We start from the raw sequence: 51,712 nt of genomic DNA on the forward strand, positions 1-51,712 counted from the left end.
GCGTCATCTCATTGAAAACTATTTCTGTAAGTTAAAAGAATTTAAACGTATAGCGATGCGTAGTTGTAAAACAGATACGAGTTTTGAAGCCATGATTCAATTGTGCGCGAGTTTAATTAACTCTCGGTAATTCTCAACAGACCCTAAGAAATAAAACTATAAGTTTATGCACCAATATATAGAATCAAGCCACAGAATGCAGAGGCAAAAATCACATACATGACTTTGACTTCAAAATGGAACAAGGCGATGAATGCTGCAATTGCAATGAATGCGGCTTCATAGTTGAAAGAATGGTTGAATCCATTGGGCCATAAAACGTGATAACTGAAGAAGAGTGCTAAATTCAATATTACTCCTACAACAGCAGCAGTAATTGCAGTCAAAGGTGCAGTAAACTTTAATTCATTGTGTGTTGATTCAATCACTGGGGCGCCAGCTAGAATGAAAATGAAAGAAAATAGAAACGTAAACCAAGTAACAATGACAGCACCTAAGGCACCTGCTAAAAATACATGATCACTTCCTAAAAGTGCATGATTAAAGCCACCTAAAAATCCGACAAATGCAACAACCATAATCAGTGGGCCGGGTGTACTTTCACCTAGTGCTAAACCATCGATCATTTGTGTTGGACTCAACCAACCATAAAAATTTACAGCACCTTGATACACGTAAGGTAATACCGCATAAGCTCCACCAAATGTTAGCAGTGCCGCTTTAGTAAAGAACCAAGCCATTTGTGTATAGGCATGCTCCCATCCCAAGGTAAGAGTCAAACCTATAATGGGTGTAAACCATAAAATTGCACCGATAAATAAAATTTTTCCTAAGTGCTTCCAACTAAATATGGCATGTTCTGGGGTTGGAGTATCATCATCAATTAATGCTGGACCATAATCTTTTTTACCTTGCTGATGTGAACTTCCACCAGTAAAAAAGCTTGGATATTTTTTACTTGCCAAGTATCCAATGATTGCAGCGCTTAGAACAATTAAAGGAAACGGAAGGTTAAAGAAAAAGATAGCAACGAATGCAAGTGCAGCAATTGCCCATAAAAACTTATTCTTTAATGATCGGCTGCCAATCCGGTAAGTTGCATGAAAGACAATAGCAACAACAGCTGGTTTGATTCCATAAAAGAGACCAGCAATGATAGGAACATCACCAAACTTTACATAGACCCATGAAAGGGCGATCAGGATAAATAAAGAAGGTAAAACGAATAAGACACCAGCAACAATACCACCTATAGTCCTGTGCATTAACCAACCTATGTAGGTTGCTAATTGTTGAGCTTCAGGTCCGGGTAATAACATGCAGTAGTTGAGAGCGTGTAAGAAACGTTTTTCAGAAATCCAACGTTTTTGTTCAACGAGTTCTTGGTGCATGACAGCGATTTGTCCTGCTGGCCCACCAAAACTAATGAACCCCAATTTCAGCCAGAATAGAAATGCTTGCCAAAATGAAATTGACTGTATTTCTTGTTCTGGTTCTATAACAAGTTCTTGTTCCATGATTATTCTCTTGATAGGTTGGCATATAAGCCATCGAAAATGTGATTCGATAATGCAAATAATTGATCATCGTCACTTATCTGACTTCGAATTCCTTGAATAACTTTTTCAATACCGATTGCTTCGGGAGGTTCAATCCCACCTACATCAAGGTAATGAACAATTTCAGCGATTTTCTTTAATGCAGGTGTTTCTAGATCAAAACTATGTAAAAGAACTTCGAAGGTCACCCAATGATTGATATGACTGAAAGTTGCACCATCAAAATCGAATCCTAATGCCTCTTCTGGGCAGTCACTTGGCGTTTCTAACCAAATGAATGTTGGTGAGGTATCAATAAATGTCTTGATTAGCCATGCAGAAGCTAGGCGATCAATCCAAGGTCTTTTACGAGTTGCCCAAATTCTGTTTTGATAACTAGCTTTATCGAGAAGTTGAATATGAGCTTGTATTGCTAGTGGTTCATTCACTTCACCAAGACGTGCAATTGAAAGTTCTAAAGAGGAAAGCTCATTTAGAACCTGTGCTTGAGTTTCATCGGGGTAGTAGTCAATTTCTACAAGCGCATCGATACTTTTTCTTAATTTCCGGATTTGCTTGAGCAGCTCTTTCTTTTCATCTTTGGTCTGCCGATCTCTTAATTCAGACAGTTGTTTATAGAGAGCATCGTATTCTTCTTTCCGACTGAAAAAAGAAGCAAGCTCAAGATTTAAGGGTTGTTCTGCATGAAAGATATAAGCAGCCCCTTGTTCTGAGATAACATCATTAGCAATAGGATCAAACTTTTCACTATGGGAAATAGGGAGCAAATAGACGCCATCTCTTAGAATTGCTGCGCCGCTTGCTTTGAGAGATCGCCAGACTCTCATACGAGTGGTTGTATTCTGTGTAGGTAGCGAGGATATGAGCAAGGATATTTTCATGTAATATACTCAACTTATTTGTTTATTATATTACATTGCTTGTATCGTGGTACAAATATTAAGAACTGATTTCTTATATCAGGATAAATATTAAGACGGGCGGCAGACAAGCTTTGATTGAAGTAAAATTAAAGTTGAAAACTATTCGATGTGTTTACGTTACTGATCTATTGTGTTGAAAAAAGGCTCAGTCGTAGTTAGCTTGTAGAGATGGCAATTTCTATTTTGAAGATTATGTTAGATAGCTTTAAAAAGTTTATGCTTAAGTTGTATATTATTATTTTTAGAAATAATAATATCTTAGTTATTAAGCTATATTCATAGTCGAATTTTTAAAAGCTTAAAATAAATAATTGGGGATAATAATGCGCATTGAAAAAATTAAAGTAGAAGGTTTTAGGCTTCTTGAGAATGTCGAATTCGGATTGGAAGAGAATTCAACTGTAATTGTTGGACGTAATAATAGTGGAAAGACATCTTTTACCAGTATTTTTGATTGTTTTTGTGGTGAATCTGGAACAAGATTTCGGCTAGAGGATTTTTCAGTTTTATCACGAGAAAAATTTTTAAAAGCTAAAGAATTAAGAGAGGCGGGGGAAAGTTCAGAAGTAATATTCGAAACACTTCCTCGAATTTCTCTTATACTTACATTTCAATATAATAAACTTTCTCCTGATTTAGGTTCTCTATCCCCTTTTATTATTGATTTAGATGAAGACTCTACAACGGCTATTGCGCGAGTTGAGTATCGGCCTATTTTGAAAAATATGCATTTGCTTTTTGACCTTACCCCATCTTCCGCAGTGGTTGAACCTCGTACACATTTTTATAAAAATTTGAAGGGTAATTTGTCTAAAGCTTATGGGGTTCATGTAAGTGCAATTGATCCTACTGATAGTACAAATACGAGAGATTTTGAAGGCACATCTGCTTTAACAGCATTATTACAATGTAACTTTGTATTAGCTCAAAGAAATCTTGATAAAACAAAACTAGGGGATGCTGATGTAATAGGTAAATTGCTTAGTGAGCTATTTAAGACAGCTACAGCACCATCTGCTGCTGAGGCAGATCAAAATTTAGCTATAAGATTAAAGCAATCTGTTGAAAATATTGAGCATAATGTCCAACTCGACTTTGATGGCATGCTTAAAGAATTATTACCAGTTATGAACGTAATGGGATTTCCAAGTCTTAATGATACTGAGATAAGACCAGAGACATCATTAAACGTGGAATCATTATTATCAGGGCATACTAAGGTCGTTTATAGCGGAGTTGATGGAGTACATTTACCAGAAGGGTATAATGGTCTAGGAACCCGTAATTTGATTTACATGTTGCTACAGTTAGCAAGCTATCACAAAATCTATAGATCAAAATCAATTAGCCCCGCTACTCATTTAATATTTATTGAAGAGCCAGAAGCTCATTTACATCCTCAAATGCAGGAGGTTTTTATCAATCAATTAAATGTGGCTGTTCAAAAATTATCGGAAAATTATTCTAACAAAGATAAATGGAATATCCAGTTTGTTATCACAACACACTCCCCACATGTTGCGAATGCTGCAAAATTTGATGCTGTTAGATATTTTTATAATGAAATTCATAAGATAGAAAACGTACGTCAGACAAAGGTTAAAGATTTTAAGAAGGGGTTGAGTAGTATTTCTGTTAAAGATCAAAAATTTTTACATCAATATATGACCTTAACGAAATGTGATCTTTACTTTGCTGATAAAGCTATCTTAGTTGAAGGGACAACAGAACGTTTATTAATGCCAAAGTTATGTCAATTAGTTGATGAGTCTCTTGATGAACCACAAAAACTAGCCAGACAATATGTTACTTGTGTTGAGGTTGGTGGAGCACATGCGCATATTTTTTATCCACTCCTTGACTTTCTGGAGTTGAAAACGTTAGTAATCACTGATCTAGATTCAACAAAAAAAGGCAAAATAACTAAGAATGGAAAACAGGAAGATGCATGGGTGAAATGCCCAGTAGTTGATGGTCAGAATACATCTAATGCTGCCATTAAAAACTGGTTTTATCCTAAAGAAGTCGATGATACTGGTAAAGTTAAGAAAAAAGCTAAAAATGAGGATAGTCAAATTTCCCCGTCAGTCTTGATTGCTAAAACTGCTCAAGAGAAACAAATTAAGTTCCGTAGAATTGCATATCAAATACCAGAAGATCCAGAAACTAATATATGCGCTAGAAGTTATGAGGATGCTTTCATATTAGCTAATCTTTCTAAATTTGAATTACCTGAAGGACAAGATATTGCTGTTGCTGCTTGGGAAAAAGCACAAGGGCTTATTAAATCTGATTTCGCCTTAGAATATGCAATTCTAATAGAAGATTGGTCGGCACCAAGATATATCAAGGAAGGTCTAATTTGGTTATCTGAAATGGACACTATAAAAAAATCAAACTATGAATTAACTACAGGCGAATAAGTAGCATGAGTGAGATTCTAGACAATCCAGCAATAATTGCAGCTCAACTAGCTGAAGCAAAAATTAATGCAGCTATAAAAGCAGGACGAAGTTTCCGGCTAGAAGCTGGCGCAGGTGCGGGAAAAACATTTTCTTTAGTTCATGCTCTAAAATCCATTATTAAAGAGCGTGGTAGATCATTAACGCAAACAGGTAAAAAAGTAGCTTGTATTACTTATACGGAAGTTGCAAGAAATGAGATTGCCCAAGAAATTGAAGACCATCCAGCAATTTTAGTCGATACTATACATGGATTCTCATGGGCTTTTATGCGCCAATTTCAAAAAGCCATAAGAGAGATTCTTATTGAAGATGATTCAAGAAAAGAAAAAGTTGAACAAGGTGGTGGCATTGGGTCTAAATCAGTGGAATACGAGTTGGGCTTTTTTGGTGTTAATGATCAGAAAATTACACTGAGTCATGATGATATCCCAACGATGATGGCTAAATTACTAAGTAAAGAAAAGTTTCGGAAAATATTTAGCAATCAGTTTCCGGTAGTTTTTATTGATGAATATCAAGATACCAATCGCCAATTTATGGATGCTATTACAGAGTATTTCTTAAAACCAAAGGTGGGACCACTTTTTGGTCTTTTTGGAGACCATTGGCAGACTATTTATGGTAGTGAATATGAATTGGCAGAGTATCCAATCGAAGAGATTGCAAAGGGATCAAATTTTCGATCAGTTCCAGCAATTGTAGATATATTAAATAATTTAAGACTAGACTTACCACAAGCTGTCAGTTCGCCAGATGCAAAAGGTGAAGCTAGATTTTTTCATACTAATTCTTATAAGGGGACACGAACAGATGAGAGAAGTTCTAAAGATGATTTACCAATAGATATAGCTCGATCTACTCGTACAAGTTTGATACAGAGGCTACAAAATGAGGGGTGGGATATTGAAAAAACTAAGATACTGATGTTAAGCCATAATGTTTTAGCATCTGAACAAGGATACCCTCAATTAATTAAAGTATTTGACGGACGTAATGATCAATTTGCTAAAAAAGAAGACCCTGTAATAAAATTTTTTGCAGAAATAGTTGAACCAATGAGTGTTAGCTATAGCTTATCAAATTATGGTGAGATGTTTAAAATCTTTGGCTCAAGGCCTGCAATAACGAAGCATGAAGATAAATCTTGTTGGCGACGGGATATGGATCAATTATTAAAACTAAGACAAGAGGGGACTATAGGGCAAGTGATAGATCATCTTAAGCAGACAAAACGTCCCTCCCCCCCAGATAGAGTGCTTAGACGAGACGATGAGCTTATTTCTCTAAGAAATTCACCTGACACGGAAATGTCTTCAACACTACTTCGTTATAATAAATTAAGAGAAATTCCATATAAAGAAGTAATCGAAGTTACAAAGTTTATTGAAAAGCAAACTCCATTTGCAACTCAGCACAGTGTTAAGGGGGCAGAGTTTGAGAATGTATTAGTAGTTTTAGGTGGTGGATGGAATAATTATAAATGGCCACAGCTTCTCGAGTTGCTTGAGACTAAAAAGTTGACTAATGCAAACACAAAAGGTTTTTATAGAGCTCGTAATCTTTTCTATGTATCTATTTCTCGCCCAATGACGAGACTGGCTGTGTTAGCTACTCAGACATTATCTGATACAGCACTTGTAACAGTGAATAATCTATTTGGAAGTGAGAATGTAATAGAATTAAGTTTAGATACATAGAGTTGTTTTCAACTTATGTATCTAACTTTTTAAACATATTTTTTGGGAAAAAATAAAGAATTTATACCTATACTATAGATTATTATTTTTATCCCAACTATCTACATGTTCAGCCCACCATTGCATCATCGTTTTACGATCATTTAACCATTGAGCATGATTGTACGATGCCCTTGTTTTATTATCTGAAACGTGGGCAAGTTGTAATTCAACCCAATCCTTATTAAAACCATTCTCATTAGCCACAGTGGATGCAGTTGCTCTTAGAGTATGCATCCTGAACTCTAATTTCATATTACTCAGGGCTGTATTCAATGTGGTTTTACCCATCATTTCCCCGTCTTCTCCTGCAAATATATATTCACTATCTGGATAAAGTGCAAATTGCTCTTTTATGATTTCAATGGCTTGGTCAGACAATGGTACAACATGCATTCTGTTCTTTTTCATATTGCGCTTGCCAGCCAAAATATCAGCCCTTGATACTGCTGGAATCGTCCATGTCTTATCTTCAAAGTCAATATATTCCTTTTTACCTCGACGTATCTCAATGCTTCTAAGCCATGTGTATATTGCGGCTTTAATAGCATTTCGTGTGCTAATTGAGCCACCGTATGCATTGAGCTTAAGCATAAGTACTTTTTTTTCAGACTCAGTTAATGGTCTGGCATGGGTTACATCTGGCTGTTTAATGTAACCCCTAAGAACATAAGTAGGATCTATAGAAATGCGTTTTGTGATAATTGCATATTCCATAACCTCACCAATGATTTGTCTTACAAAAATCCCTTTAACTTCTCCTGTGCCTCTTCCTGATTTTTTGATTCTTGCCATAGTGCTATCAAGCACAGTTTTAATATCAATAGAGTCAATCTCATGAATAGGTTTGTTACCAATAAGAGGGTAAACATCTTTCTCAAAATAACTGCTTCGGCGTTGTTCCCATTCCTTGGATTGTTGAGCTTTTCGGGAATTTATAAATTCACTTGCGACTAACCGAAATGTACCATTATTTGCTTTAATTGCTTCAAGGCGTTCATTTTTCTGGTGACCTATTGGGTCTACTCCTTTGGCAAGTTGCTCTCGATATTCAATAGTTTTTAATCGAGCATATGCTAAAGTAATTTCAGGATATTTACCGATTGTGAGCATTTTTGCTTTAGTAAGAAAGCGGTAACGATAACGCCAGAATTTGCTACCAGATGGGCGGACTTCTATACAGAGCCCTGAATGATCAGCCATGCGGTATAATTCTTCACGTGGTTTTAATCTTTTGATTTTTAAATCGTTCAGCATATGTTGTGAGTAACGCTATTTTTGAAAGGGCTTACTCACAATCTTACTCACAAAAATTGGTAATTGCATGTATTACATTGTTATGGAAGGTTAGAATAAAAATATCGTTGAATCAATTGGATAGGTTGTAATGTGATTTGTATTTATAGAAGGTTAGATTGTTAATTGGCATGATGTAATTACATCTTCTTCCTAGATTAAAAAAAATCCCTGCTAATGCAGGGATTTTTTTATTTAGAATTTATAATGACTTATCGAAATAAAATAATCATCCATGTAAAAAATATAATCGCAAGAGAAACAAATTGAGCAGCACTGCCCATGTCTTTTGCATTTTTAGAAAGTTGGTGTTTTTCTAAAGAAATACGATCAACTACAGCTTCAATTGCTGAATTAAATAGTTCAACAATAATTGCAAGCAAACAAACAGCCACCATGAGTGCTTGTTCTAGGGCTGAGACATCAACAGAAAAACTGATTGGGATCAAAATTAAATTAAGCAAAAGGACTTGTCTAAAAGCGGCTTCATGGCTAAATGCAGCTTTAAACCCTGCAAGGGAATAGCCTGTTGCATTAAAAATACGTTTGATACCACTTTTGCCTTTGTAGGGAGAGTAAGGCGTCATAATAAAACTGCTTATGAAGAAAACACTACTATTATAAAATTAAAAGTAAGACAGAGGATTGGCAATAAGTCGCATGATTGCATCAAAAATGTAGTGTTTCTCGACATTTTAACTGGAACTTTCAGATTTGATTTGTCAATTTCCTTTGCGCTAAGGATAATAAGCACATACAAATCGATGGAAAGAATTGCATGAAAATTATCGCAGATGAAAATTTGGCATTTACCGATTATTTTTTTGCAGATTTTGCTGAAATACAGCATAAAGCAGGGCGCACCTTGACTCATAATGATGTCCAAGATGCCGATGCACTTTTGGTTCGCTCGGTGACTAAAGTGAATCATGCCTTAATTGATCAGACCAAGCTTCAATTTGTGGGCAGTGCGACAATTGGTACAGATCATCTTGATATTCAAGCTTTGGAACAGCAGCATATTGCATGGAGTAATGCTGCGGGCTGCAATGCGCAAGCCGTTGCTGAATATGTGATTACTGCTTTATTGCATTTGAATATCGACTTATTAGAACAAGAGAGAGCTTTTACATTAGCAATTGTTGGCTTAGGCAATGTAGGGAGTCGACTCGCAGTGATGGCTCAATTGTTGGGCTGGAATGTGATTGGCTATGACCCTTATGTGCAACTCGCTGGTATTGAAAATGTATCCTTTCAGGAGTTGTTAAAACAGGCTGATGCGATTTCAATTCATGTCCCTTTAACCTTAGCTGGTGATTATCCAACGCAACACTTGTTTAATGATGCTACGTTTGCTGCAATGAAAGCATCCGCAATTTTGATTAATAGTGCGCGTGGTCCAGTGATTCAACAATCTGCTTTGATGAACGATATTAAAAAAAATAATCGTAAAGTTGTCTTGGATGTCTTTGAGTTTGAACCAGAGATTCCAGCGCAATTGCTGAATTTATTGGCTTTAGCCACCCCGCATATTGCAGGGTATAGCCTTGAAGGCAAAGCGAGAGGAACGCAGATGATTTATGAGGCATTTTGCGATAAATTTTCTTATGAAGCCTCAAAGCGTTTTGAGAGTCAATTGCCTCAGGTGGAACAATATTTCGGGCAGCAGGATTTAAAAGCTGCGATTAAACAACATCTCACTCAGATTTACGATATTGCTGAAGATGATAAACAATTAAGAGCTTGTGTTCAAAATGCTAAAGTTGAACAAAAAGCATTTGATTTACTTCGTAAAAACTATCCTTTACGCCGTGAATGGGCGGCACACGGTGGACCAAAAGCATGAGCCAAGATATGAAATCCTATCAACCGACTTGTTCTATTGAGGCATTAAAAGCACGTGCTGAGATGTATCAAAAGATTCGTCAGTTTTTTGCGGAGCGTAAGGTATTAGAGGTTGAAACGCCTGTTTTGTCTCAAGCTGCTGTAACCGATGTTCATTTGGCATCTGTACAAGTACAACGTCATATTCATGGCAAATTAAAGACTCAATACTTACAGACTTCACCTGAATTTCCAATGAAACGTTTATTGGCCAGTGGTAGTGGAGCAATTTATCAAATCTGTAAAGTATTCCGTGATGATGAGCATGGGCGTAAGCATAATAGTGAATTTACCATGCTGGAATGGTATCGACCTGGTTTAGATTTAAAAGGTTTAATGCATGAAACAGCAGATTTACTAGAAGTGTGTTTGGCACATCGTTTTGGTGAAGTCCGTCCGTATATTTTGAGTTATAAGCATGCTTTTCAAGATCGTTTAGATATTAATCCTTTACAAGCGAGTTTAAAGCAACTTAAAGAAACTGCGAATCGTGTAGGACTCAATCTTGATTTAGGAAATGATCGCTTGGGTTATATCGATTTATTGTTTTCGCATTTCGTTGAACCAAGTTTAGGCTTTGATGCACCTGTATTTTTAACTGATTTTCCGCCTGAAATGGCATCGTTGGCTAAGGTGAAAACAGATGAGGATGGTGAATTAGTCGCAGCACGCTTCGAGGTATACATTGAGGGTTTAGAGCTTGCCAATGCCTATGATGAGCTTTTAGATGCCAAAGTTTTAGCTGAACGTTTTGACGCCGATAATATCGAACGTGCTCAACAAGGATTACCCGTCATTCCAACGGATCAACACTTGTTAGCAGCTTTACCACACATGCCAGAATGCTCAGGGATTGCACTTGGAATTGATCGTTTACTGATGGTTGCGATGAATAAGATGAAAATTGATCAAGTGATTACTTTCCCAGCGGAGATTGCTTAGAAACTTTCATCTTTACATGCTTATAAAAACTGCATCAATAATTGAATTAACTCACTTTGTCGATGCGTTTTGGTTTTCTTGAAAATCGCTTGTAGATGTTTTTTGACAGTATCAGCCTGAATATCGTGTGAGAGAGCAATTTCTTTGGTGGTTTTACCCTCAAGTAATTGCTCACATATTTTGTGTTCTACAGGTGTGAACATAAAAAGCTGAGTACATATTTCTCGTTGATATTTAGGTTTATGTTTTAAACCAGAAAATGTGGCGAGTAAAACTGGACGTAGACCAAAAATCTTGTGTGTTTTTTCTGGACTTAATAAATCCAGTGTTAAGAATAAATGATCATCAATCATCATAATTTTACTGCGTTCAGCGTAGCTTAAGTCATGATGGCGTTTATGTAGGCGTTCTAGCTCAATCAGGTTTAACTCAAATTGTTGTTGGCTACTTTCATTGAATGCAAAACGACGTTGTTTGATTTGGATCAGTTTACTATTTTCCAATACCTGTTTTGCTTCTGTATTCAATTCAAGAATATCGCCATTCAAATTAATAATCGCAATGGGCTGATTCATTTTTTGAATTAATTGGGACCCGAGTAAGGTCATTGTCGAGTATTCAAAATGATGTCGATATTGTTGAATTTTTTGCTGTAGTATCGGTAATAATTCATAAATCGGTTGTAATTCAGAACAACTCAAAGCACCTCGTTCGGGGCTAGTCAAAAATGAAAGTATGATACAAACTTTATGATCATAAAGAATTTGTATTGCTGAACAAAAACGTAAATTTAGAGGTTTTAATACTTGTTGATAGACTTGAGTTTGAAGAATTTCATCTTCTGTGAAATGTTGAAAACAATGCATCCAACCTTGCATTGGAGCCACTAACATTTTGTTTAAGCGAGGATCATCATCTATATTTAAACGAATTTGTTTTAGTGCGGCTTGTTCAAGTTGATGTTCATCAAAATCAACGCCATGATGAACACTAAAAGATAGCGCTTGTACTTCAAGATCAACGGCGAGTAGTTGAGAGGCTTGTAGATTAAAATATTGATTCAGTTGTTCTAATAAAATAATCCAATCATCAGCATGCTGCACCTTATTCAAGATTTCCATGACAGTGCTTTGTTGGCTTAGATCCATTCAAAAATCCCATTAGAATAAATAGAATACATTTCCATGTAGTTTATATGGGTTTTGATGAAATGAAATCAGTAACTGCAATATATTCTAGTTTTATTTATACAATTTGATGAGATGAATTATTTGAAAGAAAAAATTGAATAAACTTTATCATTTGATGAAAATGCCTAAGCCCTATCAAAGCCTAGGCGAGATTGAATTTAAAAACGTCCTTTTTTAGCCTGTCCTGGAGGACAAAAATCACTATGACCATCATGGTGGTTGTCTGGATCAACAATCACACTGCCATGAGGGGTATGCACGGCACAGGCCGATAAGCTAAATGTGATTAAAGTACTGAAGCAAAGCAGTATTATTTTCATCATTGCATCCTCTTTTTATTGCTTTCTCATTTACTTTAAATTGATCCTCACTTTTCGACTAGCGTAATGACGCATGTTTTTAATAGAGATTTGTATCATTCGACTGTACGTAAAATAGTTCTAAATCCCACATGGGTTGCTGCCAAATCAAATTCTTGTGGATAACGACTACTGTTTCGATAGCGTGCGCAAAAGTTGGAGGCACATAGAAAAGAACCACCTTTGAGTACATATTGCGTTGCGGTGCTGTTTTGTTGACGAAGTTCCGCATAATTGCCCATGTGCTGATCATGTGCGCCGTGATAAGCAGAAGAGGTCCATTCCCAGACATTGCCAATCATATCGAATAACTTAAAAGCATTGGAAGCATAACAGCCGACAGGCGCCACACTTTGGAAATGATCTTCAACCGTATTATCGAAAGGAAATTCACCTTGCCAATAATTGGCTTGTGGATGTTGATGCGTATCTTGTGGCGCTTGGTGTAAAGGCGTATCACTTTTCGAACCTGCTTTGGCGGCATATTCCCATTCTTGCTCTGTAGGTAAGTCCCGACCTAACCAAACGGCATAGTGTTCAGCATCATTTTTAGTGACATAGCGAACAGGTTCAGACGGTAATGGAGGCTGACCCTGAGCACCATTCGGCGTTTTCCATGTGTAATCTGATTTCAACTGCCACCATTGTTTTGGGTTGTCCACATTCGGTGAAAATACTGCAGCCTGTTTCTGCTTTTCTGCATCAGTGATATAGCCTGTGGCTTTGACAAAACTGGAGAATTGAGCAACTGTCACCTCGGTTTGGTCAATCCAAAAACCTGTTACTTGGCGTTGTGCTTGGCCAAAATTCAATTCATCAGGGTAGGCTAAGTTTGAACCCAGTTGAAATGAACCTTCAGGAATCCAGACCATACCTGCAGTTTTACTGTTTTGCCATGCCTCAGGTAAGCCTGAGTATTGTTGGCATTGCTGTAATGAGCCCAGTTGAGCCTCAGTGCTGTTTTGTCTATGTGATTGAGTGGCAGCAGGCTTAACTTTGCTACAGCCTGTCACGAGGGACAGACTGATCAGTGAAACTAAAATGCATACCCATTTCATTTAAGGAAATATTCCTTAACCCCATTTTGCTGGGTATATTGATTATATACATTTATCAGCTCTTGTAATTTGGCCGGATTATCTTGAGCAAGGTTTTGCGTTTCGCCTTGATCATTTTTGAGGTTATACAATTCCCATGCACCTGTTCCGAGTTCTGATTTACCTTGTAATGCAATTTTCCAGTCCCCTTGACGGGCATATTTACTGCCATGTAATTCATCGGCAAAGCTAAAGTTAACGGGGCGGATCGCTTGCGCTTTATTGTCGAGTACAGGTTTCCATGAATAGCCGCTTGGTGTATTGATTTGACGGCCTTTGTATTGACCTTGTGGGACGGCAATATTTGCGTAGTCGAGCACGGTTGGGAACACATCCAAGACTGAGGCAAAACCATGATGCATGGCTTCGGCTTTGCTTTGATAAGGGAGCTTCACAATTGCAGGTGCGGTGGTTGCACCTTCACCTGCAGTATCTTTCCATAGATGGAATGGCGCAGCACTGACTTCTGCCCAACGTGGCCCAACATAGTGATAAGAATTTGATGTTCCTACGTTATTGACGCTGTTATCAAAACCAGCTTCGGCACCGTAATTGCCACGGATAAAGCCTTCTGCACCATTGTCTGAGACAAAGAAGATTAATGTATTGTCATATAGATTATTGCGTTTTAAATATTGAATCACCCGACCGATATTGGCATCCAGATTTTCGACCATGCCTGCATAGATTTCCATTCTGCGTGCTTCTAGCATTTTTTGCTCGGTTGAAAGTTCATTCCACTTGCCATATTTTTGCGGTGCATTTTGCGTGGCAATTGGTTCAGCCGCAGTAAAATTCGCTGGAATTAAGCCAAGCTGTTTTTGACGGGCAATTCGCGCATCACGAATCACATCATAGCCTGCGTCATAAACACCGCGATAACGATCGCGATATTCAGCGGGTGCTTGTAAAGGCCAATGCGGCGCGGTGTAAGCAGCATAAGCAAAGAATGGCTTGCCTGAGTTTTTACCTGACTCAATATAACTGATTAATTTGTCTGTGAAGTAATTGGTAGAGAAGAAATCATCGGGTAAGGATGAAATCGGAATTTGTTTGCCGTCTTCCGTATACGTCGCATTACGCTTATAGGCACTCGGTGCTTGTTTAAAATGTAGGTCTAAGCCTTGCAATAACGTAAATGAGTGATCGAATCCTTTAGCATGTGCGTTGGTTGCATCGGTCAAGCCTAAGTGCCATTTACCGCTGATATAAGTTCGATAGCCATTGTCTTTCAATACTTCTGCAATAGAGAGTGAACGCTCATTCAAATAGCCCTCATAACCGGGTTGACCTTTTAGATGCTCAGGTGTGAGTTCAGCCATTGCACCAATCCCCGCTAAATGATGGTCAGTTCCCGAAATCAATTGTGAGCGTGTCGGTGAGCAGGTCGGGGCAGTATGATAATCCGTTAAAATACGACCTGCTCGGGTCAGCTCATCAATATTGGGTGTATGAATTTCCCCACCAAAAGCGCCTAAGTCTGAATAGCCTAAGTCATCAGCCATAATGAATAAAATGTTGGGTTGCTTCTTGGTTTCAACCACAGTATTTGAATGATCAGAATCATTGCTGCAAGCTGAAATTGACAAGCTAAATAATGCAATAGAAAGTGTGCTAAGGAGACTATTATGAGACATTAGAATCGACTTAATTTTATAGAAGAATTATGACGAGTTTAGAGCGATGATTTTTATGATAAAAATAATTAAAATTTGATTGTTAATCTTAAAAAAAGAAAAGCCCCAAAAAAGGGGCGTGTATGATAAAAATTAAAATGGTATTTGAGTGAGTTGATTTAAAAAGTGCGGCAGCACTTTAGGTTCTAATAAAATTGTCATGACCACACCATACGCTGCTCCCCATAAGTGAGCACTATGGTTGATATTTGTGTTGCCTCTTTTGCCAGACCAAATACTGTAAGCGACATATAAAATGGCAAAAATAATGGCTGGAACGGGAATAAAGAAAACGAAAATGAGCTTCCATGGTTGAAACAGAATATAAGCAAATAACACTGCTGAAACAGCACCAGACGCACCTAAACTTGCCCAGCGAATATCATGTCTATGTTTTAAATAGCTTGGTAAAATTGCTGCAATTAATCCACCTAAATAAAATAAGACAAAGCCTGTGTCATAAAAAAACTGACGATAAAAGCTTTCTATAATATTACCGAAGAAGAACAGCGTGATCATGTTAAAGAGTAAATGAGTACCATCAGCATGAACAAAACCATGTGTAATAAAGCGGTCATACTGCCCACGTTGCAGTGCAGGTGGCCAAAAAATTAAACGATTCATCACCGTTTGATTTGAGAAGGCTAACAAGGAAATGGCAACTGTAATGATGATCAGTGTCACAGTATGACTAAAGGGTAGATGTAACATAAATGTTTTAAAATTGATCAGTGTCTCAGCAATAATGCCATTAAAAACTTAATAAACAATGATCTTGCATAGAATTCCTACAAAAATGGTTGATTTTTTTTTATTACACTCCATCTTCGGTTAAGATAACGACATCAGCTTGAGGAATATTGTTATGTCGACTGAGAACACCAATACTGCCATTGCAGAAGAAATCCCAAACCTTTTGATTACTCCATCTGCGCAAGAGTATTTAAGTGATTTATTATCAAAGCAAAATACTCCAGGGATTGGCGTTCGTGTTTTTGTAGAACATCCAGGTACACCGCGTGCAGAATGTTGTATGGCATATAGCGCACCTGATGAAGTAGTACCAACAGACTACAAACAGGAATATCCTGATTTTCCTGCTTATGTTGATGCACCATCCATTCCATATTTATTAGATGCTGTCATTGACTACAATAAAGACCGTTTTGGTGGTCAATTAACTTTCCGTGCACCAAATTCGAAAGTGCCGCGTGTTGGCCCAGATGCGTCAATTGAAGAACGAATTACCTATATTTTACAATCTGAGATCAATCCAGGTTTAGAGGGTCATGGCGGTAATTGTAGTTTAGTCGAAGTGAAAGATGATCCAGAGCATGGTCTTACTGCTGTATTGAAATTTGGTGGTGGTTGCCAAGGTTGCTCAGCAATTGATGTTACCCTTAAACAAGGTGTTGAAACGACTTTACAACAGCATGTCCCAGAATTAAAGCGTGTGGTTGACCAAACTGATCACTCTCAGTCAGAAGGTGCGTACTTCAAGTAATAAAACTTGAAATTTATTGCATTATAAAAGCCCTGAATAGGGCTTTTTTTATTATTCATTTAATCAAATTTTATTTCATCATTATGTTCAGGAATGTCTGAGCTAAATAAAATAATGAAAATATAAATAATAATTATTATCATTTATATTGAGTTTTATTGTTTCTTTGTTAGAATCTAGCCTAGTTTTTTAGCAAATCTTATGATTTATCTTAATTAGGTGGGAATATGTCTAATAAAATAGCACGTCATACATTACTCGCGACTTCAATTCTGAGTGGCATGATGACGTTTGCATATGCAGCAGAAACTACAGTTAATCAAAGTGGATTGGTTGAAAAATCAAATGAAAACGATGTTGTTAAACTGGAGACAATTGTTCTAACAGCAGAGGAACAAATTAAACAATCTCTCGGAGTTTCTAAGATCACTGCCGAAGATTTAGAAAAAATTCCAGTACGTAATGATATTTCTGAATACGTTCGTCGTATGCCAGGCGTTAACTTAACAGGGAATAGTGCAACAGGTCAGCGTGGAAATAATCGTCAAATTGATATTCGTGGTATGGGACCTGAGAATACACTCATTTTGATTGATGGAAAGCCTGTGTCCTCACGTAACTCTGTACGCTATGGTTGGAAAGGAGAGCGTGACACACGGGGAGATTCAAATTGGGTGCCAGTAGAAGCAATTGAGTCTATTGAGGTTTTACGAGGTCCAGCAGCAGCTCGTTATGGTTCTGGAGCGGCGGGTGGTGTAGTCAATATTATTACTAAGAAAGTAACGAATGAGACACATGGTTCCGTTGAGCTATATACCAATCAACCTGAACATTCCAAAGAAGGCGATTCTACTCGAGCAAGTTTCAATCTTAGTGGTCCAATCATTAAAGACATTTTATCTTATCGTTTATATGGTGATTACAATAAAACTGATGCAGATGCAGTAGATATTAAATGCTGAAGGTTATTTATTAAGTACCAATGGTAATGGTTGTCCTGCAAATATTGCTTCGCGCTGTTTATTACAAGGTAATGGCGATTTAAAACCAGAAACTTCAATCAACAAAGAAATTGGGATTCAATTCCAAAAAGATGTTGTGAATGCCAGCTTAGCTTGGTTCCGTAATGATTATAAAAATAAGATTGTTGCTGGAACAGACCTTGTTGGGACTGTGAATGGTTCAAGTACAAATGCAAACGGAGGGGTTACGCAAACGACTTGGAATATTCTTCGTTGGGATAATACACCAGAGGCATTGATTCAAGAGTTTGAAGGGAGTTTAGGACTAGATTATGGCAATATCCGCTGGACCAACAATTTCACTTATATGATGGACTCTAAGGATAAGAAAACAGGAAATCCTTTGTCACTTGTTCCAAAGTATACGATTAACTCAATTTTCGATTATGACATCACGGATCAATTGGATATGAATTTTGTTTACACACAATATGGTCGTCAAAAATCACGTCAATTCGCAGAAAATAGGATTGAAGCAGGTGTGGGTTCAGGTGGTAAAAGTAGTGCGATTAAGCCAAGTGATGTAAAAAGTTATAGCTTAGTCGGTTTAAATATGGGCTATAAATTTAACAGCCAATTCAGCACTCGTCTTGGTGTAAGTAATTTATTTGATAAACAAATTTTAAGAGATAGTAATTCAATCAGTCAAACATACAACGAACCAGGTCGGGCTTATTATGCAAGTTTAAAATATTCATTCTAAGCAAACCACGATAAAACAAGGCACTTTAAGTGCCTTGTTTTTTTAGTATTTCATGGACTTGTTCTGAGTAATAAAACTTTTGTAGATGTGCGCGTGCTCGTTGTCTTAAATACCCAGTTTGAATCACTTGCTGTAGCACGGGTGTAAGTAAATTATTCAATTCATTCTGAATTAAATCTTCATCAATATTTAGATCACGCAGTAACAAATCGAAAGTTCTCTCTTGGTTTCTTGCGTACCACGCATAGACCCCATCATGAACCTGCTGTTTTAAGTAAGGCGTTTGGCGAATATGATCCCAAATTTCATGACCTAATCCCACAGTTTGAGGTAGGTCTTGGACTTCAAAGTAATTTCGTAATACTGAAATCGGCATCAGTTTGATTTTATGCCAAAGATTTGCTTGGAAGTGATAGAGCTTGTCATCATTAAAATGTTGATTCAAAACTTTTTCGCTCATTTGGCTAATTTTTAAAATATTCTTTTGCAGATAATGACCAATTGTTTCATTCAGGTTGGAATCCGTAACGGTTTCTAAAACGGATTTTCCCATTTTCATGAAATGTCCTACGCCAGGAACGCGTTTAGACATGACCGAATTATCTAAGTAATCTTGGATGGAGTGTTGTATAAGCTGCGTAATCAAGGCTGAAAAGGCTGGATTATTGACGATAGTTTGAATTAAACGTTGCCGATGTTCAGCTTTTCCTGCGACGTATTGTGCAATTGAGTCGATGGTTAATACAGGAATAACCTCTTCAATTGTGGTGCTATCGTTCAGCGGATGAATCAATGCAAAACGAATATGCTCAGCAATTTGCTCAATGAGAAATGGACTGGCGGGCGTTGTTAGAATTTGCTTTTCGATCAGTTTAAAAATCTGTTCAAATGACCAAATATGTTGTAGCTGTTGCAACCGTAACCAATGATAGAATTGCTTAAACTCATATTGAATGGTTTCTGATTGTGAAAACTCTTGATCTAAAAAATCAAGTTGTGCATCAATTAGCTGTTCTATCATTGGATGTTTAGACATAAAACCTCAAATTCTTACTAAACTTATGGAGATGGTGCAGTTGCAGGCTTTTGTGTCTGGATTTTGCTCAAGAAAGGTAGATATTGTTGAACCACCAATTGATCTGCTTCCAAAATTGGCATATGTCCCACATTATCTAAAATCACAGGTGCTTGCGCATTTTTCAATAATGATTTTAACTCAGGTGCCACTTCGACATTAATAATTTTATCTTGCTTGCCCCATAAAATCAGGGTTGGCGCATCAATTGATTTTGCAAGCAGAGCAAAAGAATCAGGAGTAAACAGTTTATTGAGTGCGATCAATTGATCCACTATTTTTTGAGTTTGCTCAACTTGACCAATCATCATTTTTTCCTGTGCTTGAGCAATTTCTTTTGGAATAAATGGCGGAGCATACATCGCCTGTTGCATCAAGAAATTAAAGTCACCTTTTTTACTGACGATCATGTTTTTCAAATGTTTCGGATCTTTTAGGTAAGGCGTTGTTGCTGCTTTGTAGACACCAGCGGCATCGACCAAGAATAGGCTTTTCGTTTCAAAAGGATATTGACCTGCGTATAGCATTGCAATCGATCCACCAAGTGAGTGACCTGCAATATGTGCTGGACCTGTCAAATTTGCGGCTTCGATAAAACGACGTAATTTTTCAGTCGCATTCGGAACTGAATAATCAAAGTCTTTAGGAACTTGCGTTTCGCCACTCGCTGGTAAGTCTGGGATAATAACATGGTAATTTGCGGTTAATGCATGTGCGACACGATTCCAGTTATCACGACTACCTGCTAAACCATGAATTAAAATAACAATAGGTTTTCCGGCTTGACCACCTTCACTATATGACCAGCTAATATCTCCTACTTTTAATGTCTTGGTCTGTAAGCCAGCCCAAGCACGTTCTTGTTGTAATACATTTTGGAAACTCATTTCTATTTCAGCAGCTTGAGTAAAACTTACAGCAATTGTTGCTAAGCTGAATGAGAGCAAAGTGGCAGTGATCGTTTTTCGGAATGGTGTTGAAAACAGTGTTTTGGTCATGATTGTTCTATCCTTGATTTATTTTTAAACCAATTGATTATTGTAGAAGTTTGTAATGCAGTCATTTGCATAATCTACAGATGTATGGAAATTCTTGCCAATAAAATGATTTTCCATGATTTTTCTTGATATCAGGACACTCAATTGTCTGAGAGTTTTTATTTTTGTCAGTGACAATCTAGCATACTCACATTAAACTAGTTTTTCATGTCAATCATAGATGGATGTACGCATGCTCACCGCTCAAGAAGCCTTAGAACGTTTAAAATCTGGTAATGCTCGTTTTGTTAAAGGGGAAATGACCCAGCAAAAATTGCTCACTCACCAAGAGCGTGCTGAAATGGCAAGTGAACAAAATCCTTTTGCTATCGTCTTAGGATGTTCTGATTCTCGAGTACCTGCGGAAATGGTATTTGATCAGGGATTAGGTGACTTGTTTGTTATCCGAGTTGCTGGAAATATTGTTGCACCCTCTCAGGTTGGTAGCGTTGAATTTGCTGCTGAACGTTATGATTGTGCTGTGGTAGTTGTATTAGGACATAGTCATTGCGGTGCGATTCAAGCAACGATTGATACACTCAAACATCCTGATCAACCGCCGTCATCAAACTTGATGTCAATCGTAAATCGTGTACGCCCATCTGTTGAAATCTTAATGCAAACTGAGTTAAAGGATGATTTGAAAAAATTGTCTGCGCATGCAGTACGTTCAAATGTATTTGCTTCAGTGAATCAGCTACGTCATGGCTCAGCTGTATTAGAGGGTTTGATTGAAAAAGGCAAAATGATTGTTGTTGGCGCAGAATACTCGCTTGAGACAGGTGAAGTGACATTCTTTGATTTTTAATTAAAATCCTAGACTCTAAAAAATAAGAGGTGCCTAAAGGGCACCTTTTATGTATGGATAAGCTAAATTTAATAGAATAGGTTGAGCTTTAGCATTTGGGTGAATTTGATCGTTTTGAATTAAATTTTTATGTCCAGCGATCCCTTCTAAAAAGAAAGGCAATAACTTGACCTTATATTGCTGGCTTACAACTTTATAATTTTTTTCAAAAGCGCTGCTATACGCCGTCCCATAATTGGGTGGTATTTTCATGCCAAATAGTAAAACAGAAGCTTTCTGCTTTTGGCTGAGTTGTACCAATTGTGCTAAATTTTTTTGAATCATTTGAGGGGGTTGACCTCGTAAGCCATCATTTCCACCTAACTCAATTACAACAATTTCAGGCTGATAAGTTTGTAATAATTTAGGCAGTCTTGCCAAAGCACCACTTGTAGTTTCACCACTGACGCTTGCATTGACCACTTTATGCTGTTTCGGATACTGTTGATCTAAACGCTGTTGTAATAGGTTTACCCAGCCTTGTTTGGCATCTATGCCATAACCTGCACTGAGACTGTCACCCAAAATTAAAATAGTCTTTGCTGATGCGAAAGCGGGTAATGAGCAAATCGTGATGATTCCAAATGTTTTGGATAGCGAAAATAAAACTTTAGATATTTGCATTGCACTTTAAATTTGTCCTAAAGGATACGTGACATGATGCCACAACCGATTATTTCTGCCCAAAAAGTTACACAAAATATCCACATTAATCAGCAAACATTAACCATCTTAAAAAATATCGATTTAGATATTTATCAGGGGGAACAGATTGCGATTACAGGTCGTTCAGGTTCTGGAAAATCCACTCTATTAGGTATTCTAGCAACACTTGATCGACCAAGTATGGGTGAATTGTGGGTCTGTGGACAAGCGGTGCATACTTTAACTGAAGAGCAGCGTGCTCAGGTCCGTTTAGAAAATATTGGTTTCGTGTTTCAATCTTTTCAGCTTTTACCACAACTCAGTGCACTCGAAAATGTGATGTTACCCTTACGTCTTCAGCCTGATTTCAATTTTAGGCAAGCTGAAAATAAGGCATTGCAATGGCTAGAGCGTGTTGGATTAGTTCGCCAAGCACAGCAAACGCCTAAAGTTTTATCGGGTGGTGAGCAACAACGTGTTGCGATTGCTCGAGCCTTAATTGCTGAGCCTAAGATTATTTTTGCAGATGAACCGACAGGTAATCTGGACGGGCAAACCGCAGCAGAAATTGAGCAACTGTTATTTGATTTAAACAAAGAACTCGGAACAACTTTAATCCTTGTAACGCATGGTCAAAATTTGGCAGCCTTGTGTCAACGGCATGTCAAATTGCTTGATGGTCAAATCCAAGAAATTGTAAAAGTGCAGGAGGGTGTATGAGTTCAGTTCTCAAACCACTACTTTTGCAAAGTTTCCGCACAGGAGGGTTATATTTACTGATTATTGCCCTCTCTTTAGCTATAAGTGCCACCACCGCATTAAAATTTAGTAATACTCAAGTTCAAAATGCCGTTTCATTGCAAGCTGCCGAAATGCTGGGTGCAGATTTAGTTTTGTCTGATAATGACCCTATCCAATCAAAGTGGGTACAAAATGCCCAACAACTTCATCTAAAACAGACACCTGTCACTTTGTTTGGATCAATGGCACATACCCAAGACCAATTTGTGATGGTCAATGTCAAAGCTGTCGATGAGCATTTTCCACTGCGTGGTAAATTAGAGATTCAACCGAGAGCGAAATCTATCCAACAAGGTGAAGTTTGGTTAAGTCCAAGAGCAATTGATCTGTTAAAAGTAAAACTGGGGGATCAGGTTGCAATTGCTGATGGAAAATTTAAAGTAACAGGCATTATTGAGCATGACTCTAATCAGGAGTTGGGCTTTTCAGGTTTTTCACCAACCGTGATTATTCATCAAGCAGATATTGCGAAAACAAATGCTATTCAGGTTGGGAGTCGGATTGATTATCGATTATTAATGGCAGGTGAGCCAAAACAAGTTGAAACATTTAAGACCATCTTTAAACAAGAAACCAAGCTTGAAGCTGATCCACATAATCAACAAGCAGAGAATAGTGAACAAAGCACACTGAAACTACGTGATGCGAGTCAGTCCAATACCCGTTTGATGAAACCTATTGAAAATCTGGATACCTTTCTACAGCTTGCCAACCTCTTAACCATTCTACTGTGTGGGATTGCAATTGCTTTAACTAGCCAACGTTATGTGCAACAAAATCAGGATCATATTGCTTTGATGCGTTGTCTCGGTGCGAGTAAACGACAGATATTAGTCGCTTATATGATATTGCTTGCGATTGTCAGTGCCCTATCAATTGTGATTGGAAGCTTAATCGGAATCGCGTTGGGATATGGTTTGTTGCAATTGATGTTGCAACTGATTCCACAATTGCAACTCAGCTTTGCCATTGCTGATTTGCTTATGGCATTACCCATTGCAATTTTTACTAGTGTCATGGTGCTGATTGGTTTCATTTTGCCAAGTATTTGGGAATTATTGAATACGCCACCGATTCGTGTCATTCGTCAGCAAGAGCGTTCACGTAAGTCCTACATGATGATGTTTAGTGTCGGTATTGTGAGTTTGGTCATCTTTAGTTTGGTGCTGAGTGATAATTTAAAATTAAGTTTATTGGTCTTATCTGCCATATTAGTACTTTGTGTGACTTTATTTGCTGTGATTTGGTCATTACTGAGAGCAATTAAGCAGTTGAAACATCCCTTATCTGCTTATGTTCGAATCCCACATCAGACAGCCTTGCAAATCACAGCGCTTGCATTAGGTCTCAGCTTAATAACAGTTCTAAGTGTTTTAAGAACGGATTTATTAGAGCGTTGGCAGCAGCAATTGCCTGAAGGTACACCGAATCAGTTTGTCTACGGTCTGCCACCATTTGATATGCCACAGTTCAAACAACAGCTTGAGCAGAATAACTGGCAAACGACACCTCTATATCCCAATATTCGGGGACGCTTGATTGCTAAAAACGGTCAGGCTTTCAGTACTGAACTGATTCAACAAAATAATTCCTTACGCCGTGAACTGAATCTGACTCAAGCGGAGCTTTATCCAAAAGATAATCTGATTACTCAAGGGAACCCAAAGTTCACCCAAGTTGGGCAAGTGTCGGTAGAAGAAAAATTGGCTACTGAATTAGGGATTAAAGTGGGGGATCAACTGAGTTTTAGTTTGCCTGAAGGATCATTGGATGCCAAAGTGATTAACCTACGTTCAGTTGAGTGGGAGAGTTTTAGCCCTAATTTTTTCTTTATTTTTTCGCCCAAAACCATGGATGAAAATGCAGGAAGTTATTTAGGCAGTTTTTATGTCCCTACTGCGGATCAGCCAAAAATGGTGCGATTGATTGAACAATTTACCAATACTGTATTTATTGATGTTGGGCGTGTTTTAGATGAAGTGAAACGTTTAATGAATATATTGGTTCAGGTAGTGACAGTACTGGCAATATTGGTTGGTTTGTCAGGTATCTTGGTTTTAATTGCATGTTTGAATGTTTTAATGGATGAGCGCCGTAAAGAAGTGGCGTTATTACGATCTTTTGGTGTCGCAAAAAATAAATTAAAACAGATGCTCAGTTTAGAAATTGGTTTTATTGGCTTGGTGGCAGGAATTGTAGCATGTCTTTTTGCTGAAGTGATTAGTGCGATTGCCAGTTACAAGATGCAAATGGCAATCCAATTTCATCCTGAAATTTGGTTAATTTTACCGCTCAGTATGATGCTGGTATGTATGTTGATTGGTCGATATCGACTCAGTTATTTATGTGATATTCCACCGTTACAAAGTCTGAGAGAGATGAACCAATCTTAAAAGCTTAACTGGTTTTGGCGCAGGATTTCATTCCATAGAGAATTAAGTCCTGTGCTTAACTCATTACAGTAAACATAAAATCCGAGCGTTAATAAACTAGCTAAAACCAGTGCAATGATTTGTAAGAAAACTGGATGTTGAGTTTTATGACTGAAATACCAAGAGCCTGCAAGTAAAGCACCCATGATCATTCCACCGATATGTGCTGCATTATTAATACCTGAAACAGTAAAGCCAAAGGCAAGGTTGATGCCCATAATTAATAATAATGACTTTTTATCTAACCAAAAACGTTGTTGGGGTAAAGGTGGAAATAAAGAAACAGTTGTGAGCGCAGCACCTAAACCCATCACTGCGCCAGATGCACCAGCACTGATATGTGGCAGTAATTTGGGATCAAAATGTTGTAATAATTCATAGCCGTCACGAATACTGAGATAACTGGAAAGAACGCTGCCCATTAAACTCGCGAGAAAATACAGCAAAATATAATAACGACGACCAAAAAGCGGTTCAGCAACACTCCCGAAAATATACAGTGCCCACATATTCAGCATTAAATGGATCAGACCGAAATGGAAAAACATACTGCTAAACAGACGTTCGGGCTGTCCAGAGAAGGTGAGTGGTGTAAAATCTGCTCCCCAAGTAATTGCATCCATAGGGGAAGGGTCGGTAATATTCACACCTGAAAGAATTTGCCAGCCAAATAAACCAACATTGATGGCAATTAATAATGCTGTAAACCACCATATCTGTATTTGCAACTTTTGAGTAATTTGTGGTGGAGTGGTTTCAGTCATATGTTTATGCAAGTTATTACGATATAAAAATAGCTTAGCATGAATTTGTTGCCCAAGGAGTGATGCACTTTAATGAAAGCCTTTTTAGCACGTGCAGTGATGTTGATTATCGGTATCATTCTTCTCATTCAGCTTTGGATTTTTAGTAGCTTGGTATGGTGGAGAACGCAGCCCGTTGAAACAACGATGTTTATGCGTTGGGATTACCTGACTGACTTTAAGCCAATTCAACAAGACTGGCGTGATTATGATGATATTAGTGATAACTTTAAGCATGCAATTCTAGCTGCTGAAGATGCTAAATTTATTCATCATCATGGTTTCGATTGGGCTGGGATTCAGTTTGCATTAGAGCGTAATAATGAAAAAGGCGAAGTCGTTGCAGGCGGTTCCACGATTTCTCAACAGCTAGCAAAAAACTTATTCCTTTATAATCAGCGTTCATTTATTCGTAAGGGGCAGGAAGCTGTTGCTACATGGATGATGGAACGTATGTGGTCAAAACGTCGAATTTTAGAGGTTTATATGAATTCGGTCGAGTTTGGTCAAAATATCTATGGTGTTGAAGCTGCCGCACAATTTTATTATGGTAAGAGCTCGAAAAGTTTAACGCGTGAGCAAGCTGCTTTTTTAGCTGCTTTACTACCAAATCCTAAGTATTATCAAGATCATCGCAATGATCATAAGTTACAGTTTCGTAAGCGTGTGATTTTAAGGTATATGAATAGTACACAAATTCCACAATAATTCAGATAAATTAAAAAAAGCTCAATATTTTTGGGCTTTTTTACCAAATTGACATAATTTTGCAGCATACTTAAACCGTGTTTTGATGAATGATAAAGCGACAAGGTTCAGTATGAATACTGCAGTGACGACAACAACGCCAACAGAATATACTTATAATGATCGATATATAAATCGTGAACTTTCTATTCTCGATTTTCATTTACGCGTACTTGAGCAAGCAGTTGATCCTCTCCATCCATTATTAGAAAGAATGAATTTCCTGCTTATTTTTTCAAGAAATTTAGATGAATTTTTTGAAATTCGTGTTGCAGGAATGATGGAGCAATTAACTTTAGGCAATGAAAGTCGTACACCAGATGGTTTGACCCCTAAGCAAGTGCTCGATCAAATTTCTAAAACAGCACATGCTGCGATTGAACGACAATATCGTATTTTAAATGAACAAATTTTACCAAAATTGCGTGAGGAAGATATTTGCTTCTTACGCCGTGGCGAATTGACCCCAGCACAATCTGCATGGATTAAAAAATACTTCCAAGAACAAGTTGCGCCCGTTTTAACACCGATTAGTCTTGATCCAGCACATCCATTTCCACGTTTAGTCAATAAAAGTTTGAACTTTATTGTCACGCTGGAAGGTAAAGATGCTTTTGGTCGTCAGATTGATCTTGCTGTAGTGCCCGCGCCTCGCTCTTTACCTCGTGTGGTTCGTTTACCCGATGAGCTTACAGATGGTAAAGAACATCATGTCATGTTATCTGCGATTATCCATGAACATGTTTCAGATCTATTCCCAGGTATGACAGCAACAGGTTGTTATCAATTCCGTGTGACGCGTAATGCAGATTTAGCCTTAAATGAAGATGTTGAAGATTTAGCAAAAGCTTTAAAAGGTGAGTTAAGTTCACGTCGTTTTGGACGTGCCGTTCGTTTAGAAGTTACGCATAATTGTCCAAAGCATATTTATGAATATTTATTGGATGAATTTGATTTAGAAGAAGAACAGCTTTATCGCGTAGACGGTCCTGTAAATTTGGCTCGATTACTTTCTAATTTTAAACGTCCACATTTACGCTATGACTCGCATACGCCAGTGGTTCCAAAAGTATTCAAGAAGACTGAAAGTATTTTTGCCGCGATGCAAAAGCAAGACATTTTATTGCATCATCCATTTGAATCATTTGCGCCTGTAATTCAATTATTGCGTGAAGCAGCACGTGATCCGCAAGTTTTGGCAATTAAACAAACACTTTATCGTAGTGGTGCAGACTCAGAAATTGTTCAAGTTCTTGCCGAAGCGGCGCGCAATGGTAAAGAAGTCACTGCTGTGATTGAGTTACGTGCTCGTTTTGATGAAGAATCAAATATTGAAGTTGCAAATGTATTGCAAGAAGCGGGTGCCGTAGTTGTTTATGGGATCGTTGGTTATAAAACACATGCCAAAATGATTTTAGTGGTACGCCGTGAGAATAATAAATTAGTACGTTATGTACATTTGGGTACAGGGAACTACCATGCCACGAATGCACGTATTTACACCGATTATGGTCTAATGACTACAGATAAAGATTTGTGTGAAGATGTACATCGGATTTTCCAAGAGCTTACGGGCATGGGGAAAATGGCAAAACCGAAAAAGTTATTGCATGCACCATTTACATTACATGCTCAACTAATCAACTATATTGATGAAGAAATTGCGAATGCCAAAGAGGGTAAATCGGCACAGATTATTGTAAAAGTGAATGCGTTAACCGAAGTCCAACTGATCAATAAGTTATATGAAGCATCGCAAGCAGGCGTACAAATTGACTTAATTATTCGTTCAATTTGTTGCTTACGTCCGGGTCTCCCGAACTTGTCAGAGAATATTCGTGTTCGCTCAATCGTGGGAAGATTCTTGGAACATACACGAGTTTATTATTTTAGTAATAATGGTAATCCTCGTATTTATTGTTCAAGTGCAGATTGGATGGATCGTAATTTATTTAATCGTGTAGAAGCATGTTTCCCGATTGAAGATCCTGCATTGAAAAAGCGTATTTATCAATTAGGTTTAATGAATTACTTAAAAGACAATCAGCAAGCTTGGTTATTACAAGGTGATGGTGTCTGGGATCGCGCTAAACCCGCTCAGGGTGAGGAACCGCACAACGCGCAACACAAATTACTTGATGCGATTAAATAAATCTAAAAAACCGACCTTAGGGTCGGTTTTTTGTAGATATGGATTAGTTGGTTTTAATTTCTAAGACCAACTGATTGACTAAATCGGCAGCTTCCAACTCTCTAATTTGTGTCACATTGCTCCCTGCCCAAAATGCACTATAACTAAAATCTCGGTGGGTATTTGCAATACTCATGAGTTGTTTAGCTAGATCATAAGTATAAGGATATGCTGGCGTTTGAGGTCGATTTGGTGAGTCAATCAGTGTGTGCCAAGTCCCCACTAAACCACGTGCTGGACGACCTGATAAGCTTGAACTGATTTGTGTAATAGATTGACTGAATAAAGCTTTTCGATAGGCTGCATTCGCATTCGAACTTTTACATTGCACAAATGCCGTACCCAATTGAACAGCAGCAGCACCTAATTTCAACATCGATTTTGCTTGATCACCATTCATAATACCGCCAGCAGCTACGACAGGTAATTTACAATGTGTTGAGATCAGTTGCACAAGATCACTGGTTTTAATGGCTGCATCAAAAGTTTGATTAAAAATACCTCGGTGTCCTCCAGCTTCAATGCCTTGAGCAATAATAATATCAATACCCGCCGCTTCGATTGCCTGAGCCTCGATGAGATTGGTTGCAGAAACCATGGTGATAATTCCAGCTTGTTTTAAGGCTTCAATTTGATGAGGATGTGGAATTCCAAAATGAAAACTCACAGCTTTGGGGCGAGTTTCAAGTACAACGTTCAGGAAATCATCATTATCTAAAAAGCTTGGGTAGATACAATCCAATTCAGTCGGAGGTTCTGCTCCGAATTTTTCAAATTCAGGACGAATATAATTAATCCACTGTTGAGCAACTTCTGGATCGAGTTGTTCTGATTGATGGCAGAAAAAATTAACTTGAAAAGGGTGGTCAGTCAGTTCTTGAGTTTTAATAATTTGTTGTTTTGCTGTCTCTGCTGAATTTGCCCCAAGTCCCAAAGAACCTAAAGCACCTTGATTAGAAACTTCAGCAGCAAGTTCTGGTGTTGATACACCAGCCATTGGAGCAAGGAAAATAGGATGTTTTATTTCTAATAATTCTAAAATTGACATGATTTATATACTCTTTAGCTTTTCTATCACCATAACGTAAAAACAAAAAGCCCTGCAAATAATAATCAGTATTTAATTATTGAATATTAATCTTTTAAAATACCGAGTCACACAGAAATTAAATGCCAGTCACATGGAACAATGAGCCGACCCAACTCGAAAATGCCATGGCTAAAATGCCCCATAAGGTAATACGTAGACTACCTTTTAGCATTGATGTTCGAGCAAAATAACTGGATAACGCTCCCAATAATGCGAGTGAGACGATACCTGTAATTAAAACTGAGCGAGCGACCCATGAACTTGGGCTGAGTAAAATGGCAAGCATAGGAAGTACAGCACCACATGAAAAGGAAGCAGCAGAAGAGAGCGCTGCTTGAATCGGATTCGCAGCAGTATTTTCATGTATGCCAATTTCATCACGGGCATGTGCCCCAAGTGCATCATGTTCTGTGAGTTGTGTGGCAACTTCATGTGCCAATTCAGGTTTTAGACCTCTCGAAATATAAATTTCAGTCAGTTCTTTCAGTTCTGCATGCGGATTGTTTTCAAGTTCAGTTGCTTCAAATTTTAAGTCTGATTTTTCAATATCTTCTTGAGATTTTACCGAAATATACTCTCCAGCCGCCATCGAGGTTGCACCTGAGATCAGTCCAGCAATACAGGTGACCAAGAGTGTTTGCGAACTCGCACCACTGGCTGCCATCCCCATAATTAAACTTGTGACAGAAATAATGCCATCATTTGCGCCAAGCACGGCAGCACGCAGCCATCCTGAGCGTTGTATGACATGAAGTTCTTGATGGTATGACAAAGACATAATGGCTCTCTTTTTATATATGTAAACGTAATTATAGGGGCAAATAGATGAATCATTTTTATTTTAACGAATTCTTTTCTGATTAACTTAACACCATATTAATCTGGTTTTTGATTGTTGTATGTTGTTGGTTTGATGAACTGTTTATTTGTGCGATTAAAAAATGATTACTCAGCAAATTTATAGCCTTGGTGAAGGCTATAAATATGATTTGAAAGCTTCGATCGCGCGTGCTCGGCTAGTTTTAAGATCAACAATTGGTTTCGGATAATTGAGATTTTTTGATACATCTTTTGCATAAGGTTCATGTATGATTTGTGCATCCAAATGCGCGAGTTCTGGTACCCAACGTCGAATATAAACGCCATTTTCATCGAACTTTTGTGATTGGCTAATTGGATTAAAAATTCGGAAATAGGGAGCTGCATCAGTTCCTGTGGATGCACACCATTGCCAACCACCATTATTTGCAGCTAGATCGCCATCAATCAGGTTTTGCATGAACCATTGTTCACCTTTGCGCCAATCAATTAATAGATTTTTAGTTAGGAACATGGCGCAAATCATGCGAACTCGGTTGTGCATCCAACCCGTGGAAAGAAGTTGACGCATACCCGCATCAACAATTGGAATACCTGTTTGTCCTCGTTTCCATTTTTCAAAACCATCGCTATCATCACGCCATTGAACATTCTGTGTTGCAGCTTTAAAAGGCAAGTGCTTAGAAACTTGTGGAAAATCAAATAATATATGTTGATAAAATTCACGCCATAATAATTCATTCAACCATGTTTGTTGTCCTTCGGACTGGATAACAAAATCACCTTGTTGATGTCTAAATGCTGCTTGAATGCACTGACGAATTGAAATAATTCCAATATTTAAATAAGCAGAAAGTTGACTAGTTCCTTTAACCGAAGGGTAGTCCCGTAAAGCGTTATATTGAATAATTCGTTTTTCAACAAACTGATTGAGTAGGTTTCTCGCATGTTTTTCACCCACTCGCCATTCACTCGTATTTTTGTCTTTAATTTTGTCAGCATAGTGGTTTTGGATGTGCTGTAAATCTGTTTGGTGTAGTTGACAAAAATCAAACTCTAAGGTTGCTTGGGTTTCTGGGATTGGATAACACTGAGGTAAACCGAGCTCTAAGCGCTGATAGCAACTTTTTTTGAAAGCACCAAAAACTTGATAGGGTAGATTCGATTGAGTTCGAATACTTGCAACTGGAAACAGCGTTCGATCTTGAAACAGTATAAGTTCTTTTTTTTGACGATTTAAACTTTGTTGTACTTCATTATCGCGTTTGAGTTCATTGAAGCCAAATTCAATATTGGCATACACATTTTCAAATGGTAATTTTTCTGCGAGATCAACAAAAAACTCCGCAATGTCATCCCAAAGAGGTACAGTAAATATGAGTAAAGGGATCTGTAGTTTGGAAAGTTCTGTTTTTAGCTCTAAAAGTTGGCGTAAATAAAAATCAATTTTAATATCCGCATCGTCATGACGTTGCCATTGTTCAGGTGACAGAATACAAATCGCTATACATGGACCATTCTGACGGGCATGCCATAAAGCAGCCTGATCACGGACGCGCAGGTCTTGGCGGAACCAGATTAATTGATAAGTATTTGACATAGCAATTCTATAAAGTTCTTTAAAAATTATTATTTATATTTTATAGGTGCTTATGTGAAGAAAAAGCAAAGCCGAGGCTTTGCTTTTTGAGATGTTCTAATTCAAAAATGAATTAGTGGTGGTGACCACCTGCACCGTGAACATGACCGTGATCTAATTCTTCTTGACTAGCATCACGGATTTCTACGATTTCAACTTCGAAAGTTAAGTCTTGACCAGCAAGAGGGAAGTTTGCATCAACAATAACGTTTTCGCCTTCAACTGCTTTAACAGTTACGATTTGAACGCCATCATCAGTTTGAGCTTGGAATTGCATACCCGCTTGGATATTGTCTACACCTTGGAACATTTGAGCTGGAACTTCTTGTACGAGGTCTGGGTTATATTCGCCGTAACCTTCAGCAGCTGGAACAGTTACAGTAAATTTTTCGCCTACTGTTTTACCAAGAAGTGCATTTTCTAAACCAGGAATGATGTTGCCCGCGCCGTGCAAATATGCAAGTGGTTCACCTTGAGATTGATCAAGTGTTTCACCCTCAGCGTTTGTTAAAGTGTAGTGGAATGAAACCACGTGGTTATTTGCAATAGCAGTCATGTTGTTTGATCCATTCAATCAATTTAGGTGTACATCATAAAGTGAAAAATAGATTTTGTTGACTATTTTCCACTTTTTGAAACTATTTCGTTATAAATGGGAACGAAATAGAAAATTTCAACTCAATAAAGTTTAATTTTTGGACGTACACGACGTGTCAGAAAATCTTTCATGGTCAGCATTCCTGCTTGGGTATAACCATGAATATTGGCTTGATGTAATCGATACAAAGACACATACATTGTTTTGGCAATAAAACCTTGTACGCTTACATCACCGAGTAATTCTCCAACAGCCTGATTACGGCTTAATGAAACCAAAGAGCCTTTATCACTGAAATTAAACATAGGTTGAGGTGAACTAGATAAACGAGCCGCCATGGCATCTATCAAGAATGTCGCTTGTTGGCTTGCGACCTGTGCACGTGGTCCTAATGGAGGTTGACGTGCATCAAGCTGACAATTTGCACAATCTCCAAAGGCAAATACATTTGGATCTGAATACGTTTGTAATGTCGCATAGACCATTAAACGATTAATTTTATCACGTTTAAAATCTGTAAATGATTCTAAAACTTTGGGCGCTTTGACACCTGCCGCCCATACGGTAATGTCTGAATGCAAAACATGACCGTTGCTAAAATAGACATTTGATTTATCGACTTTTTGCACTTGATGTTGTGTCAGAATGTCGATGCCCATTTTTTGTAATTGTTTCGCGCTATGTGCAGCTGTTTTTTCATTGAGCGCAGGCAAGATACGATCTGAGGCTTCGATCAAAGTAATTTTAACTTGCTTTGGATTAATTTTCTTTAACCCATAACGATAAAAATTCTTCGTGGTTTCAATCAGTTCAGCCGCTAATTCAACACCTGTTGCACCCGCACCCACGATACCAATATTCAAGGCACGTTCAGTTGCTTGGTTTTGCGCTTCAATATAAAGATGGAACAAGTCCTGTTGGAAAATATCGGCTTGTTTGCGACTATCTAAGAAATGACAATTTTCACGTACACCTTCAGTTCCGAAGTCATTTGAAACTGAACCAACAGCTAATATCAGTGTGTCGTAGCTAAGACTCTGAATAACAGGAGTATGTTCTTTAGAAAGTTGAGGAGGTGAAATCGTAATTTTTTTTTGATCTTTATTTACGTTGATTAAGGTTCCAAGGATGAACTCAAAATCATGTTTTTCTGCGTGAGCAAAATAATTGGTTTGTTCTTCGTGAGGATTTAGTGAGCCAGCGGCAATTTCGTGTAGGAGAGGCTTCCATATATGCGTGAGATTTTGGTCGATTAGGGTAATTTTGGCTTTCTTTTTCCTGCCAAAACGTTCACCTAATTGTGTTGCAAGCTCTAAACCACCTGCGCCACCACCCACAATCACGATATGATGTAAGGTTTTGCTCATGATTAACCTAATTATTTTTGTGAAAGGATGGTTGGATTATGCCATCCTTTTTTCAACATTGTATGGTTAATCTTGATAAAAATAGTAGGTTTTTTTATCCTTGATTTAAAGGATAAATTTTGGCAGCTTTGACATCATTTGTTGAAAAAAACGAGAATAAGTTTGCAAACCAAATCATAATTTTTTGAAAAATATTCGCTTCCTCAATTTCCACGTTATTTTCAATTTGTAGGCTACGAATTAACTGATTATTTTGATAAACCGTCACTGTGGCCAAATTCATGACTTGCGTCAATGGTGCTGTTAAATGCTGTTGATTGAGTTTGATATTGACGTGTGTTTTTGTCGTTTCAAGTGGTTCAATGGTTTTGATTTGCTGGTTTGTATCAAGCAAATGTATACGTTGTGTGAGTAAATCAAAACTATTTAAATCAATTGGTGTCGCTTGATCGTATAAAGATGTTGTTACGATAGTGGGTTGTTGAGTTTCAACTTTGAAAATTTTTAAAGTTGATTTGATGACAGGAAGCTCAGCAATTAGCTTTTGCTTTGGAATCACTTCTTCATCGCGTGTGTATGTATACGCTAAATTCATTAATTTATGCGCGACTTCAGCCCGTTTTACCGCACTTGGTGTTCCAAGTACCACTACAATCAAACGACGCTTGTCAACATGTGGATTTAGAGTAGGGCGCTCAGCGGTTAAAGCCAAGTTGTAACCTGCCGCCTTGGTATAACCTGTTTTTAAACCATCTGCTGTTGGATCCATTTTTAATGCAAGATTTGTTGCACGGTGGAAACGTTGGTTATAGCTAAAACTTGGCATTTTTGAATAATGTAAATATTCAGGTGTCTCTTTTACGATCGCTTTTGCTAATAGACTTAAATCTGCTGAAGTTGAGTAATGATCTGTCATGGTGATACCCGCAGGATTACTAAAATGGGTATCTTTCATTCCTAAGGCTTGGGCTTCTTTATTCATTCGTGCAACGAACTGTGGAACACCACCTGAAATTTTTTCAGCAAGCGTAACTGCTGCATCATTGGCAGACATGACAATCAATCCTGCTAAAAGTTGATCAACAGAAATTTGTTCACCAGCTTTTAAATACATTTGGGATTCATCCCACATGACAGTGCTCACCACAGGTGTTGCGGTTAATACCTCTTCCTTACGTAATTTACCTGCTTCGATTTCTTTCAAAGCAATATAAGCCACCATCATTTTGGTGAGCGATGCAGGCGAACGTTGAACATGACTATTATGTTCAGCAATGATTTGACCTGATTGAGCATCTACGATCGACCAAGCTTGCGCTTCAACCGTTTCAGGAGCGATATTAAGTAAATTGGCATGTACTAAATTGGCACATAACAGACTAAACAACGTAAAGAGCGAGAGGAGAAATTTCAAGAGAACACCTAGTGCAGCCGATCCAATGGCATGGAAAGCGAAAAAAAGCATGCTATGACTTTTTTGTTGCAGAATCCAGCAACTTTTGCCAACAATTAAGACATCTACGCATGACTTTGTAAAAAAATGCTAAGCTGTGTGAAACTGTTCCTATTTTTATGATCTAAAACTATGTTGCACTATCAAATTGAGTTTGACGATTATCGCCAACATCTTATTCATGTCACACTTCGTTTCCTTGCTAATCCGAACCAAGAACTTTGGTTACCGACATGGATTCCTGGCAGTTATTTGATTCGAGAGTTTTCAAAACATATTGAATCAGTAAAAGCATCTGATGAAGCAGGGCGGTTACTTAGTATTAAGAAAACGGAAAAGAACCGTTGGCAATTATTCAATACAGATCATGAATTGATTACGGTTGAATATGATGTCTACGCTTATGATTTGTCGGTACGAGGCGCATATGTTGATCAAACTCGCCTATATGTAAACCCTGCTTGTGTTTGTTTAGGTTTAATCGATCAAGAACTATCACCATGTGAAGTTGAAATTTTCTTACCGCATGAATTAAAACATTTTCAAATTGCAACAGGTTTAACTGCTAAGAGTTTGGTGAAAGGACGCTATACTTTAAAGGCAGATAACTACGATCAGTTGATTGATAGTCCATTTGAGTTGGCAGAGCAAAGCCGTTTTAGCTTTGAAGCAAATGGTATTCCGCATGAGTTTGTGATTTCAGGTAAACACAATACAAATCTAGAGCGGTTACAAACTGATATTCAGCAAATCTGTCAGACTGAAATTAAGATGTTCGGTTCTGCACCGTTTCAAAACTATACCTTTATGACTATGGCAACGGGCAATAGTTATGGCGGTCTAGAGCATTGTAATAGCACCAGTTTGATCACACCACGTGATGATTTGCCGAAAGTAGATGAAGCTGAAGAACCGTCTAAAGATTATCAGCGTTTCTTAGGCTTATGTAGCCATGAATACTTTCATTCATGGTTAGTTAAATTTATCCGTCCTGAAAACTTTACGAATTATGATCTACATAAAGAAGGCTATACGAGCTTATTGTGGATTTTTGAAGGCTTTACTTCTTATTATGATGATTTAATTTTATTACGCAGTGGCGTTATTTCTCAAAAATCCTATCTGGATTTACTTAAAGCACAGATTGAGCGTTATTTGCAAAATCCAGGGCGCTTTATTCAGTCTGTGTCAGAATCGAGTTTTGATGCATGGATTAAATTCTATCGTCAGGATGAAAACTCAAATAATGCAGGAACAAGTTATTACAACAAAGGTAGCTTAGTTGCGCTTTGCTTAGACTTGGGCTTGCGTTTACGTGGTTCAAACTTAGATGCCTTGATGCGCCGTTTGTATGAAAATACCCAAAAGGGCATTCAGGTCAATGAACGCACGATTTTTGAATTGTGTAATGAATTGACTGGGGATAACTGGATTGAACAAATTAATCATTTGATCAATACCACTGATGAATTGCCATTGGATCAACTATTCCCAAAGTTTGGTTTGAGCTATATCGTTAAAAATAACAAAGCATTACCTTTTGGCTTAAAAGTGCTAGATAAAGCTGACGGTGTTATCGTGCAAAATGTTCGCCGTGATAGTGCTGCTGCGCAAGCAGGTTTGTCTGCTAACGATGTCATTATTGCGATTGATGGTATCAAAGCATCAGAAAAGTTGTTGGCGAAGTATGCAAAACAAAAAGGCTCATTTATAGTTTATGCATTCCGTCGCGATGAGCTCCTACAGTTTGAACTTCATGCTGGAGAGAATCCTCTGAATTCGGTTGAGTTAAAAGTTGAGGATCAAACTAAATTAGAGGTTTGGTTGAAAGGTTGATGCAATTGATAGCGTTGTACGCACCGTTAGCATAAATCATTGTGTGAATGAGGGAACAGATTCAGTTTCCCTCATTTGTATATGAAAATTTTAATTAAGATTTTTGAAAATAATTAGTTACCACGATAAGTTGAGTATCCATAAGGACTAATCAAAAGTGGAATATGATAATGTTCAAGATTGCCATCCACAGAGAAAATTACAGGAACTTCTGGGAAAAATGAGCTTTGCTTATTCTTTTGGAAGCATTCACCTGTTTTAAAAGTGTAAATGAAACTTGAGTCGAATATTCGTACGGACTTAAACAATTTATTATGGTTAAGCATTTTATAAAATATTTGGCAGAAATGAATTGGCAAATAAAATTTTAAAAAATGTAGGGTTTAATCGTACGGAAGTACTCAAGCATTGGTATTTCGTAGCGAAATGTCAATATCACGATATATTACATTGACTGAGAAGTAATCAACGCTGATACTCTCATGTTTTATTTAAGCTAACCGGTTCCTTGGTCACAAAGCGTAAGCTTTATACCATTATTTCGTAGCGAAATGTCAATATCACAAGATATTGCGTTGACTGAGATACGTTGAGGACTGATACTCTCAGACCTTAATCAAGCAAACCGGTTTTAATGGACTGGGCCAAAAGCTCGTTCATGAAAAACTCAACCAAACACAAGGGGCTATATATGGCTGGTGGAAAGTCAAAAATCATTTATACACTGACTGATGAGGCGCCATTGTTGGCGACCTATTCGCTACTGCCGATCATTGAGACCTTTACTAAGCCAGCTGGCATAGAAATTGTCAAGAGTGACATTTCTGTTGCAGCACGTGTGCTTGCGGAATTTTCGGAATACTTAAGCGATGAGCAGAAGGTAAGCAATAACCTTGCTGAGCTTGGTCGCCTTACTCAAGATCCAGATACAAATATCATTAAACTGCCAAATATCAGTGCTTCAGTTGCTCAGTTAACAGCATGTATCAAAGAATTGCAGTCTAAAGGATATGCAATTCCTGATTATCCAGAAAATCCAACAACGGATGAAGAGAAAGAACTTAAGACACGTTACGGTAAATGTCTTGGTTCTGCTGTAAACCCTGTATTACGTGAAGGTAACTCAGATCGTCGTGCGCCTGCTGCTGTAAAAAATTATGCGAAAAAGCATCCTCATTCAATGAGTGAGTGGAAACAATGGTCACAAACGCACGTTTCGCATATGGAAGAAGGTGACTTCTACCATGGCGAGAAATCAATGACACTTGATCGTGCGCGTAATGTGAAGATGGAGTTAATCACGAAGAGCGGTGAGACAATCGTTCTCAAGTCTAAAGTTGAGCTTCAAGATGGTGAAGTGATTGACTCAATGTTCATGAGCAAAAAAGCATTGTGTGACTTCTATGAGAAGCAACTTGATGACTGCCGTGAAGCTGGTATTTTATTTTCATTACACGTAAAAGCGACCATGATGAAAGTTTCACACCCGATCGTTTTCGGTCACTGTGTGAAAATTTACTATAAGGATGCTTTTGAAAAACATAGTAAGTTATTTGATCAGTTAGGTATTAATGTCAATAATGGTATGGCAGGTCTTTATGAAAAGATCGCAACTTTACCAACTTCACTCCGTGAAGAAATCATTGAAGATTTACATGCTTGCCAAGAACATCGCCCAGCATTAGCTATGGTTGATTCAGCGAAAGGGATTGATAACTTCCATTCTCCAAACGACGTGATTGTAGATGCATCTATGCCAGCAATGATTCGTGGTGGTGGTAAAATGTGGGGTGCCGATGGTAAACCTTACGATTGTAAAGCTGTTATGCCTGAATCAACTTTTGCACGTATCTACCAAGAAATGATCAATTTCTGTAAGTGGAATGGTAACTTTGACCCACGTACGATGGGTACTGTACCGAACGTTGGTTTGATGGCGCAAAAAGCTGAAGAATACGGTTCACACGATAAAACATTTGAAATTCCTGAAGCGGGTATTGCGAACATTACCGATTTAGACACTGGTGAAGTGTTGATGTCTCAGAATGTAGAAGAAGGCGATATCTGGCGTATGTGTCAGGTGAAAGATGCACCAATTCGTGACTGGGTAAAACTTGCGGTAAGTCGTGCTCGTAACTCTGGTATGCCTGCGATTTTTTGGCTTGACCCATATCGTCCACACGAAAATGAGTTGATCAAGAAGGTTGAAAAGTATCTAGAAGAACATGATACAGAGGGTCTTGATATCCAAATCATGTCACAAGTACGTGCAATGCGTTATACGCTTGAACGTGTAGCACGTGGTTTAGACACAATCTCTGTGACTGGTAACATCTTACGTGATTATTTAACTGACTTGTTCCCGATCATGGAATTGGGTACTTCAGCGAAAATGTTATCAATCGTTCCGTTAATGGCGGGCGGTGGTATGTATGAAACAGGTGCAGGTGGTTCAGCGCCGAAGCATGTTCAGCAGTTAGTTGAAGAAAACCACTTACGTTGGGATTCGCTTGGTGAGTTTCTTGCGCTTGCAGTTTCTTTAGAAGAGCTTGGTCTTAAAGAAGATAATGCGCGTGCGAAGTTACTTGCAAAAACTCTTGATCAAGCAACGGGTAAATTGCTCGATAACGATAAGTCTCCATCTCGTCGTACGGGTGAGCTAGATAACCGCGGTAGCCACTTCTATTTAGCAATGTATTGGGCTGAAGCGCTTGCTGCTCAAAACGAAGATGCTGAATTGAAAGCGAAGTTTGCTCCTCTTGCAAAAGCCTTGGTTGAAAATGAACAAAAAATTCTTGCTGAATTGAGTGAAGTACAGGGTAAAGCTGCTGATATTGGTGGTTACTACGCTGTGGATCCAGTAAAAGTAAATGCAGTAATGCGTCCAAGTTCAACGCTTAATGCTACGCTTGAAATGATTTAAGTTTTAATGCAGAACTAACAAACCTGTTGGTAATGTAAAAATACCGATGCGAAAGCATCGGTTTTTTTCTTAATATAGTGTTGATTTTTTGATAATTAAAATTTAAGTTAAAAGAAAATTACTAATTTTAGATTTAATGAATATGTTCAAATTAGATATAAAACAGTTAAATGCATTAGCTAAATTAGCAGATGAATTATTACTGGATGGGAACAGGAAAGAGGAATTAGTTGATTTACTAAAAGTACATATCGAAACAGATTTTATCTTTGATAATGATTTTAATAGAGGTTATTTTTATTATATATTAGCGAACTGTAGCTCTAGACTTTATAGCTATCAAACTGAAAATTGGTATTCTCAAAATCTAATAAATACGACTAATTTATATCATAAAGCTGTACATTTTTTGAGAAAGGATAATAAAAATAAAGGTTTACTTTCATTTGCTTTAACTAATCTTGGAAACTTTCTTTCATCACAGGGGCGAGCTTTTTGTGCCCAATATTATTGGGATTTAGCAATCGAAATTGATGAAAATCCAGTAGCTATAATTTCTAAAGCTGCTGATATTATTTTTAGGGCAGAAAATTTATATGATGAATATCATATATATATTCATTACTTCTATGCTAATAAGATGATACTGAAAGCTTATGAAAAAATCGAATATTTAGAAAATGAGCAAAGAATTTCACTTGAAAAAGGTGGGAAATTATATGTTTTTCATAAATGGTACTTAAAAAACTTTAAAGATCAAGATTTTGATTATTTAAAAGAGTATAAGCAAAAAGTAAACAGTAAAACAGAATCACGTTATTATGCTTGGGTTGCTAGAAATAAAATTTTTATTAATGATATTAATGACTTATGTTTAGAAGAAATAGCTTTTCAAGATGTCTTAGGGCTTCCCTCTATGGTTCAAAAGATTAATGATGGATTAAGTTTAAAAGAATCATTAGTCTTTCATTCAAGTTTTGATGAATTGCGTAATGAATATGCATACGCACGATATTTAGTTTTTCAAGCATCAGAAATAAAAGAAGAGTCGAGTCATTTTTACAATAAAACTTATCCACGCACAGATGATACATTACATGCAATAGATAATTTAAAAACTTCACATATGAAGTCAGCTTTTAGAATTTTGTACTCACTTTTCGATAAAATTTCTTATTTTATTTCTAAATATATTGAGCTACCAATTAAAGATGAACGAATAAGTTTTCGAGGTATTTTTTTTGATAAGTCACAAAAAATTCATAAGAATTTAGAACCTTCAAAAAATTTTTTCCTTCATGCACTGTTTTATATTTTAAAAGAGGTAGAGCGTGATGTTGTACCAAATGAAATTTATTTAAATGTTGAAAAGCGTAGGTTAGCACTTATCAGAAACTACATGGAGCATAGATCTTTTAGAGTTGTGGATGATTTTGGATATAAGTTAAATAACGATTTTGATTTATATACCAAAACTCAATATAAAAAAATGCTAGAAAAGCGTGAAGATTTAGAAATAAAAGGGTTACAACTTACAGATGAGTATAAACAACTAGTAGATGAAATTAATGAAAAAGAAAAAAGAGTAAATTATATTTTAGAAATGCCAATTTCAGAATTTGAGGAATCACTGATGGAACTAATAAGATTAATTAGAAATTCTTTGATGTACCTAAGTTTGGCAGTACATTATGAGGAGAGAGAAAAATTAATTGATAATGATCTTATTCTAAGTAGAGAAGTTCCAATAAAGTAAAAGCCCACAAAAAAGTGGGCTTTAAAAAATCAACTTTTAACGACCATTACGGTTGCGACCACGTGGTGCTTTAGTATTGGGACGAGTTGTACCATTGGTCTTACGACGTGGTTTCTCACTTTCATCCATTTGCCAAATACGCTTTGTACCTGACTTTTTCTTGTTCGGATCTTTTTTATCGCCTTCTTTCTTTTTCTGGTGCATGGGTTTACCACCTGTACCGCCTGGTTTTTTCACATACGAGCGAGAACGATACGGTTGATCTTCAGGTAAATCTTTAAAATCAGGATAAAGCAAAGGCTCGATTTCAGTTTGCTCACCTGGTTGTAAACCTAAACGAACCAAATCAATTGCACCAATTTTAGTACGAATTAAGCGTAAAGTTGGAAAGCCAACAGCCGCTGTCATACGACGCACTTGGCGATTACGACCTTCACAAATTTGTAGCTCAATCCAACTTGTTGGGATGTTAGCACGATAGCGTACAGGTGGATCTCGGTCCCATAACCATTCTGGCGCATCTACTTTCACTGCATTAGCAGGTAACGTCATGCCATCAGCGAGTTCAACGCCTTTACGCAATTGCTCTAATGCCTCCTCAGTTACATCACCATCGACTTGAGCAAGGTAGGTTTTAAATTTTTTATTTGCAGGATTTGTAATGTATTGATTCAGACCACCATGATCCGTAAGGAACATAAGCCCTTCAGAGTCAAGATCAAGTCTGCCTGCCAGACGTAAATCTGGATCATGAATAAAGTGAGAAAGTGTAAGGTGAGCTTCATCCTCACGGAACTGTGACAAAACGTCGAAAGGTTTGTTGAATACAACTATTTTCATATGAGTATACTGCTTTGGCTATGGGCGGCATCATAACAATAAAGGTTTCTATTTAATGGGAAAATGTTGTTATTTCCCGTATAAATCTCAAAAAAACCTGTTTTGAACTAAACTGTTTCATGCAATAAAAACGAAAGTATGCCATAGAAGGCATAGTGATAATCGCTAAATACATGAGGGAGAACCTGCAAAATGGGTTATCAGAAGATCGTGGTTCCTGCCGATGGTGACAAAATCACAGTAAACGCAGACCTGTCACTGAATGTTCCAAATCATCCAATCATCCCTTTTATTGAAGGTGATGGTATTGGTGTGGATATTACACCAGCTATGAAAGCAGTAGTAGATGCTGCGGTGTTAAAAGCTTACGGTGGCAAACGTTCGATCGAATGGATGGAAGTCTATTGCGGTGAAAAAGCAGATAAAATTTATGGCACTTACATGCCTGAAGAAACCTTTGAAGCTTTACGAGAATTTATTGTTTCAATCAAAGGCCCTTTAACCACACCTGTGGGTGGTGGTATTCGTTCACTGAACGTTGCGTTGCGTCAAGAGCTTGATTTATATGTTTGCGTGCGGCCAGTCCGTTGGTTTGAGGGGGTTCCTTCACCTGTTCAACATCCTGAACTTACGGATATGGTGATTTTCCGCGAAAACTCTGAAGATATTTATGCAGGGATTGAGTGGAAAGCAGATTCAGAAGAAGCTAAAAAAGTTATTAAATTTCTAAAAGAAGAAATGGGCGTAACAAAAATCCGTTTTGATGAAGGCTGTGGAATTGGGATCAAACCTGTTTCTAAAGAAGGGACACAACGTTTAGTACGTAAAGCCATTCAGTTTGCGATAGATAATGATAAACCTTCTGTGACGTTGGTCCACAAAGGTAACATCATGAAATACACCGAAGGTGCATTCAAAGAGTGGGGCTATGAACTTGCAATAGAGCGCTTTGGTGGTCAACTGCTTGATGGTGGGCCGTGGGTTAAAATCAAGAACCCTAAAAATGGTAAAGACATCATTATTAAAGATGTGATTGCTGATGCCTTTTTACAGCAAATTTTAATGCGTCCAGCGGACTATTCTGTTATTGCAACGCTTAATTTGAATGGTGACTATATTTCTGATGCGCTGGCAGCAGAAGTTGGGGGAATTGGCATTGCACCGGGTGCCAATATTGGCGGTGCGATAGCAGTTTATGAGGCAACACATGGAACAGCACCAAAGTATGCGGGGCAGGATAAGGTTAATCCTGGTTCAATTATTCTTTCTGCTGAAATGATGTTACGTGATATGGGGTGGGGCGAAGCTGCCGATTTGATTATCAAAGGTGTTTCTGGTGCAATTGAAGCGAAGACAGTAACATATGACTTTGAACGATTAATGCCGAATGCAACCCTATTGCGCTGTTCTGAATTTGGTCAAGCCATTATTCAACACATGGAAGATTAAACAAAGCTAAGCTGAGCTAAAGAGAAGGGTGTTTAAGTAACGCCCTTCTTTATCGGCATTTTTTTTAGTTCGATTGTATTGTTTGTTAATATCGTCTTTTCATTGTGCATTTCACATGATTTTCAAACCTATAAATATGCACTGTATCGTAAATTTAGATAAATCTGTATCTATGTTATATCGGTTAAAAGTTCAAAATAGTTGAAAAATATTTAGAGTCTGTTGCTATGAAAATGTATCAAGTTGATGCTTTTACCCAAGTATTATTTAAAGGCAATCCAGCGGCAGTCATTGTCTTAGATGAATGGTTGGATGAAAACTTAATGCAAAATATCGCATTAGAGAATAACCTTTCCGAGACAGCTTTTGTTAAGACTATAGATGATGATAATTATGAGATCCGTTGGTTTTCACCAACAGATGAAGTTGCTTTTTGTGGACATGCGACACTGGCAAGTGCATTCGTATTATTTAAAGATTTTACAAGAACAAAAACCATTCAATTTCATGTGCGCGATTTGGGAATTTTTGTGGTTAGCCAAGCAGCAGATGGCAAGATTAAAATGAATTTCCCTATTCGAAAAGCTAAACTTGTATCTGAATATCCTCAAGAACTTCGAGATGGTTTAACTAAGCCATTTAAAGCGGTTTATCTGAATGGTCAGGCGTATATTGTTGAATATGAAACAGTCGCTGATGTATTAAACGAGCAGCCCGACTTTGAAAAATTAAAACAATTAGGCGCATTACGTACCGCAATTACTGCATCTCAACCTGATGTTGCTATTACAGCGAGAGACGAAGGTCAGTTTGATTGTGTATCTCGCTATTTCGCCCCTGCGATTGGAATTAATGAAGATCCTGTTACGGGTTCGATTCATACTGCAATTGCACCCTTATGGGCTGAAAAACTTGATCAAACTCAGCTTATCGCATATCAAGCATCAGTTCGAGGTGGGATTTTAGAGTGTGTGATTGAGTCTGAGGATCGTATTGAAATTTCAGGTTATGCAAAACTGTATATGCAAGCTGAACTGACGATCTAAATTTTAACTAAACCGCTATAAAAACATAGAAAAAAGCTGTTTAAATACACAGCTTTTTTCAAAACATAACTATTAAAAATTTAAACCATTATCTAGTATAGCTTGTTGTTTTTATTTAAATCACCAAAAAAACTCGGATAATCTATGTTAATGCGGTTTAAGCAGCTTACTCTCTCACTTTGTTTGATCGGGTTGAGTGCAACGTCTTGGTCTCAGACAGTACTCGTAAAAAGTGAAAAAAATATTGAAGAATACAAATTAGATAATGGTTTCAGAGTTATTCTTGCACCAAATGATAAAGAAAATAAAGTCTATGTAAATACCGTGTATTTAACAGGCTCTCTTAACGATCCTAAAGGGAAAAGTGGTCTTGCTCATTTGCTTGAACATTTGGCATTTAAAGGCACACAAAATGTCAAAGGTGAGGAGTTTCAGCGTCGTTTGGATCAATTTACTTTAATGACCAATGCCAGTACCGATTATTATTCAACTAAATATTTAAATATTGTTCGTCCTGAAAAAAATGCACTGAATGAAATTCTATACCTCGAGTCTGAGCGTATGGATAAATTAGTGCTACAAGAAAAATTTGTCCCTTCTGAAATCGAAATCGTAAAACGTGAACGTGAAATTCGTATGGATCAACCGTTTGCAGTATTGATGGATCAGATGTGGAAAGCGGCTTATGGCAATCAATATTTAGGTCGATTGCCGATTGGTGATTTGCCTGAATTAAAGTCTATAAAAATGAATGAACTAAATCAGTTTTATAGAACATGGTATGCACCAAATAATGCTGTGATGGTCATTTCTGGAAAATTTGATAAATCAGAAGTATTAAATAAAATTGATCAATATTTTAGTCCGATTCCTGCACGTACTGTACCTGCACCTGTTCAAGTTCCAGTCTTAGATTCTAGTAAGATTGAGCAGCGAAAATTCACGGTGCAAAAGGGTAGTGATCTTGCTAAATTCCACATTTATATGAATGGAAAAAATACGCAACTACAACCAGCATTAGCACTTGCACCAGCACTTTATACCATGCAACCTAGTGGTACGTTGTATAAGAGTATGGTAGAAACAGGAGTGAGTACAGCTGTTCAATCAACGACATGGTTGGACCAAGATTTTAATATGGTGTTTATGGGTGCGGTGTATGCGCCGAATCATGATGCAAAGAAAGTTGATGATGCGTTGATTGATGGTGTTGAGAATAGTCAATCATTTACCGACGCAGAATTACAACGTATCAAAACTATTACTCAAAATACCGCTGAAACGATTGCAAATGATGCCGTTGCTTTGGGTTCCCGCCTTAGTGATTATGCAGTGTCTTCACACGGACAATGGGATCAATACTTCAAAGATTTACAAGCTATTCAAGATTTAAAATTAAATGATGCCAATCAAACATTAAAACAGTTTTTAGTATCATCGCATCGTATTTCGGGAGATATTCAGCCTACGCCTGAAGATCAAAAGAAAGCGATGACACTTAAGGCACAAGATAAACCTAAAACCTTAGACCAAAGTGCCGAAAAGCCTGAACCTTTGAAAGATGTTGCCATTTATCGACAAGAAGTCACTCAATTTGTCGCACAGTCTGCGCAGCAATTGCAAAAAAATGAGCAAAAAATTCAACGTGGTGAATTAAAGAATGGTATTCGCTATGCTTTATTCCCAACCACAACACGTGATGACAAAACCTATGCCATGATTAGCTTAGATTTTGGTACTGAAAAATCACTGTTTGGTAAAGGAGTGACCTTAGATTTAACCAGTTATTTGATGTTGCGTGGTTCTGAAAAACATACACTGCAAGAAATTACAGATAAAGCGATTGCAGCAAGTGGTGGAGCATCTATCACTTCAAATGGTAATGGTTTAACAATTGGGATTCAGGCAAAAAAAGATAAGTTTGAAGATTTTTTAAACTTTATTGTCGATGTGATGAAGCAACCTAAATTTGCACAATCGGAATTTGATTTAGCAAAAAATCAGAGTTTATCTGCATTAGATCGACCTTATACTGAACCTGCTGTAGTCGCATCTATGACTTTGGCAAGATTACTCGAAACCTATCAACCAGGTGATTTGCGTTATCACTTTGAACCAGAGTTTGCGAAGCAGCAGTTAAATGCGGCTACCCAAGCACAGGTGAAGCAATTCTATGATCAATTCTTTGTGACAGATCATGGTCAAATTGCTGTGACAGGTGATTTCGATCCGAAAAAAATGCAAAGCATGCTACAGAAAGCATTTGGACAGTGGAAAACGAAACAGCCGTACCAAAAAATTACTTCTCCTTATGTTGCTTTCAAAGCTGAAAAAGTCCATGCACTCTCCGAGCAACGTGAGTTTGGTAGCTATCAAAGTATCCTAACGATTCCAGTAGGGGCTTATCATCAAGATGCTCCCGCACTCATTATCCTTAGCCATATTATGGGTAACTCGCAATTGTCTTCTCGCTTGGCGCAGGAATTACGTGAGAAAAATGCGCTTGTTTATGGATTTGGAAGTAATCTTGATCTAGATTCTGATACCGATAGTGGATCAATTAGTATTACTGCGAATTATACAGCTGGTCGTTCTGATCAAGTCTCTCAATCTGTTCATAAAGTATTAACTGATTTGCTAAGCAAAGGTGTGACTGAACAAGAGGTTGAAGCAGCCAAAGCCGATATTATGAAGAAGCGTGTGACTTCATTAGAAGATGAACGAAATATTCATAGTATGCTTACGGGTCAATTAGAGCGAAATAAAACCTTGATGGATCGTGCTGAACGAGATCAAGCACTTGCAAAGTTGAGTAAGGCAGATGTAGATGCTGTAATTAAAAAATACATCAAATTGGATCAGTTTGTGGAAGTAATGGCTGACCAATATGGTAAAGCCCAAGACTTAAAATAACAGACCAAAAGAAAGCCACCCTTAGGTGGCTTTCTTTTTACGTTTAGATTATTCGTGATCGTGTTTATGCGTATGAAAATCTTCATTTTTACGGAAGCGTAAGTAATTTTCAAACTGCTCACAATATTCGTCAAAGTTGTCTTCAAGCATCATTTGAAACTGTTGCAATAAATAAGACATCACCTGTTCTTTGGCATCACGCATTTCATTGCCATCTTTAAAATTATTTGCTGCAACCCACGTATTAAAGCGAGCTGTTGCAAATAACATGGCAGCGCTGACTTGTCCACGTAACTCTTCTGGTTTGGGTTGCTGTCCTTTTGGTGGGCGACAAAACTCATTGGCTTGTTTGATAAATTCATCTGCTCGCTCAAAAAATATCGCATTTAAAGCTTCTTCTTCTGTCACATCAGTGGCATTAATTTTTTGAGACATGATTTTTCCCAACAACAAATAAGACACGATATTATAGACAAAGCCTTGCGGAAACTAAACCTTTGGCTTAATCTGAAATAGCCTAAGTAATTAGAATAATCACTATGCAAGATGCGATTGCAATTCAAAGCCTTAAAACGGATATCGCTTTACTACGTCAACATATACATCCACCCCAATATTTAGAGCATGTCGAAGGTTTGCCGATTTATTATGGTTTAAAGGACGAGGTCGATGAATACTACCAACAATGGCAACCTTTGATTGAAAGGGCGCAGCAACTCTGTCAGCCTTTTATGGAGGATGATGTCGTTGATGCGATTCATTTACCGAGCCATCTAAATTTGCCACTGTTTTTCTTTCATGTAGATCGTATTCGAATTAATAAAACACGGGCTAAAGAATCTAAGACTTTTCGTGGCGTAGCGGCTTTGCTCGAAAAATGTGGAAAATTTGAGACCGATCAGATTTTTGCGATGCAGGAGTGGCTGGGGAGTGATGATACTGCGGCTTTGGTGGCACATCGTGAGTTTATTGATTTACGAACTTATGTCTTTCAACATGGACAAAGTGAATATACGCGTACCCGTTTTTATATGAATGGCGTGATTTTAAGTGTTGAGCCGCATTTTAAATTGGTAGATGCGCGAGATAAGCCACGTAAGCAGCGTAATGATAGTTATAGTGATCCGATTGCCGATAATGGGACATGGAAGATTTTTGGGAAATATCGATAGAATTTGATAATTTCTCATCAAGTCAAGCTTTTCATCCCCCTCTTTTTCAAAGAGGGGTGAGTTGAAATTTATACTGATCAGTATTTGGGTTTGTGTAGAGATTGCTATTTCCAGAAAATATCTTGAGCCGATAAATCCTGTAACTTTTTGTCTGCTTTCTTTGCGACATGAGGTTGTTGTGCTTTTACCCAACCGAGTGCAAATAAAAATTGTGGTTGTTCTAGCGCCTGCTTTTCAAAAATCTGTTCCGCCACAAAGAGATCATTATAAAAACCTAAATACTCCTGAATTGGCTCAAGTTTATTTAGAAATTGCTGAACCTCTTTTTCAGGATAAAGCCTAGAAATAAAATCGATGCAATAACGCAATTGCTTAATACGCTTACGAGTACGATGTTGTTTTTCAACTGTAAGTGTAGAAAACTGAGTTGCGTCCATTAAAATTTTATGAAAAAGCTTGCTCAAACTTTTAACCACTTGTTTAGATAATTTTGATTTTGATTCATCACCACAATATATAAAACTAAATAATGATAAGAATAGCTGTGTTGTTTTAGCTCCGCTGAAAAGCTTGGCGATATAGGAATCTATTTCAGCACCAAGAGGAAATTCAAAATCACAGCTTTGTTTTATAAGCGGAATCACAGAATCCTGAATTGCATCGTGATCACGTGATTGCCCCAAAGCCTTAAAAAGTTCTGCTAATTCATTTTCCCAAGTTGGATCAATCTGGGCTGACCAATTTGAAAAATGTTTTAAAGCAGAACGTAAGCGACGCAAGCCGACACGTGCTTGATGAATATGATCGGCTTCAGCAACACCATCGGCAATTGCGGCAGCATTCGGCAATATGTGGTTTAAGGTATTTTCGACGATCAGTTTAAGCGACTGTTCCGCGCTAAGTTCAGATTCTAAATTGAGCTGTTTGGCTTTGGTCGCAGGAGAAACACGTTTGCCAACTGCGAGTAAATTACCTCGTTCAGCTTTGCTACGCACATCAAGCCATAATTGATATTTATCTACCCATGTCTTGGTAAAATCAATTAAGTCCTGTGCTGTACCTTGTTTGAGTTCAAATTCGACTTCACAAATTTTGGCTTGATCGGTTGGAGTACGAATTTCACCATCATCTAAGCAAACTTCAATCTGTGAATCTTGAAACTCAAACACATGGAAACTTCGTTGTACATCTGTTTGAAACTGTAACTCTAGCTTAGCAGGAGCATCACCTAAAATCTCACGTAGCACCGTTTGAACGGTTCGATTGTGCTGATAAAGTGATAGATCAAGTTCGGGTTCTTGTTCACATTTACCCAGATAAATATCTTCTTCAATGCGCTGTAGATGATTTTTACTGGCGGCTTTAAAGGTTTGTACCCAATGCTCACCTTCTTGGCGTAAACGGATAGCGACATAGTTTTTGGCAAGTAAGCGGTCAGCGGTATCATAATATTTGGCTTGGAGCTGAATTTTTTGCGCTTTTTGCTTATTCAATATTTGTAAAACACTTTTTTTCTTAGATTCAGGAAGTTGAAATTTAAGCTCTATTAGAGATGGATCCGTAAATTTGAACAACTCCTATAAGTGATATTCTGCTCCTCAAATGATGTTATAAACATCAATATATGGAGTATTTTATGGCACGTAGACCAAGAAGAAATCATTCAAATGATTTTAAAGCTAAGGTAGCACTTGCTGCGATTAAAGCAGAAAAAACACTTGCTGAATTGAGTGCTGAGTTTGATGTTCATCAAAACCAAATTATTGACTGGAAAAATCAATTGATCTCAGCTTCCTCGCAAGCTTTCGATCAATCAAAAGCTCCAACAGAACCACCCATCGATCTAAAAAAACTACATGCAAAAATCGGTGAGCAGG

41 protein-coding genes and 2 pseudogenes are annotated in these 51,712 nt (G+C 37.6%); 20 read left to right on the forward strand and 23 right to left on the reverse strand.

Annotated features, from left to right (window positions below; translation table 11 throughout):
• Window positions 1–130, forward strand: a pseudogene (locus CDG59_RS15520) (IS5 family transposase); the annotation flags it as partial.
• Between the two features lie 34 nt (window positions 131–164).
• Here CDG59_RS15520 and chrA read toward each other — a convergent pair.
• The gene (gene chrA, locus CDG59_RS11630; RefSeq protein ID WP_004885570.1) at window positions 165–1,517 is read right to left on the reverse strand and encodes a chromate efflux transporter; all 1,353 of its coding nucleotides are present in this window, start codon (window positions 1,515–1,517) and stop codon (window positions 165–167) included.
• 2 nt (window positions 1,518–1,519) lie between these two features.
• Complete coding sequence (locus CDG59_RS11635; RefSeq protein ID WP_004885571.1) at window positions 1,520–2,440, reverse strand: chromate resistance protein ChrB domain-containing protein; 921 nt, start codon at window positions 2,438–2,440, stop codon at window positions 1,520–1,522.
• 365 nt (window positions 2,441–2,805) lie between these two features.
• Here CDG59_RS11635 and CDG59_RS11640 point away from each other — a divergent pair, with 365 nt between their 5' ends.
• Window positions 2,806–4,905 (forward strand): ATP-dependent nuclease, encoded by a 2,100-nt coding sequence (locus CDG59_RS11640; RefSeq protein ID WP_005085368.1) that lies wholly within the window; start codon window positions 2,806–2,808, stop codon window positions 4,903–4,905.
• 5 nt (window positions 4,906–4,910) lie between these two features.
• Complete coding sequence (locus tag CDG59_RS11645; protein ID WP_005085367.1) at window positions 4,911–6,644, forward strand: UvrD-helicase domain-containing protein; 1,734 nt, start codon at window positions 4,911–4,913, stop codon at window positions 6,642–6,644.
• Between the two features lie 72 nt (window positions 6,645–6,716).
• Here CDG59_RS11645 and CDG59_RS11650 read toward each other — a convergent pair whose 3' ends face one another.
• Window positions 6,717–7,940, reverse strand: a complete 1,224-nt coding sequence (locus CDG59_RS11650; RefSeq protein WP_004885576.1) for a tyrosine-type recombinase/integrase — start codon at window positions 7,938–7,940, stop codon at window positions 6,717–6,719.
• 251 nt (window positions 7,941–8,191) lie between these two features.
• Window positions 8,192–8,566: a diacylglycerol kinase gene (locus CDG59_RS11655; RefSeq protein ID WP_087545482.1), complete on the reverse strand. Its 375-nt coding sequence runs from the start codon at window positions 8,564–8,566 to the stop codon at window positions 8,192–8,194.
• Window positions 8,567–8,757: 191 nt separating this feature from the next.
• On the opposite strand from CDG59_RS11655, the gene CDG59_RS11660 reads away from it, so the two are divergent.
• A complete protein-coding gene (locus tag CDG59_RS11660; RefSeq protein ID WP_087545484.1) occupies window positions 8,758–9,825 on the forward strand; it encodes a 4-phosphoerythronate dehydrogenase in 1,068 nt (355 codons plus the stop codon).
• Window positions 9,822–10,805 (forward strand): EF-P lysine aminoacylase EpmA, encoded by a 984-nt coding sequence (gene epmA, locus CDG59_RS11665; RefSeq protein ID WP_087545486.1) that lies wholly within the window; start codon window positions 9,822–9,824, stop codon window positions 10,803–10,805. The genes CDG59_RS11660 and epmA overlap by 4 nt, the downstream gene beginning before the upstream one ends.
• 20 nt (window positions 10,806–10,825) lie before the next feature.
• On the opposite strand, the gene CDG59_RS11670 is transcribed toward epmA, so the two are convergent.
• The 5 genes from CDG59_RS11670 to CDG59_RS11690 all read right to left on the reverse strand — a co-directional run bounded on the left by CDG59_RS11670 (window position 10,826) and on the right by CDG59_RS11690 (window position 15,838).
• Window positions 10,826–11,953, reverse strand: a complete 1,128-nt coding sequence (locus tag CDG59_RS11670; protein WP_087545488.1) for a helix-turn-helix transcriptional regulator — start codon at window positions 11,951–11,953, stop codon at window positions 10,826–10,828.
• A 200-nt stretch (window positions 11,954–12,153) separates the two neighbouring features.
• Window positions 12,154–12,315 (reverse strand): hypothetical protein, encoded by a 162-nt coding sequence (locus CDG59_RS15315; RefSeq protein ID WP_087545490.1) that lies wholly within the window; start codon window positions 12,313–12,315, stop codon window positions 12,154–12,156.
• Between the two features lie 95 nt (window positions 12,316–12,410).
• Window positions 12,411–13,412, reverse strand: a complete 1,002-nt coding sequence (locus CDG59_RS11680) for an SUMF1/EgtB/PvdO family nonheme iron enzyme (protein ID WP_087545491.1) — start codon at window positions 13,410–13,412, stop codon at window positions 12,411–12,413.
• Window positions 13,409–15,088: an arylsulfatase gene (locus CDG59_RS11685; RefSeq protein ID WP_087545493.1), complete on the reverse strand. Its 1,680-nt coding sequence runs from the start codon at window positions 15,086–15,088 to the stop codon at window positions 13,409–13,411. The genes CDG59_RS11680 and CDG59_RS11685 overlap by 4 nt, the downstream gene beginning before the upstream one ends.
• A 132-nt stretch (window positions 15,089–15,220) precedes the next feature.
• Window positions 15,221–15,838 carry a rhomboid family intramembrane serine protease gene (locus tag CDG59_RS11690; RefSeq protein WP_004663327.1) on the reverse strand — a complete coding sequence of 206 codons (618 nt, stop codon included), beginning with the start codon at window positions 15,836–15,838 and terminating at the stop codon, window positions 15,221–15,223.
• A gap of 154 nt (window positions 15,839–15,992) precedes the next feature.
• On the opposite strand from CDG59_RS11690, the gene nfuA reads away from it, so the two are divergent.
• Together nfuA and CDG59_RS11700 are read left to right on the forward strand one after the other, a co-directional pair.
• Window positions 15,993–16,631 carry a Fe-S biogenesis protein NfuA gene (gene nfuA / locus CDG59_RS11695; protein WP_004663326.1) on the forward strand — a complete coding sequence of 213 codons (639 nt, stop codon included), beginning with the start codon at window positions 15,993–15,995 and terminating at the stop codon, window positions 16,629–16,631.
• Between the two features lie 227 nt (window positions 16,632–16,858).
• Window positions 16,859–18,356: pseudogene (locus tag CDG59_RS11700) on the forward strand (TonB-dependent receptor domain-containing protein).
• 25 nt (window positions 18,357–18,381) lie between these two features.
• On the opposite strand, the gene CDG59_RS11705 reads toward CDG59_RS11700, so the two are convergent.
• A complete protein-coding gene (locus CDG59_RS11705; RefSeq protein WP_087545494.1) occupies window positions 18,382–19,392 on the reverse strand; it encodes a hypothetical protein in 1,011 nt (336 codons plus the stop codon).
• Between the two features lie 23 nt (window positions 19,393–19,415).
• Complete coding sequence (locus CDG59_RS11710; protein WP_087545496.1) at window positions 19,416–20,429, reverse strand: alpha/beta fold hydrolase; 1,014 nt, start codon at window positions 20,427–20,429, stop codon at window positions 19,416–19,418.
• 232 nt (window positions 20,430–20,661) lie between these two features.
• Here CDG59_RS11710 and CDG59_RS11715 point away from each other — a divergent pair, with 232 nt between their 5' ends.
• The gene (locus CDG59_RS11715; protein ID WP_087545497.1) at window positions 20,662–21,276 is read left to right on the forward strand and encodes a carbonic anhydrase; all 615 of its coding nucleotides are present in this window, start codon (window positions 20,662–20,664) and stop codon (window positions 21,274–21,276) included.
• A 33-nt stretch (window positions 21,277–21,309) separates the two neighbouring features.
• Here the strand turns inward: CDG59_RS11715 and CDG59_RS11720 are convergent, their stop codons facing one another.
• Window positions 21,310–21,939, reverse strand: a complete 630-nt coding sequence (locus CDG59_RS11720; RefSeq protein ID WP_005158050.1) for an arylesterase — start codon at window positions 21,937–21,939, stop codon at window positions 21,310–21,312.
• 36 nt (window positions 21,940–21,975) lie between these two features.
• On the opposite strand from CDG59_RS11720, the gene CDG59_RS11725 reads away from it, so the two are divergent.
• On the forward strand, window positions 21,976–22,680 hold the full coding sequence (locus CDG59_RS11725; protein WP_087545519.1) for an ABC transporter ATP-binding protein: 705 nt from the start codon (window positions 21,976–21,978) through the stop codon (window positions 22,678–22,680).
• Window positions 22,677–25,154 carry an ABC transporter permease gene (locus tag CDG59_RS11730; RefSeq protein ID WP_087545499.1) on the forward strand — a complete coding sequence of 826 codons (2,478 nt, stop codon included), beginning with the start codon at window positions 22,677–22,679 and terminating at the stop codon, window positions 25,152–25,154. Before CDG59_RS11725 ends, CDG59_RS11730 begins: the two co-directional genes overlap by 4 nt.
• Here the strand turns inward: CDG59_RS11730 and CDG59_RS11735 are convergent.
• Window positions 25,151–25,957: a rhomboid family intramembrane serine protease gene (locus tag CDG59_RS11735; RefSeq protein ID WP_087545500.1), complete on the reverse strand. Its 807-nt coding sequence runs from the start codon at window positions 25,955–25,957 to the stop codon at window positions 25,151–25,153. The genes CDG59_RS11730 and CDG59_RS11735 overlap by 4 nt on opposite strands.
• 72 nt (window positions 25,958–26,029) lie before the next feature.
• Here CDG59_RS11735 and mtgA point away from each other — a divergent pair, with 72 nt between their 5' ends.
• Both mtgA and ppk1 read left to right on the forward strand, forming a co-directional pair.
• On the forward strand, window positions 26,030–26,704 hold the full coding sequence (gene mtgA / locus CDG59_RS11740; protein ID WP_004663315.1) for a monofunctional biosynthetic peptidoglycan transglycosylase: 675 nt from the start codon (window positions 26,030–26,032) through the stop codon (window positions 26,702–26,704).
• A 112-nt stretch (window positions 26,705–26,816) separates the two neighbouring features.
• Entirely contained in the window at window positions 26,817–28,895 is a 2,079-nt protein-coding gene (gene ppk1, locus CDG59_RS11745) for a polyphosphate kinase 1 (protein ID WP_087545502.1), read from the forward strand.
• 43 nt (window positions 28,896–28,938) lie between these two features.
• On the opposite strand, the gene CDG59_RS11750 is transcribed toward ppk1, so the two are convergent.
• The 6 genes from CDG59_RS11750 to CDG59_RS11775 all read right to left on the reverse strand — a co-directional run bounded on the left by CDG59_RS11750 (window position 28,939) and on the right by CDG59_RS11775 (window position 35,861).
• Window positions 28,939–29,982, reverse strand: coding sequence for an NAD(P)H-dependent flavin oxidoreductase (locus tag CDG59_RS11750; protein WP_087545503.1), 1,044 nt, complete (start codon window positions 29,980–29,982; stop codon window positions 28,939–28,941).
• 118 nt (window positions 29,983–30,100) lie between these two features.
• On the reverse strand, window positions 30,101–30,802 hold the full coding sequence (locus CDG59_RS11755) for a VIT family protein (RefSeq protein WP_087545505.1): 702 nt from the start codon (window positions 30,800–30,802) through the stop codon (window positions 30,101–30,103).
• Between the two features lie 198 nt (window positions 30,803–31,000).
• The gene (locus CDG59_RS11760; RefSeq protein ID WP_087545506.1) at window positions 31,001–32,443 is read right to left on the reverse strand and encodes a cryptochrome/photolyase family protein; all 1,443 of its coding nucleotides are present in this window, start codon (window positions 32,441–32,443) and stop codon (window positions 31,001–31,003) included.
• A 112-nt stretch (window positions 32,444–32,555) separates the two neighbouring features.
• Entirely contained in the window at window positions 32,556–33,038 is a 483-nt protein-coding gene (locus CDG59_RS11765; RefSeq protein ID WP_004663295.1) for an FKBP-type peptidyl-prolyl cis-trans isomerase, read from the reverse strand.
• A gap of 122 nt (window positions 33,039–33,160) precedes the next feature.
• Window positions 33,161–34,447, reverse strand: a complete 1,287-nt coding sequence (locus CDG59_RS11770; RefSeq protein ID WP_087545508.1) for an NAD(P)/FAD-dependent oxidoreductase — start codon at window positions 34,445–34,447, stop codon at window positions 33,161–33,163.
• 94 nt (window positions 34,448–34,541) lie between these two features.
• Entirely contained in the window at window positions 34,542–35,861 is a 1,320-nt protein-coding gene (locus CDG59_RS11775; RefSeq protein WP_087545520.1) for a D-alanyl-D-alanine carboxypeptidase PBP6B, read from the reverse strand.
• Between the two features lie 171 nt (window positions 35,862–36,032).
• Here CDG59_RS11775 and CDG59_RS11780 point away from each other — a divergent pair, with 171 nt between their 5' ends.
• A complete protein-coding gene (locus tag CDG59_RS11780; RefSeq protein WP_087545509.1) occupies window positions 36,033–37,736 on the forward strand; it encodes a M61 family metallopeptidase in 1,704 nt (567 codons plus the stop codon).
• A gap of 113 nt (window positions 37,737–37,849) precedes the next feature.
• Here CDG59_RS11780 and CDG59_RS11785 read toward each other — a convergent pair whose 3' ends face one another.
• A complete protein-coding gene (locus CDG59_RS11785) occupies window positions 37,850–38,062 on the reverse strand; it encodes a hydroxyisourate hydrolase (RefSeq protein ID WP_413772673.1) in 213 nt (70 codons plus the stop codon).
• A 365-nt stretch (window positions 38,063–38,427) separates the two neighbouring features.
• Between CDG59_RS11785 and CDG59_RS11790 the strand changes: the two genes are divergently transcribed.
• Together CDG59_RS11790 and CDG59_RS11795 are read left to right on the forward strand one after the other, a co-directional pair.
• Window positions 38,428–40,659 carry an NADP-dependent isocitrate dehydrogenase gene (locus CDG59_RS11790; RefSeq protein ID WP_087545511.1) on the forward strand — a complete coding sequence of 744 codons (2,232 nt, stop codon included), beginning with the start codon at window positions 38,428–38,430 and terminating at the stop codon, window positions 40,657–40,659.
• Window positions 40,660–40,801: 142 nt separating this feature from the next.
• Window positions 40,802–42,415, forward strand: a complete 1,614-nt coding sequence (locus tag CDG59_RS11795) for an LA2681 family HEPN domain-containing protein (RefSeq protein WP_227519124.1) — start codon at window positions 40,802–40,804, stop codon at window positions 42,413–42,415.
• A gap of 36 nt (window positions 42,416–42,451) precedes the next feature.
• On the opposite strand, the gene CDG59_RS11800 is transcribed toward CDG59_RS11795, so the two are convergent.
• Window positions 42,452–43,255, reverse strand: coding sequence for a pseudouridine synthase (locus CDG59_RS11800; protein ID WP_087545514.1), 804 nt, complete (start codon window positions 43,253–43,255; stop codon window positions 42,452–42,454).
• Window positions 43,256–43,447: 192 nt separating this feature from the next.
• Here CDG59_RS11800 and icd point away from each other — a divergent pair, with 192 nt between their 5' ends.
• The 3 genes from icd to CDG59_RS11815 all read left to right on the forward strand — a co-directional run bounded on the left by icd (window position 43,448) and on the right by CDG59_RS11815 (window position 48,663).
• Entirely contained in the window at window positions 43,448–44,704 is a 1,257-nt protein-coding gene (icd, locus tag CDG59_RS11805) for an NADP-dependent isocitrate dehydrogenase (protein WP_087545515.1), read from the forward strand.
• Window positions 44,705–44,931: 227 nt separating this feature from the next.
• On the forward strand, window positions 44,932–45,750 hold the full coding sequence (locus tag CDG59_RS11810; RefSeq protein WP_087545517.1) for a PhzF family phenazine biosynthesis protein: 819 nt from the start codon (window positions 44,932–44,934) through the stop codon (window positions 45,748–45,750).
• Window positions 45,751–45,894: 144 nt separating this feature from the next.
• Entirely contained in the window at window positions 45,895–48,663 is a 2,769-nt protein-coding gene (locus CDG59_RS11815) for a M16 family metallopeptidase (protein ID WP_087545518.1), read from the forward strand.
• 48 nt (window positions 48,664–48,711) lie between these two features.
• Here the strand turns inward: CDG59_RS11815 and CDG59_RS11820 are convergent, their stop codons facing one another.
• Window positions 48,712–49,098: a DUF3144 domain-containing protein gene (locus CDG59_RS11820; protein ID WP_005157976.1), complete on the reverse strand. Its 387-nt coding sequence runs from the start codon at window positions 49,096–49,098 to the stop codon at window positions 48,712–48,714.
• 104 nt (window positions 49,099–49,202) lie between these two features.
• Between CDG59_RS11820 and CDG59_RS11825 the strand changes: the two genes are divergently transcribed.
• A complete protein-coding gene (locus CDG59_RS11825) occupies window positions 49,203–49,835 on the forward strand; it encodes a hypothetical protein (protein ID WP_005157974.1) in 633 nt (210 codons plus the stop codon).
• Window positions 49,836–49,939: 104 nt separating this feature from the next.
• Here CDG59_RS11825 and CDG59_RS11830 read toward each other — a convergent pair whose 3' ends face one another.
• The gene (locus tag CDG59_RS11830) at window positions 49,940–51,382 is read right to left on the reverse strand and encodes a CYTH and CHAD domain-containing protein (protein ID WP_087545521.1); all 1,443 of its coding nucleotides are present in this window, start codon (window positions 51,380–51,382) and stop codon (window positions 49,940–49,942) included.
• A gap of 77 nt (window positions 51,383–51,459) precedes the next feature.
• Here CDG59_RS11830 and CDG59_RS11835 point away from each other — a divergent pair.
• The coding region (locus tag CDG59_RS11835; protein ID WP_143225226.1) for a transposase at window positions 51,460–51,712 on the forward strand (253 nt) is incomplete at its 3' end.

It is taken from the genome of Acinetobacter sp. WCHA29, assembly GCF_002165335.1.
Classification (GTDB): Bacteria; Pseudomonadota; Gammaproteobacteria; order Pseudomonadales; family Moraxellaceae; genus Acinetobacter.

Coding starts and splice junctions, on each gene's coding strand:
- CDG59_RS11780 (WP_087545509.1), top strand. CDS start 36,033: ATGTTGCACTATCAAATTGAGTTTGACGATTATCGCCAACATCTTATT.
- CDG59_RS11730 (WP_087545499.1), top strand. CDS start 22,677: ATGAGTTCAGTTCTCAAACCACTACTTTTGCAAAGTTTCCGCACAGGA.
- CDG59_RS11790 (WP_087545511.1), top strand. CDS start 38,428: ATGGCTGGTGGAAAGTCAAAAATCATTTATACACTGACTGATGAGGCG.
- CDG59_RS11825 (WP_005157974.1), top strand. CDS start 49,203: ATGCAAGATGCGATTGCAATTCAAAGCCTTAAAACGGATATCGCTTTA.
- chrA (WP_004885570.1), bottom strand. CDS start 1,517: ATGGAACAAGAACTTGTTATAGAACCAGAACAAGAAATACAGTCAATT.
- CDG59_RS11815 (WP_087545518.1), top strand. CDS start 45,895: ATGTTAATGCGGTTTAAGCAGCTTACTCTCTCACTTTGTTTGATCGGG.
- CDG59_RS11715 (WP_087545497.1), top strand. CDS start 20,662: ATGCTCACCGCTCAAGAAGCCTTAGAACGTTTAAAATCTGGTAATGCT.
- CDG59_RS15315 (WP_087545490.1), bottom strand. CDS start 12,315: ATGAAAATAATACTGCTTTGCTTCAGTACTTTAATCACATTTAGCTTA.
- CDG59_RS11735 (WP_087545500.1), bottom strand. CDS start 25,957: ATGACTGAAACCACTCCACCACAAATTACTCAAAAGTTGCAAATACAG.
- CDG59_RS11755 (WP_087545505.1), bottom strand. CDS start 30,802: ATGTCTTTGTCATACCATCAAGAACTTCATGTCATACAACGCTCAGGA.
- CDG59_RS11655 (WP_087545482.1), bottom strand. CDS start 8,566: ATGACGCCTTACTCTCCCTACAAAGGCAAAAGTGGTATCAAACGTATT.
- CDG59_RS11685 (WP_087545493.1), bottom strand. CDS start 15,088: ATGTCTCATAATAGTCTCCTTAGCACACTTTCTATTGCATTATTTAGC.
- CDG59_RS11760 (WP_087545506.1), bottom strand. CDS start 32,443: ATGTCAAATACTTATCAATTAATCTGGTTCCGCCAAGACCTGCGCGTC.
- CDG59_RS11690 (WP_004663327.1), bottom strand. CDS start 15,838: ATGTTACATCTACCCTTTAGTCATACTGTGACACTGATCATCATTACA.
- CDG59_RS11795 (WP_227519124.1), top strand. CDS start 40,802: ATGTTCAAATTAGATATAAAACAGTTAAATGCATTAGCTAAATTAGCA.
- CDG59_RS11725 (WP_087545519.1), top strand. CDS start 21,976: ATGCCACAACCGATTATTTCTGCCCAAAAAGTTACACAAAATATCCAC.
- epmA (WP_087545486.1), top strand. CDS start 9,822: ATGAGCCAAGATATGAAATCCTATCAACCGACTTGTTCTATTGAGGCA.
- CDG59_RS11800 (WP_087545514.1), bottom strand. CDS start 43,255: ATGAAAATAGTTGTATTCAACAAACCTTTCGACGTTTTGTCACAGTTC.
- ppk1 (WP_087545502.1), top strand. CDS start 26,817: ATGAATACTGCAGTGACGACAACAACGCCAACAGAATATACTTATAAT.
- CDG59_RS11705 (WP_087545494.1), bottom strand. CDS start 19,392: ATGTCTAAACATCCAATGATAGAACAGCTAATTGATGCACAACTTGAT.
- nfuA (WP_004663326.1), top strand. CDS start 15,993: ATGTCGACTGAGAACACCAATACTGCCATTGCAGAAGAAATCCCAAAC.
- CDG59_RS11680 (WP_087545491.1), bottom strand. CDS start 13,412: ATGAAATGGGTATGCATTTTAGTTTCACTGATCAGTCTGTCCCTCGTG.
- CDG59_RS11645 (WP_005085367.1), top strand. CDS start 4,911: ATGAGTGAGATTCTAGACAATCCAGCAATAATTGCAGCTCAACTAGCT.
- CDG59_RS11820 (WP_005157976.1), bottom strand. CDS start 49,098: ATGTCTCAAAAAATTAATGCCACTGATGTGACAGAAGAAGAAGCTTTA.
- CDG59_RS11650 (WP_004885576.1), bottom strand. CDS start 7,940: ATGCTGAACGATTTAAAAATCAAAAGATTAAAACCACGTGAAGAATTA.
- CDG59_RS11710 (WP_087545496.1), bottom strand. CDS start 20,429: ATGACCAAAACACTGTTTTCAACACCATTCCGAAAAACGATCACTGCC.
- CDG59_RS11720 (WP_005158050.1), bottom strand. CDS start 21,939: ATGCAAATATCTAAAGTTTTATTTTCGCTATCCAAAACATTTGGAATC.
- CDG59_RS11810 (WP_087545517.1), top strand. CDS start 44,932: ATGAAAATGTATCAAGTTGATGCTTTTACCCAAGTATTATTTAAAGGC.
- CDG59_RS11765 (WP_004663295.1), bottom strand. CDS start 33,038: ATGACTGCTATTGCAAATAACCACGTGGTTTCATTCCACTACACTTTA.
- CDG59_RS11640 (WP_005085368.1), top strand. CDS start 2,806: ATGCGCATTGAAAAAATTAAAGTAGAAGGTTTTAGGCTTCTTGAGAAT.
- CDG59_RS11770 (WP_087545508.1), bottom strand. CDS start 34,447: ATGAGCAAAACCTTACATCATATCGTGATTGTGGGTGGTGGCGCAGGT.
- CDG59_RS11660 (WP_087545484.1), top strand. CDS start 8,758: ATGAAAATTATCGCAGATGAAAATTTGGCATTTACCGATTATTTTTTT.
- CDG59_RS11670 (WP_087545488.1), bottom strand. CDS start 11,953: ATGGATCTAAGCCAACAAAGCACTGTCATGGAAATCTTGAATAAGGTG.
- CDG59_RS11785 (WP_413772673.1), bottom strand. CDS start 38,062: ATGCTTAACCATAATAAATTGTTTAAGTCCGTACGAATATTCGACTCA.
- CDG59_RS11635 (WP_004885571.1), bottom strand. CDS start 2,440: ATGAAAATATCCTTGCTCATATCCTCGCTACCTACACAGAATACAACC.
- mtgA (WP_004663315.1), top strand. CDS start 26,030: ATGAAAGCCTTTTTAGCACGTGCAGTGATGTTGATTATCGGTATCATT.
- icd (WP_087545515.1), top strand. CDS start 43,448: ATGGGTTATCAGAAGATCGTGGTTCCTGCCGATGGTGACAAAATCACA.
- CDG59_RS11750 (WP_087545503.1), bottom strand. CDS start 29,982: ATGTCAATTTTAGAATTATTAGAAATAAAACATCCTATTTTCCTTGCT.